Origin of the sequence: Thalassobellus citreus, from assembly GCF_044385915.1 — a bacterium.
Taxonomy (GTDB): domain Bacteria; phylum Bacteroidota; class Bacteroidia; order Flavobacteriales; family Flavobacteriaceae; genus Thalassobellus; species Thalassobellus citreus.
On the sequence record NZ_JBISCC010000110.1, the window covers coordinates 1 to 57,671 of the forward strand.

Consider the following 57,671-nt stretch of genomic DNA (forward strand, 5'->3'; position numbering starts at 1 on the left):
ACTCTTGAGTTAATACTAACTCTAGCTGATTACTGCGGGAGCGATAGTAGTGGTTAGCTTTTGTAAAACTGCCATATATGGTTTTACAAAACTAGTAACGTATAGCGCGGTTTTTATTTTTCTTAAAAACCCGCCCAATTAGGTTATAATCTTCCTTTAAATTTATACTAAGATGGTTTATTTTATTTACAGGTAAGTACAGGATAGTATAACTAACTTAAAGGTATAGTTTTAATGTTTAAAATTAAACTAATTACAACTTTGATTATTGAATTTATATTTCTCTGTTGTTAAATTTAAACAAGCATAATTTATGACCTTACCTACTCTTTTTCGAGTGTTTTTCTTCTTTTTATTTTTTTTAATTGGCTATAATAGTGAAGCTCAAGATGAAGCTTTTGTTATGAGCCAAATTGGCTCTAATAACTTATTGGATAAATCATGGGATTTAAATTATGGACCTGATGGTTATCTTTGGGTAACAGAAAGAGAAGCAGGTAAAGTTGTTAGAATAAATCCTGATACAGCTGTACGTGATGAATTGATTCAAATTTCGGAAGTGTCATCTACTGCTGGGCAGGATGGGTTGTTAGGATTGGCAATAGAAGACGGTTTGCTTACTGGTACTCCTTATGTGTATTTATCTTATACTTATCTTGTTGGTGGTAATAGAAAGCAGAAATTGGTTAAATACACTTTTGAAATTAGTGGAGCTGATGGATCTTTGTCTACGCCTGTAACTGTTATTGATAATTTACCTTCTAGTAATGACCATAATTCAGGGAGATTGATTTTAGGATCAGATGATAAGCTTTATTATACAATAGGAGATCAGGGAGAAAAGGACTGTGGGTCTAATTTAGCTCAGTTTTTACCTACACAACAAGAGATTGATCTGAATGATTGGTCTAAGTATCCAGGTAAAGTTTTAAGATTGAATTTGGATGGTAGTATTCCTGATGATAATCCTATATTTAATGGTGTGAGAAGTCATATATATACTTATGGACATAGAAATCCACAAGGAATTGTTTTAGGTAATAACGGAATAATATATTCTAGTGAACATGGTCCAAGTTCTGATGATGAAGTTAATATTATTAATTCGGGTAAAAATTACGGTTGGCCTTATGTTGCAGGTTTAAAAGATAACTTGCAAGATGGTGCTATTTGTGATGCTAATAATGAAACAGCATTTGTAGCATCTAATTATCAAGATCCTTTAATGTCTCTTTTTACTCCTGATACTCCTCAAGATGCAGCTTGTACAGATGGTTGGATGTGTCGTTTAAATATAGCGCCATCAAGTATAGCTATTTACGAAAGTGATGTTATATCTGCATGGAAAAACTCTTTATTAGTTACAAGTTTAAAAAGAGGAAGAGTGTATAGGTTAAAATTAAATGCTGATGGAACTGCTGTAGAAAATAATGATATAACACAGATTTTTTATACACAAAACCGCTATCGTGATATTGTGGTAACTCCAGATGGGAAGGCTATATATATTATAACAGACTCATCTGGAAAAACATCTGATGAATCAAGTATGAATGTTGTTACTACATTGAATAATCCTGGGGCCATTTTAAAATTCACATTTCAAGATGCGCTTTCTGTTGAAAATAAAAATATTGAGGATTTATTTAGGGTTTGGCCCAATCCAACTAAAAACAAATTAATTATTGAGTTAAATAATAATATTAAAGCTTTTAAAGCTCAATTAATTAATTCAATAGGACAAGTTGTAAAAGAATTTAATGAATTGCAATCTGGAATAAATGAAACAAACGTTGATAATTTTTCTGCAGGTGTGTATATATTAAAATTATCGATTAAAGATCAATCTTTGCAAAAACGAGTAATTCTACATTAAATTATTATATAGCTTAGAGAATATTTTAAAAATAATAAATCCTGTAAACATTAAGTTTTGGGATTTTTTTTATGAGAACTCCTAGTTTACTTGATATTCATTATTATTAATAAAGTTTTAAGTTGTGAAATTATCTGCTTATCACTATTGTTTTCAAACAAAAATTATCTAAAAAACAACCTCTATTTTAATTAAATATTTGCTTTTAGTCTGATAAAATATGACTTTTATCGATTATTTATTTAATTTTATAGTAATATATTTTAAAAAAATATGTAGCTTTGGAAATAGTCTGTTTATAAAAAAGTGTAATAGAGCAAATTATTTTATTTGATTTTTGACCCCAAATCTAAATCTACAATGTTTAAAAAACACATATTTATTCTATTTTTATTAATTGTTTCTGTTTCTTTTTCTCAAAAAAAGGATACGTTATATGTTAACAATCAATTAAAAAAAGCTGAAACATTACAACAAACAGATTTTCTTAAAGCAAAAGAACTATTAGCGGACGCATTAAAAATATCGAACGATATTAAATATGATTTCGGTGTTTTGCAGTCTAATATTATTTTAGGTCAAATTGCTTATTATCATGGAGAACATAATGTGTCTATTAAATATTATCAAAAAGCAATAGACTTTATACAGAATAATAAACTCTCCTATCCAGATAAAACAGGATACTGTTATTCTAAAATGGGAGCCTCCTATTACTATTTAGCAGATTATAAAAAAAGCGTAGAAGTAGCATTACAGTCATTAGAATATTTTACTGGCAAAGATCAAAATATAATAATTGGTGCTTATCGAAGTTTAGGAGTAGTATATTAACAATTAAAACAGTATGATAAATCTATAGAATTTTTTAAGAAAATGCGTGATATTAGTATTGGAAACAATATAAATAATACAGTAAGCGCATTAATGAATATGGGCTCTGTTTATACTGAAATGAAAGATTATAAATCTGCTTTAATCAATCTTAATGAAGCTAAAGCATTATTAATAAATTCAGACAATGTTCATTTTAAAGGAATATTAGAGATTGAGTTTTCACGTTATTATAGTAAAATAAACAATAATACAGATGCTTTAAAACACGCCTTAAAGGCATATGAAATTGCTAACAATAATAATTTAGCAATATTAAAAAACGAGATTTTAGAACAATTAGGAGATGTGTATTTTGCACATAAAGATTATGTTAAATCTAAGAATAATTATCTAAAAGCATTAGAAGGTTCTAAAGAAAATAAAAGTAAACAGAGCGAAAATAATTTATACAAAAGCTGTCATTGGTCTATATGCAAAATGGCGATTATGAAGAATCAAATAATTATTTAAATAAATACGTAACATTAAAAGACAGCCTACAAGACGATAAAAACATAAAAACCATTGCAAGTACAGTTGCATTATATGAAAACGAAAAAACAGAGAAAGAGTTAGCTATAAAAACAGCTAAAATAAAGGATCAAGAAAATTTATTATTAAAACGAAAAACAAATACCTTATACGTAACCTTAGGTTTTATAGCTATTAATTTAGTGCTATTTATGTTTTTTGCATTTTATCAAAGAAAAGTAAAAAAAAGTAAAACAAGTTCATAATCAAATACTTAAAAGAAAAAAAAACAGAAATTTGTTTGAAGCAAAGCAAGAAGTTGTAAACGCTATGAAGGTAAAACAGCAATCTTAATTAATATTACACACGAACTTAAAACACCATTGCAAACCATATCTGGAATTACAGAAATTCTTAATAAAGAATCACTAAATAAAAAAAATCACAAATATTTAAAAACTATAAATTTTTCAGTTACTAATTTATTAGGTTTAATTAATAACGCTGTAATGTTAAACTCTAAAGATAAAAGTAACTTAAAGTTAGATAAAAAACCATTTGCATTGTCTGATACCATACGTGGTATCGTAGATTCTGTAGGTATTACTAATCAAACAAACAACAAATTATATATTGATATTGATTCTAGTTTAGAAAACATAAAAGTTCTAGGAGACGAACAAAAATTAACTCAAATATTGTGTAATTTAATCGATAACTCAAACAAATATACAGATAATGGACATATTTATATTCAAGCAGAAACTATTACGAGTTCTAAAGAAGAAGTAACAATAAAATTTAATGTGTCAGACACAGGAGTTGGTATTAGTAATGAGAGTTTAGATAAAGTTTTTGACGAATTTTATAAAGAATCTATGGATTTTACAGCTAATTGTTCTGGTCCTGGTTTAGGGTTGTCTATTGTGAAGTTGTTAGTAGAATTGCATAATAGTGAAATAATAGTTGAATCTAAAAAAGCTGAAGGAGCAACATTTTCATTTGTTTTTACTTACCAAATAGCGCCTATTGAAAAATTTCAAATTGAAAACATAAAAATTGATGCATCAAAAATTAATGTTCTTTTAGTTGAAGATCATAAAATTAACCAAATGCTAATAAAAAAAACAATAGAAAAAAAAGGTTTTGTAAATTGTAAAGTAACGAATAATGGTTTAGAGGCTGTAAATTTTGTAAAAGAAGAGAAATTTGATATTGTTTTAACAGATATTATGATGCCAGTTATGGATGGTTTTGAATCTTCACTATTAATAAAACAATACAATAAGAATATTCCAATAATTGCAATTACAGCTGTGTGTGGTGAACTTGAAAAAGAAAATTTTGAACGCTCCCAGATAGATTTTGTAATAAATAAGCCTATAAAACCTGATGAGTTGTATAAAGCTATGTATAAAGAGTTAAGCTTAATAAAAGTATAAACATCAAATATTATTTTCTGTTTTTTAATAATCACCCGTTTCGAGTACTAATTTTCTGCACGGCACATACACACAATTTTTGAGAATGATATTCTATTATAATTGATTTGTGTGATATTGTATCTGTAAAAAACAAAAACTCACAACTTTCTAATAATTAGATTATTATGAGTTTTTAAAGTGGTACCTCCAATAGCTTATTCTTTTACACTACTATGTAGCTGCATACATCTGTATGCACATTTTTGTGTGTCTTTATTTTGTATATTTAGTTCCGTGTTTCTGTATAATAGTGAGTATTCGAGAGCATATTGAAGACGAGATTTGTTTTCTTTACTGTGGATTTAATTCCTATAAGATGAAAATATATTAAAACTCCAATTAAATTTGTTTTCCATAACTAAAGAACTTTTTTAAACCCTTAATCGAGATAAATTACTTTCGACTTATTTTCTGTTACTTTTGTATCTTTTATACATGAAATTTAAAACCGAAAAAAATAAATAAGATCACAAAAGATAATTTTGAAGATTAATCTAGAGAAGATATGCCTGTATTAATAAGGATGGGAAATATAAGTTCTGTGAGTAATACCAATAGTATAACTGTAGTTATTTATAAAATTAAAATTATTTTAATATTTGCTAAATTGATTATGAAAAAAGTAGTTTTTATTGCGTTACTAAGCTGTGTTTATGTAACAGCTCAAAATAATGTCTCTCAGGAAAAGCTAGAAACACTTAAAAATAAAATAGCTAATTCGGAAAAGACAGAGAAGCTTCAATGGTTAGATAGTCTAACCACTTTAGTAGAATTTGATGAAGCACTTAAATATGATTCTATAGTTAGAGAAACCATTACATATGCTTTAAAGTTAGATTCCTTAAATATTGCAACAATAAATACAAGCAAACTTATTCATTACCATAGTAATATAATGGGAAATTCTGAAGAGGGGCTGCGAATATTTAAAGATTTTTTGAGTACTGTAGAATTAGTAAAATCTAATGTTATCAAGGGAAAGTATTATCTCTATGGTGCAGATTCATATGCAGGTCAGGTTGATTTTGATAAAGCTTTTAAATATTATGATCTAGCTAAAGATTGGGCATCGAAAGCAGATAATCAGTTGTTGTTGGCGACTATAGCTCTAAAAACTGGAGGTGTTTTATTGGAAATGGGAGAAGCAGTTAATGCTTCAAAACACATTCAGGAAGCTATTAGAATCTTTGCTGTCGAGAAGGATACATTAAACTTAATAAATGCTAAAAATGACATTTCAATTTTATACAGTCAAAATGCATTTTATAAAGAAGCAGAAAAAGAGCGTAATGAAGCCATAGCTTTATCGAATGTTTTTAAAGAAGAAACAGCAGTGTCATTACTTTATTATAACGCAGCGGCAGATTATAGATTAATTGATGATCAAGAAAAGCGAATATCAAATTTAAAGTTAGCACTAAAGCATAACAATTCTGAGTTCAGACGTTTTTATGAACCATACTTTTTATGTGATTTAACTATAGCTTTGGCAGAAAATGATAGTATAGAAAAAGCAGAACAGTATTTTGATAAAATCAAGAATGATCCAGACACATATTCCGAAGGTATTCAAAAAGAGATGTATATCGAAGTTCTAAAACAAATGGCTTTAGGGAAAAATCAGTTTAAAGAAGCTATTGATTATGGAAAACAGCATTTAGAATTAAAAAAGGGGCATAAAGGCTATGTAGAAATAATGAACGCAGAAAAGTTTTTGTCGGATGTTTACCAAAATACTAATGATAATAGAAACTCTGAAAAACACTTAATTAATTACTATAAAATAAAAGATTCTATATCTAAAGTTCAAAATGTAAAGTCATTAACCTATTATCAAACGCTTTACGAAACCGAAAAACGCGATTTAAAAATACAAGCCCAACAAAGTAATATAGCATTATTAGATGAAAAAAATAAAGTAAAAAACCAATGGCTATTATTTGGTAGTTTAGGCCTTTTAGCATTATTTGGAATTGTGTTATTATGGCGTTCTAGAAATACAGCGAGAAAACGCGAACAATTGCAAGAACAGTTTTCTCAAGACCTTTTAAATGCACAAGAAAAAGAACGAACTAGAGTATCTAAAGATTTACATGATAGTGTGGGGCAGCAACTGACGTTAATTAAAAAGAAGGCTCAGAATTTGGAGCAAGAAGAACTATCAGCGATGACAAATAATGCTTTGGAGGAGGTGAGAAGTATATCAAGAGGATTATTCCCAGCGGCATTAAAGCAATTAGGCTTAACAGAAAGTATCCGACAATTGTTAAATGATTTAGATGAAGAAACCGATATGTTTTTTTCTGTAGAGATTGATGATATTGATAACGAGTTTAATGAAACAGAAACACTTAATTTATATAGATTTATTCAAGAAACGGTAACAAATGCTTTAAAACATGCCAAGGCCAAAACACTAACCGTTAATATTACAAAACTTAATAATACTGTTGAAGTTTTGATAAAGGACAATGGCGTTGGCTTTGATAATGTGGCGTCTGTAAAACAACATAGTTTAGGTTTAAAAACTATAGCAGAACGTATACGTATGTTAAAAGGTACACTGTCAATAAAAAGTAAAGAAGAAGAAGGAACGCAAGTTCTAGCTCAAATACCAATAGTATAATTATGGAAATTTCTGTTTTAGTTGCCGATGACCACCCGATGTTACTCAAAGGTTTAGTAGATGAACTTAAATCGTTTAATTATAATGTTATTTCTTCAGTAGAAAATGGTGCAAAAGCTTTAGATGATATTATGTCATTACAACCAGATATTGCCATTTTAGATATAGAAATGCCTTTGTTGTCAGGTTTTGAAGTCATTCAAAAATGTTTGGATAAGCAACAAACCACAAAGTTTATCATCCTAACATCTCATAAACAAAAAGGCTTTATTTCAAAAGCACAAAAACTTAATATACAAGGTTATATTTTAAAAGATGAACCATCAATCGAACTCCATAAATGCATTCAGGAAGTTTATAAAGGAGGTACATACTTTAGCTCAGAATTCAATAAAATACTTCAAAATCAGATTTCACCAGAAATTGAGAAAATTAAATTCTTAAGCCCTTCAGAGCGTACCATTGTTCGTTTAGTAGCACAAGGGAAATCTTCTAAAGAAATAGGAGCGTTATTAAGTATATCTATTAGAACTGTTGAAAAACACCGCTCCAATATCATCCAAAAATTAGACCTTTCAAACGAAATGGATGCCCTAAGTTCTTGGGCTCAGGAGCATAAAGAGCTTATACTTTCCATATAAATTCGGTAAGCAACTTTCATATCAAACGCTACGTAGGGCTACGTAGTATTTGCAAGTGGTACGTATTGTTATAGACTACCCCTAGTTATACCTTGCACTAGCATTGGATGTATATCCTTGTCTCAAAAAAGAGTATAACGAATTAACAATAATAACCATGAAAACAAAATTTACATTTTTAACCCTTTTATTGCTTTTTATTGCAACGTTTAACTATGCACAAACCTCTGCAGAAATAGCAGATATAGCTGTACAAGGTATAGCAAGAGATGGCAATAATACAGCTAAAACAAATGTTACTATTTCTTTAACGTTTGAGTTGTATTATTTAGATGCAAATAACGGTAATACAAAAGTAGTTATTGGTACTCCAGAAACTGTTAGTTTAACGACAGATGCCTTTGGTGTGTTTTCACATATTGTAAGTCCAGCGGCAAGTAACAACCCCATATTTGCAAACCAACAGGTGTATTTAAAAATAAGTGAAGGGACGCAGATTATTTCAGAAGAAAAATTAAAACATGTGCCTTATGCTATTGCTGCCAATAATGGGGTGCCAACAGGGGCCATTATGCCTTTTGTAGGAGCGAGTTCTGATGTGCCTGAGGGATGGGTTTTGTGTAACGGACAAACTTTACCAGCTACAGCTACTAAACTAATTAGCATGATTGGTAACAATGCACCAAATTTAGGTGGTATGTTTTTAAGAGGAGCTGGGACAAATGACATGACAGATACTGTAACTCTTCTTAATGGAACACAAGATGATGATTATAAAAGACATAATCATGCTTCTGGTGGCTTGCAAACTTCTGCAGCTGGTTCTCATAGACACTTAAAGACGGAGTCTACGATAAGTGTTCCTAAACCTGATCCAGCGTACTATACAAATGTTAGGATAGGATTTATTTCTAATGTCTTACCAACAGTAGCAAATAATTCTGATTTTGCTGGAAACCATACGCATAATATTACAGGTAATACTGGTAACAGTGGTGGTACTGCTATTAATAATCCTGGAGGTACTGAAACTAGGCCTGTAAACTACGGGGTTAACTACATCATTAAACTATAAAAACATAGGATGATGAGAAAAAAAATACTAAGCCTGTGTTTTGGGTTCCTAATTTCAGGGCTCTGGGCGCAACAGGATGATGGTGCCAAAATTGTTACCACATCGCAGGCCGCACAAAACAATGGTTATACCATTCAAGTTGGTGTACCTTATTTGGGAACCAGTAATGTTGCCAATAACACCGATGCCCGTTTTCCATGGGACATATTATACATTTTTGGAACATTTGCAGAGGAATCTTTTGATGTGTCTAAAGGCTATTTCGGCGATAAAGTGTTGTTGCAATGGGAGCTAAGAAATAACTTTAATTTAATTACAACCATAGAAATATCACGTAGAGAATTAGGAAGTATAACGCCATTTCAATTTATAGGCAGTGCATCACCCAATGATACCCAATACGAAGATAAATATGTAGATGGTGGCGTACTGTATGAATATAAAGTATTGGCAAAAGGTGTAAGCCAAACCGAAGAGTTATATACGAACTTCATCACAGGCATAGGGTTTAGAAACCCAACAGCCATAGTAACAGGTAACGTAAGTTATAAAGGGGGCAACCCGGTGCAGAATGTTACTATTACAGCAGAGTCTGATGGCAGCGTTGTAAGTTACGGCAGTGGTTTAATTATTCCGGGGTCTAATCAGTTAGAAATATTAAATCTGAACAAACCTATTGCAACACAAACTACGTTGCAAGCGTGGGTACGTCCAGATGAGCCTTATGTTGATGATAGTGGAAATGCTATAAGATTGTTTAGACTCAACGAGAAAAATGGTAATAATATTGATGTTACCGTTAATTTAAAAGAAACCTCTAAAACTTTAGAAGTTAATATTGGAGGTAATCTACATATTATTCAAAACGTTTACCCATCTGGAGATGTGGATGCTCGTGGTGATGATATCATGATACCAGTATCAGATTTCAACAACAATTTTGTACATATTACTGCCCAGTTAGAAGATAATAAAGAGCCTTTATTGTTTATAAATGGGCGCCCTATGACTGCGGCTTATAGGGATGCAGCACATGCTGCCAGAGCTAAAGTAGATGATGAAGATACCTCACCGTATTTAGAAATAACGGTTCTAACAGTAACAACAAGGTTTAATGTAGGAAGTGCCGATTGGAACAATGTATTTATAGGCGGAGGAAAAACCGCATTAATTGACGAAATACGTGTTTGGAAAAGTATAGAAGACGCTTCAGATATTCGTACAGATTATAAGCGATACATAAGCGGAAACGCCCCAGATTTGGTCGTGTATTTAAGTGCTAACGAAAATGCAGGAGGCTATGCTTATGATGCCTCAAGAAATGGATTCAATTACAACAAAAATCACGGTAGTTTAAACATCCAGGGTATAAGTAACGATATCTCTTTTGTGTCTGGTGCAGGAAATATTCCATCGTCCAGTCAATTAGGTATTCTGGGAGTTACAGATGTTAATGGTAATTATGAAATCAATGCGATTCCTTATACAGGAACAGGCGAATCATTTAAAATTACGCCTAGTTTTGGACAACATAAATTTGAGCCTAATCAGCAATTGGTGTTTTTAGGTGAAGGCTCCGAAGTGGTCAATAAAATAGATTTTACAGATACCTCATCCTTTATTTTTAAAGGCAAAATATTATATGATACCAGAGGTGTGTTCCCTTCTTTTGTTGATGTAAACGGAGGTGTTTTGAGTGGTCTTAGTGATGGGGATGAGTATGTAAGTGGAGGCACTAGTATTTTAGATGAAACGTATAACCAGTATGAGCAAAACGGTAATTTTTATAATAAAGGAGAATATTGGTTAAATGATTTAAACGATACCGATACGACTAATGACCGCTTAGAACGTTATGCACGTATTCCGGTAGCTGGAGCCAACATTTATATAGATGGCAACATAGTTTTAGATGAAAATAATGTCCCTATAGAATCGGATAGCGAAGGTAATTTTGATATTAGTGTGCCTATTGGTAATCACTTTATTCGTGTTGCTAAAACCGGACATGAATTTACTTATGAGGGTAGATTTCCGGCAGAAACAGGCACCTTTCAAGAGTTCTTTGAAGATGCCCAGGAACAAGTGGTGTTTATTGATGAAACACGTGTTACAGCTGTAGGTCGTGTTGTTGGTGGCTCGGTAGAAGCCCAAAAACCAATAGGTTTTGGTGATAATGGGTTTTTTAGTACACCATTTATTAAAGTTGAAAATAGCCTACCAGTTATAGAAAACTTAGATGTAAGTTCTAAAAATAATATTGGTGTAGCGAATATGACTTTTGATTATGCACCAGTTGGAGCCAATGTAACGCCCTATACAAAATTTAATTTTCAAACTAATAGTGAGTCAGGGGAGTATCGTGTAAAATTGATGCCGCTTAATTATGAGATTGTTGGAGGTACTGGTTTACAGATTGCTAGTAATGCTGCTATCAATACAAGTATTATTGATTCAGGAACTAAAGAAGCTGTTAACTTTGCAAGCATTCCACCACTTTTAACTCCAGAGTTTAAATATCCTGATGATACGGTGCTCGAAGGTGTACCCTATCATTTTGAGAAAAGTTTTATTTATAGGTCTACACCAGTTTTACGAGTTACTGACCAAACCTCTGAAAGTGAACTTGTTTTAAAAGACAGTAATGGTGTTGACCAAACTATAAGTACAGAAGGGTTTAAGCATCCAGATGGATCAAATGATGATGTTCTTATTTATCAACAGTTTTCTACTTACCAAATAGTTTTAAAAACCTTTGAGCGTTATGAAAATTTTGATATGGATATAAGTGGCGTTGAAGATATAGTTCCTATTGTAGATGGGCAGTTAAGTATTACAAATAATTTAGCAATACCAGAATCAGAAGTTATTGAAAATGATGCTAATGATAATAGTATTACCAATTATTCATTTATTGGTGGAGTACCTAATACAAACACACCTTTTACACGTAATATTGATATTCAATATGTTATTGAAGGGGAACCATATTCTGCTGAAAATTATATTAGTGATGGGATTATTTTAGGCGGTGCAAGAGATGGAAGTCAATCCATACTATCAGAAGCACCAGAGATTCCAGATATTATTTTAAGAGACCCACCAGGGTCAAATAGTTTCGCATCTATAGAAGCTGGAGAAAGCATTAGTTTTACTACAGACAATAGTTTTTCAAGTGGAGTAGGCATTTCTCAAAGTGTGAAATTAATGTTGGGAGGTGAAGTATCCATTGTGGCAGGACCTCCAGGAGCTGGACTTGTTGTTAAAACTGAAGTTACCAATAGTTTAACAGGAAATATTTCAGTAGAATCCTCTTCTAAAGATGGCAATAGTATTACCAAAACCTATACATTCAACCAAACCATATCAACCAGTGATGACCCAGAATTTGTAGGAGCAGAAGGTGATTTATATATAGGAAATTCTAAAAATTATTCTAAAGGTAGTTTTGATGATTTTCAAGCAACTTTAGATCAGGTAGGTGACCCTGGTGATAATTTTGAATTAACCAATGGTAATGGTGATAAAGTGTATTTAAATAAACAAAAAGCCTTTTATCTGGGTGAAAAGCCAACAAATACGTTCTTTGTGTATTCTCAAAAATTCATTATTACCGATTTAATTCCAGAATACGAAGCTATTGTAGAAACTTTATCAAATGGAGGTACGGTTGAAAATGCAAAACCTCAATCTTGGTATGAAAATCAAATTGATTTATGGCGCAGAATCATATTAAATAATGAACGTAGTAAATATACAGCGCTAAATGATCCTACTTTTATTGGACAAACAGCCCTAAGTGCTATTGGATCTTATACTAGTGATCTTGAAGATGAAATAAATAATGCGCAAGTAGGTGGGCCTTATGAAAGTTTATTACAAGAGAAATTAAAATTAGCGGATGAACAAAAAGCTTTAATAACATCAAAATCGCAAGATAATATCACATTTGATTCCGGTGTTGGTGAAGTGTCCAGAAGCATAGAATCAGTAGTTGTTAATACATCAACTTTAGAGTTTGATATTAACATAGAAGAAAGTTTACAATTACAATTAGGCTTTAGTGTCAATAAATTGGGAATAGAATCTACAACAACAGGATTTGCAAGTCAGGCATTTAGTGCATCATTAACAGAAGAAGATACAAAGACCAGCACTATTAGTTATACGTTAAAAGACAATGACCCAGCTAATGTATTAAGTGTAGATATTATCAATTTATTTGATGGTAGCGGTCCTATATTTACAACGGTAGGAGGTAGAACATCTTGTCCTTATGAAGGCGCTGAGTTATCACATTATTATAATCATAGTACTTTTAATCCTAACAACCCAGTTATAGAGTTGGCTCAGGGAGATAGAGAAACATTAAGTAATGCCACAGAAAGAGCAGAAGACCCTAAAATTCTTGTTGAGGTTGCTGAAATTTTTAATATCCCGGAAAGTAACAACGCAGAGTTTAAATTACTACTCTCAAATAATGCAGATGCTACAAGTGATGACGCTAGCTTTAATTATTTTGAACTTATTGTAGATAACTTAACAAACCCGAATAATGCATTAATAAATGTAAGCCAGAATGGAACTGTGGTTTTTGTACCATATGGTCAAACTGTGGAGTATACCTTAACTCTTGGGAAATCAGTATCCGATGTTAATGATTACGAAGATATTCGTGTTATTTTACAATCGCAATGCGATCCGGTAAATGTTTTTGATGATGTCTTGATTTCTGCACATTTTGTGCCATCGTGTTCTCAGGTAGCTGTTAAAGCACCATTAGATAATTGGGTGTATAATGTTAGTAATTCAACAAGTCCATTAACGATTAACTTATCAGAATACAATCAAGCATTTGATAATTTTGAAAAGATAGATTTAGAATACCGTTTATCCACTGCTCCAAATTGGACGCGATTACATACATATTACAATACTCAAGTTTTTTATGATGATGCACTAGCGAATAGTGAAACAGAAATTTCATTAATAACAGATGCAGAAGTAATATTTCCATTTGATATCGCAGGTTTGCAATTACAAGATGGTAAATACGAGATTAGAGCACGAAGTACCTGTGTTAATGGTACAGAATTTATAGCAGATGTTATTTCAGGTAACGTAGATTTAAAATCACCACAACAATTCGGCACTCCATTGCCAACCGATGGGATTTTAGGTCCAGGAGAAGATTTACGTGTGAGTTTTAATGAAAATATTTTTTACAACAGTGCCGTAAGTACCATTGAAATTAAAGGAGAAACTAATCAGTTACCAATAGACCATAGTGTGTCTTTACGTTTTGACGGTGCAAATAATACGGCGACCATAGAAAGTCCAAGATTAGTATCAGGCGATTTGACTGTGGAGTTCTGGATGAACAATGCCACAACTGCATCAACAGCTACAGTAATTAGTCAGCAAAACGGACTAAATATTCGTTTAGAAAATGGAGACATTTATGCTACCCTAGGAGACATTACGGCTAATGGAACCATAGTTACTGATGGACTATTTCACCATTATACAATTACACACAATAATGCATCAGGTAGTCTTAGTATTTATGAAGATGATCGTGACATTGGTGGAGCAACCGGAATAGCAAATACGCAATTTACAAACAATAACCCACTAGTAATTGGCGGAAACACCTTTATAGGAAACATACATGACCTGCGATTATGGACAAAATCTATAAGTTTAAGTGAAGCTTATGCTAATATCTATAGCAAGATATTAGGAAGCGAAGCAAATTTAGTGGGTTATTGGCCAATGAATGAAGGACAAGGTAACATAGCAAACGACTTGGCACGATTTAAACACGCTGCAATAACCGCAGATTGGGATATTAAACCTAATGGTAATTCTTATGAGTTTGCTAATGGACAATATTTAGAATTAGATAATGTAGGTTTTGTTCAATTAACGAATACTATGGACGCTACGATATCCTTTTGGATAAAAACAGACTCCCCACAAGAAGCGACTATATTTTCAAACGGACTCGGGAAAGGTGATGGTACACCAACAGGAACAGATCCCGTACAGTCTAATGGTTTTGCCAACAAATGGGCCATTAATATGAATAGTTCAGGAGCCTTGTATTTTACGAGTGAAGAAAATGAATATGTATTAACAGCTGAAAGTGTGGCTGATAATAATTGGCATCATATCACCTTGTTATTTAACCGAAATGGTTCTTTAAGAACTTATGTAGATGCTCAACAAGTATCGTCTAACCCAATAATAGATATTGGTGGTTTTTCTGGAAACCAAGCATGGATTGGTGCCCGAGGGTTTAAAGACCAAGCAGGTGTCGAAACTATAGACCGAGTATTTACAGGTGAAATTGATGAATTCCGTTTGTGGAATACCTTGCGTAATGTAGACCAAATATCTAGAGACCGTTTTAACGAAATGGATGTAGAAAGTATCGGGCTATTATTATACGCTCGTATGAATGCACCAGATCCAGCTACTGCAAATGGACCACGTTATTATCATGCTTATAGCAATCAAAGTGTCATTCCATCTAATGCCGTGTTAAGTTCTGGGGCTGTGAATTATTCAGATGATGGTCCAGCTATTAAGCCAGAGCGTAAGCTTATTAAATTTCAGGTAAATCATATTATTAACGAAGATGATATGATATTAGAGCCTGTTATTTCTGACTGGGCAGCTTTGGAAGGCCAGATATTAGATATCACAGTACATCGTATGTTTGATGCTTCAAATAACCAACAGCAATCACCAATTACATGGACAGCGTTTGTTCAGAAAAACGAAATGAGTTGGTTTGTTGATGGCTTTAATGATATGGTTGATATTGTTAAAGAAGGAAATGAATCGCCATCATTCGAAATTACTATTATAAATAAAGGAGGTTTAGTACAACCCTATAATATTTCTGGAATACCAAACTGGTTGTCTTTGAGTAGTACATCGGGAAGTTTAGCTCCAGATAGTAAAGTCACAATCACGGCAACCATAGATGAAAGTCTATCCGTAGGAGATTATATAGAAAACCTTTATTTACAAACCGATTTTGGTTTAGATGAAAAACTACAGCTAGAAGTTAGAGTTCTAGCCGAAGAACCAGGATGGGAAGTAGACCCTAATGACTTTGATTTTAGTATGAATATTGTTGGTCGTATAAAGGTAGATGGTGTTTTCTCAGATGATGAATTCGATAGAATTGCAGCGTTTGTAAATGGAGAAACTAGAGGTGTTGCGAATATTGTTTATAACGAATCGTATCAAGAATATTTTGTATTCCTAACAGTTTACAGTAATACTGTGTCAGGAGAAGCAATAGCATTCAGTATATGGGATGCAACAAAAGACCAAATAATGCAGTCTACTTTAGATGGCAATGCCTCCGTAACCTTTGTGGAGAATAATGTTATAGGATCTTTAAGCAATCCTGCGATATTTGAAAATACTAATGTTGTAGAACAAGACATTGCTTTAAATGCAGGTTGGACTTGGGTGTCATTTAATGTAAATGACGCTAACTTCTCTAACCTAAATGTATTAACATCTGGTATGAATTTACAAACATCAGATCGTATATTGAGTCATTCTCCAACACAGTTAGAAACCTATTTCAAAGATAACGCTACACCAGCTAACAGTTTATGGAATGGAGCTATTAGTGCTAATTCTGGTTTGTCTACAAATTTTATGTACAAGATGAAGTTTGCAAATCAACAATCATTAAAAGTAAAAGGGAGTAGTGTTGATGTTAGTGCTTGGAGTTTTAATATTCAGGAGAACTGGAATTGGCTGCCATATCCATTAAATAAGAATGTATCAGTAAATGAAGCTTTAGCTACGTTTGATGTGTCTGATGGAGACATCATAAAATCACAGAATTTATTTGCTATTTACGACCCATTGAATGGTTGGAGTGGTACACTAAATTATCTGAAAGTAGGTAAAGGTTATATGATTAGGTCAGGAAAAGGACAGAGTTTTAAGTACCCTAATATTTTCGGTAAATCTGGAAATACTAAGAAAGGGGATGCAACTTCGAAAACATCTGGAAACCAAGACGGCATAACTAAAGAATTTGCTCAATATTCTAATACGATGAATGCTGTAGTGCTGTTGCCAGAAGGGTTTGATAAACTCTATGTTTATGATGATGAAGGTGTTTTAAAAGGGGTTTCCGAGAATCAATTAGTTGGAGATAAAACATTGAATTTTATAACAATTTACGGAGAAGTAGAAAGAGAATTAACCTTTTTTATAGGAGATGGGAATTCTCAGAAGTCAACTCAAAAGACCTTTGTGTTTAAGGGGAATAATGTTTTAGGGACTGTGGCCAATCCAGTTGTTTTAGAAGCTAATGGTTTAGAACAACTTAAAATGTATCCTAATCCGTTTAAAGATGAATTACTAATACAGTTAAAATCTGACAATTCAGATATTATGAATGTTGAATTGATTAATGCTTATGGTCAGTTGGTTTATAAAAAAGCATATAAAATTAACAGTGGTATCAATACCATTAAACTAAAACCAGAGATTAGTATAGGCATGTACTTTTTAAAAGTAAATATGAATACCACTAACAAAACGTATAAAGTAATTAAAAACTAATCAAGATGAAAAGAATAATTATAAGAGCAGTCATCGGTCTCTTTATGGGAATAACTGTCTATGCACAAACTCCAACTTGGTCTGTTAACGAAAATGATTTTGAATATAATATGTCGTTCGTAGCTTTTTTAAATATTGACGGTGTCACCTTATCTAGTACAAATGATATGATTGGATCCTTTGTAAATGATGAGTGTAGAGGCGTTACGAACCTTATATATGTGCCAAGTAAAGACAGGTATTACGCGTATTTTAATGTATTTTCTAATACAAGCGGAGAGGCTATAAGTTTTAAAGTGTACGATTCAACCAATGATAAGGTTGTTGATATTAGTAAAACGGTAAATTTTCAAATAAATGCGCTTTTTGGAGATATAGCACAAGCCTTTAGTTTTGCAAGCCCAGAATTGAATAGTGAAGCAGAATTATTGAGTTTTAACTTTAAAGATGTCACTATTAGTAATAGAATAAATAATGGTAATGAAATGACATTATATGTAGAAAACAGTCAGGATGTATCAGCTTTAATACCGCTTTTTGAATTAAGTCTAGGAGCACAACTGTATCATAATGGGATGTTACTCACATCAGATAATAATGTCTTAGATTTTACCAGCACACAAATTTTTGATGTTATATCCGAAGATGAGTCGGTATTCAATCGTTGGCAAATTACAGTTAAATATAATGCAGCTATAGGTGATTTAACCTTTTACAAAAAAGATGCAGTGTGTTACAATGGAGGAGCAATAAAAGTGGTAGCATCTCAAAACGGAGATACTGTCGTGGTATTGAAAGATCAATCTGAGGTCGGAACACAACAAATAAGTAATGGAGAAGCATTATTTTCTAATTTAAGTGTTGGGAGTTACCTTTTAAAGATTAATGGGTTGGAGAAAGAAATAGAAATAAATTTAAAAGAATAGATTATGAAAAGTCATAAATATTTTCTGTTGATTATTATACTTATGTTTTTATCAATAAGTTGCTCTAATGATGAAGAACTAGTTGATCAAGATCCATCTGCACCAGTAACTCCAGAAGTAATTGAAAGTTTTGACCCAATTGATATAAAGTTTGTTTATGAAGATGGCTCAAGTATTGGTACTGATGAATGTATTGATCCTGAAAATGCATACGCAATTGAAATTGAGGTATCTAAAAATTCTGAAGGAAATACTGATGTATCAAAAATAGAATATACTATAAATGGCGCTTCTTACAGTATGTCTTTTTCAACAGCTGGAACTAAAAGAAACCCAATTACGTTTGTTAAAGGCAAAAATATTGCCGAATTAGTGAAAACGGCAAAATCAACTGAAGTCGTACTAGTAGAGCAAGATGATTTCCAACTAGTGGAATAACTTAAATTCAAATAAAGATTAATTTAAACAAAAAATCCCGTAAACATAAAGTTTCGGGATTTTTTTGTGGTACCTCCAGGAATCGAACCAGGGACACAAGGATTTTCAGTCCTTTGCTCTACCAACTGAGCTAAGGTACCTCGCCAAAGCGGTTGCAAATATATATTGATTTTTGTTATTCAGCAAGATAATTTCATAAAAAATGCATCTTATTTTTTATTTTTTTATTTTAAATTATTTATGTGTTTTGAAATCAGTATAATAAGTTAAATATTAATAATTATTCTTTGTCATTTTGTAATTTTATAGCTTTTAAAATTTATGAATTTAATTATAGATGTAGGAAATTCTTTTGTTAAGCTAGCTGTTTTTAATAAAAATGAGCTTAAATTTAAAGAAGTTGTAGAAATAGAAGTGATCTTAGAGCATATTATTGCCATTAAAAAAGATTTTCATAATCTTAAATATGCTATTATTTCTTCTGTTGGAAAACTGAAGACAGAAGATGTTAAGGTTATTAATAAACTTTTTGAGTTATTGATTTTAGATTTCAAAACTAAATTGCCTTTTACAAATCTTTATAAAACACCTAAAACTTTAGGTGTTGATAGAATTGCTTTGGCCTGTGCATCTATTAGTCAGTGTCCAGAAAATAATGTACTTGTTATCGATGCAGGCACTTGTATAACTTACGATTTTATTAATGCTGAGAATGAATATTTAGGTGGTTCTATTTCGCCAGGGTTAAATATGCGTTACAAAGCCTTAAATGATTTAACAGCTAATCTACCGTTATTAGATTTAGATATACCAAAAGATATAATAGGAAGTTCAACAGAAGAATCTATCCATTCTGGTGTTGTAAATGGTGTTTTATTTGAAATTGATGGCGCAATTCAAAAATATAAGTTAAAATATCCTGATTTAACAGTTATTTTAACAGGAGGAGACGCTAATTTCTTGTCTAAACAATTAAAAAGTAGCATATTTGCGAACTCTAATTTTCTTTTAGAGGGACTGAATTTTATTTTACAATTTAATACAAACTCATGATAAAAAAACTTGTAATAGTTTTTATTGCTGTTTTCGCAATCCAAAGTTATGCCCAAGAAGGGACAGCTTCACCTTATTCATTTTATGGGATAGGAAGCCTTAAATTTAAAGGTACAGTTGAAAACAGAAGTATGGGAGGTTTAAGTATTTATATGGATAGTATTCATGTGAATTTGAGAAATCCAGCATCTTATGCAGGTAAGAACATTGATGCCTATCCATTTAATGGAGAAAGTAGACCTGTTAAGTTTGCTGTAGGAACCACTTATTCAAGTTTAGATTTAAAGAGTGATTCAGGATCAGATAAAGCTTCATCTGCAACTTTTGATTATTTAGCATTATCAGTTCCTATGGGGAAATTTGGTTTTGGTTTTGGGTTGATGCCATTTACATCTGTTGGTTATAAATTAGAATCTTTTGATGGTTCTGACAATATATCAAATAGATTTACTGGAGAAGGAGGTCTTAATAAAGCTTTTCTTGGTTTAGGATATCAAATTGCACAAGGATTAACTATTGGTATAGATGCACATTATAATTTTGGAAACATTCAAAACAGTACTATTGAATTTTTGTATGATAATGATGGAAGTTTAACTCAATATCAGTCTCGTGAAAATAACAGATCGGATTTAAGTGGATTAAATTTTAATTTGGGGTTATCTTATAAAACGATGTTAACTGAAAAGTTAGAATTTGTTTCTGCTTTTACTATTACACCTGAAAGTACTTTGGTTTCAAAAAATGAGCGATCGTTTTCAACAGTAACATCATCAAGTACAAATGCAGGTCAAGAGTTTGTAGTTGGTAGTATTGATGTTGATTTAGAACCTTTAGGTTTGTTAGAAACAGATTTAATATTACCATCAAAGTATTCAATAGGAGCAGGGATTGGTCAACCTAGAAAATGGTTTGTAGGGGTAGAGTCTGAATTTCAAAAAATAAGTAATTTTTCTAATGCTCTTTATGGTACAGCAACAACAGAGTATGAGGATGCTTCTCGTATTTCATTAGGAGGGTTTTTTATTCCTCAATATAATTCTTTTTCAAGTTACTTAAAACGAGTTACTTATAGGGCTGGGGTGCGCTTAGAGAAGACAGGTTTGGCCTTTAAAAATACAAACCCAAATATAAATAATGAATCAATAAACGAGTTTGGCATATCTTTTGGAGTAGGATTACCAGTAGGGAACGGAATATCGAATGCGAATTTAGGTTTTGAGATAGGAAAAAGGGGAACAACAAGCAATGGATTAATACAAGAGAATTTTATTAATTTCCAATTAAGTTTATCTTTGAACGATAGATGGTTCCAAAAAAGAAAATTTGACTAACAGCTTAAAATTATTATTATGAAGGCGAAAATTACATTATTATTTACATTATTATTTTTAGGACTAAACTTTAGTTTTGCACAGCAAGATGAAGAGTGTATGACTAAACTTTCTATATTCCATGAATATGTAAAAGCAAAAAATTATGACGCTGCTTATGAACCATGGATGGCAGTAAGAAATAAATGTCCAAAATTTAATAATGCTATTTATGTTGATGGAGAAAAGATCTTAAATTATAAAATAAAGAATTCTTCAGGAGCAGATAAAGAAGCTTTTATAAACGATCTATTAAAGCTTTGGGAACAAAAGGGAGAGCATTTTGCTAGTAGAACTCCTAAAGGGAAATATGCAGCACAAGCAAGTCAATTATTATATAATAATAAAGACATCATGCATAAAAGTACTCAAGAATTATACGATTCTTTTGATGCAGCATATAAATTAGATAAGGCTACTTTTACAAACCCTAAAAGTTTATACACTTATTTCTCTTTAATGGTAGATTTGTATGATGCAGGAAAAAAACCGGCAAAAGATTTATTTAATAAATACGATGATGTTGTAGAAAAAGTAGAAGGTGAAATTGAAAATTATTCATTAAAACTTAATAAACTTCTTGAAAAAGAAGAAGCTGGTACAGCTTTAACAAGTAAAGAAGTTAAATATAAAAAGTTTTATGAAAGTTATTTAAAGGCTTATGATCAAATTTCAACAGGTATAGATCGTAAACTTGGAGAAAGAGCAAAATGTGAAAATTTAATTCCTCTATACAAAAAGGATTTTGAAGAATACAAACATGACGCTGTTTGGTTAAAACGTGCAGTAAGCAGAATGTATAATAAAGAATGTACAGATGATCCTTTATATATAGAATTAGTAAAAGCTTATGATGAAGAAGCTCCATCTGCAGATACAAAGTACTTTGTTGCTGGATTATTATTGAAAGAAGGTAAAGAAACGGAAGCTATTAGTTATTTTAATCAATCATACGATTTAGAAACAGATTCTTTTAAGAAATCTAAGTTGGCTTACAGAATAGGTTTAATTCTTAAAAAGAAAGGAAGATATGGACAGGCTAGAGGCTATTTTAGAAAAGCTCTTTCGTTAAACCCTTCAAATGGAAGACCTTATATGGCAATAGCTGCTATGTATGCTGCAAGTGCTAATAGTTGTGGAGATACATCTTTTAATAAAAGAGCTGTGTATTGGTTAGCAGCAAACGAAGCTAAAAAAGCAGCTCGTGTAGACCCTACTTTAAAAAAGGCAGCAGGAAAATCTGTAGCAAATTATGTAGCTAAGGCTCCATCAAAAGCAGATATTTTTAATTGTGCTTGTTCAGGTGAAGTGATTAAAATCGGATGTTGGATTAATTCTTCTGTTACTGTACCATAATTAATAATGAGTTTAAAAAACATATATATTATAAACATAGTCACAGTATTTACTGTGGCTATGTTTTTTTCATGCACTAATGGTTTAAAAAAGGTTCAGCAAGTAGGGGTTTCTAAAAATGAACCTGCTAGTATTGTGGAAAATTTTAATGTAAAGTATATTGATTCAGGAAGGGTAGCTGCAAATTTATTAAGTGTTAAAATGCTGGATTATACTAATCGAGATTTTCCTTATCGAGAATTTGTAGAAGGTGTTACATTATATGTTTTTGATGAGAGTAATAGAAAACACACCATACTTTCTGATTATGCTATAGTTTATGAAAAAACAAGCTTAATAGATTTACAAAAAAATGTAAAAATTATTACTTCTGATAACGATACATTATTTACAGAGCAACTATATTATAAGCCTAAAAAAAATTGGTTGTTTACTAATATTCCTTTTGTTTTTAAAACTCATGATGGATCTGTACTTAAAGGAAATGTTTTAGATACAGATAAAGAGTTTAAAAAATTAGAAATTATAGAATTTAATGATTCAGATATTGCAGTAGAGGATTAAAAAGATTCTTTGTCTATCTTTGTGTTTATTAAATAAAAATAGAAATGAAATATTCTAAAATTTTTCAATACGCATATTTAGTTTTTGCTGCATTATTTATATATGATGGTGTTTCAAAATGGGGTGATGGTACTAATGGAGCTTATATATCATTTGGATTAGCTGCTTTAGCTATATTTATGTATTTCTTCAGGCAAAAGTTTAGAAGAAAATATCAAGACAAAGACGGGCAAAACTAAATGAGTATTTATGTGCTTATTATAATTGTATCTTTAATTCTTTCTGCTTTTTTTTCAGGAATGGAGATTGCGTATATCTCTTCGAATAAAATTCATATTGAAATTGAAAAAAAGCAAGAAGGCATACTTGCTAAAGTATTAACGAAGTTAACAGCAAAACCATCTAAATTTATTACAACCATGCTTATTGGAAACAATATTGCACTTGTAATTTATGGTTTTTTTATGGGAGATTTATTGGTAGAGTGGTTTCAGTCACTGGTGCCTACTTCTTATTCTTTTATAGATGTTATGCTTACCGATTTTAGTTTGTTAACACAAACTATTATATCTACAATTGTTATATTAATTACTGCTGAGTTTTTACCTAAGGTTTTTTTTCAAATTTATGCCAATTCATTAATTAAGGCTTTGGCTATTCCTGCATATATTTTTTATGTGTTATTTACGTTTATTTCAGATTTTGTTATTTGGATATCAGATATTATTTTGAAAACCTTTTTTAAAACAGAAGGCGATCAAATTCAACTCGCATTTACTAAACTAGAGTTAGTTAATTACATATCTGAGCAAATGGAATCTGTAGAAGAACATGATGACGTTGATACAGAAATACAGATTTTTCAGAATGCCTTAGAGTTTTCTGAAGTCAAAGCACGCGAAGTTATGGTACCTCGTACAGAAATAATAGCTGTTGAAATTAACGATTCTGTAAAATCATTAAATGTGCTTTTTACTGAAACCGGGCGTACTAAAATATTAATATATAAAGATACTATTGATGATATTTTAGGTTACGTACACTCTTTTGAGTTGTTTAAAAAAACAAAGGATATTAAGTCTATGATGTTGCCTGTTGAGTTTGTGCCTGAAACAGTTCTTGTTAAAGATGTGCTTAATGTGCTCACAAAAAAACGAAAAAGTATTGCTGTTGTTTTAGATGAATATGGTGGTACATCGGGTATTATGACAGTAGAAGATATTGTAGAAGAACTGTTTGGCGAGATAGAAGATGAACATGATACTATAGATTTAATTGAAGAAAAAATAGATGAGTCTACATATAAACTTTCAGCACGTTTAGAGGTTGATTATATTAATGAAGCATACAAATTAAACCTTCCAGAAAATGAGAATTATGAAACCTTGGGAGGATTAATAGTTAATCATACAGAAGAAATTCCAGAACAAAATGAAATTGTAAAAATTGACAGTTTTCAGTTTGAAATATTAGAAGTTTCAAACACTAAAATTGATATGGTACAACTAAAACTCTTAGAAGAAAACTAAAACTATTAGCTTTAAAATAATTAATGCATCTTTCTGCTTTTATTATTAAATAGAAAATGGTATTTTCGCGCACGATATTTTCGTCAATTTTAATTAATTGATAACCAATTTAACAAGTTAAATCCAAAAAAAGGGTTTATAAAAATTAAACAAACCAATGGCAGTTTTAAATAAAATAAGACAACGTTCACTATTTTTAATCTTAGTTATAGCCTTAGCGTTATTTTCTTTTGTATTAGCAGATTTATTTAAAAACGGTGATGCGCTTACAGCAAAATCGCAAAATATAGTAGCTACTATAAATGGTAAAGATATTACACGTGAAGACTTTTTACAAAAAGTAGAAGCTGCACAAAGACAAGCAGGTCCTAGTGCTACAAGTACTCAGGTTATGAATAGAGTATGGGAGCAAGAGGTTAGACAAGCAGTTATGGAAACTCAATTTGAAGAGTTAGGTATTACTGTAGAAAAAGACCAAATGAGAGACTTGTTAAAAACGGCTTTAGCAACAAATCCTCAGTTTTTAAATGAAGCTGGTTTATTTGATGAAAATAAATTAAATGAATATATCGCCAATTTAAAAGAAACATCGCCTGCTGGTTTTGAAGGTTGGGTTAATTATGAAAAATCTATTGCTGCTAACGGTTTACAACAAAACTACTTTAACATGGTTAAAGCTGGTTTAACAGGAACATTAGCTGAAGGTGAATTAGAATACAAGTTAGAAGGAAATAAAGTTGATGTTAAGTATGTACAAGTGGCTTATTCTTCAATTGCAGATAGTCTTGTAGAGGTTTCAAAATCTGATATAGAAAACTATATTAGTAAAAACAAAAAGAAATATGAAGTAGATGCTTCAAGAGATATCAAGTTTGTAGAGTTTAAAGAAGTGCCAAGTATTGAAGATGAAAATGCTATAAAATCAGATTTACAAGGTCTTTTAAAAGATAAAGTAGAATACAATAAAGCTTCTAAAGCAAATGAGAATATTGTTGGGTTTTTAAATACAACAGATAACGAAAACTTTATTAATTCTAATTCAGATATTAAATTTGATAAGCGTTTTGTGTTTAAATCTAATTTGCCAACAGCTGTTGCAGATAATATTTATAACTTAAATGAAGGTGAGTTTTTTGGCCCATACAAGGATAACGGATATTTTAAAATATCAAAAGTAATCGCTGTTAAGCAAATACCAGATTCTGTAAAAGTAAGACACATATTATTACCATTCATTGGTTCTCAAAGTGCAGGACAAGATGTTGTTCAAACTGAAGCTGAGGCAAAAGTAACTGCAGATAGTCTTTTAAAAGTTTTGAAATCAAATCGTTCTAAATTCCCTGAATTTGTAAAAGAGTTTTCTTCTGATAAAGGAAGTATAGAAAAAGAAGGACGTTATGATTGGCATGCTTATAATACAATGGTTCCTGAATTTAACGATTTCGAATTTGAAGGGAAAGTTGGTGATTTAGGAGTTGTTAAAACTGTTTTTGGTTTTCATATTATGGAAATTGAAGGTCAGAAAGACAAAAAGAGAGCTATACAAGTAGGAACAATAGCAAGAGAAATTGAGCCTTCTGAAAAAACAATAGATAAAATTTTTAGAGATGCTTCTAATTTTGAAATTGCAGTTGGTAAAAACGATTTTGAAGAAGTAGCTAAAGAAAGTAAATTTACAGTAAAACCAGTAAATGGTATAAAAGTATTAGACGAAAATATACCAGGTGTTGGAAGTCAAAGACCAATTGTACGTTGGGCTTTTGAAGAAGATGCTGAAATTGGAAATGTAAAGCGTTTTAGTGTTCCTAATGGTTATGTTATTGCTCAATTAGTAGCAAAACATGAAGGAGGATTGATGTCTGCAGATGATGCTACAGCTAGTGTTTTACCAATTATTAGAAAAGAAAAGAAAGCAGAAATGATTAGAGATAGAGTTTCTGCTACTACATTAGAAGATTTAGCAGCTGCAGAAAAGACAACAGTAAGATCTGCATCAGCTATTAACATGAAAACACCAACTATTTCTGGAGCAGGAAGAGAGCCTTTAGTTGTTGGAGCAGCTTTCGGATTGAATGAAGGTGAAACATCAAAATTAATTGATGGTAATAATGGTGTTTATATGATACAAGTAACTAAAGTAACACCTGCAATTGAGTTAGATAATTATCAAGCAGTAGCTAATAGAGTTGAACAACAAAAATCTAATGTTGTTAATTCTAAATTATACAATGCTTTAAAAGAAGCTTCAGATATTGAAGATAATAGAGCAAAAACTCAAGTTCAGTAAAAAGATAAAGAAATTGTATAAAAAAATATTTCTAATTTAAAAAAGCCAAACTTTTAAGTTTGGCTTTTTTTTGTTCATATTTTAAACAAAAAACCGAAGGTCTATTTCATAAGAATACTAAAGCTTTATATAATATATTTGAAAGAGTAGTGAACCATTATTTTTATTTTACAAAACTGTAAATAAAGATATAAGGTTATTTTAAATATAATTTACAATATAAAGCAAATGATAAACGGGATTATATCTCCAATGGTAACACCTTTGTTGTCGGACAATCTATCTTTGGATGTTAAAGGTGTTAATAGATTAATTGAACATATTATTGCAGGTGGTGTTCATGGTTTGTTTATTCTTGGAACCACAGGTGAAGCAACTAGTTTAAGTTATAAAACACGCGAACAGCTTATTGTTGAAACTTGTAAAATTGTTAATGGCAGAATTCCTGTTTTTGTTGGTGTATCAGATACTTCCATAGAGGAAAGTCTTAATTTAGCTTCTATTGCTCATAAAGCTGGAGTTACAGCAGTTGTAGCTGCGCCTCCTTTTTATTATGGATTAGGACAAGAAGAATTATTCGAATATTATTGGAGTCTTGCAGATCAACTTACCTTACCACTTTTCTTATACAATATGCCTTCACATACTAAGGTTAATATTGATAGAGAAACTGTAGTTCGTTTATCTGAACATAAAAATATTATAGGTTTAAAAGATAGTTCTGCTAATACTGTATATTTTCAATCACTTTGTTATTTGTTAAAAGCTAAAGAAGATTTTGCCCTTTTGGTTGGTCCTGAAGAAATCACTTCAGAAACTGTCTTAATGGGAGGAAACGGAGGCGTAAATGGAGGTTCTAATCTGTTTCCAAAGTTGTATGTAGAACTTTATAAAGCAACATTAGCTAAAGATTTTGCTCGTATTAAAGTATTACAAAGTTTAGTCATGGAGATTGCAACTAAAGTTTATACTTTAGGTTCGTATGGTTCTAGTTATTTAAAAGGAATGAAAGCAGCTCTTGGGGCTTTAGGAATTATTGAAGCCAATATTGCTCCGCCATTTAATACTTTTAAAGAAAAGGAAATGACAGAAGTTGTTAAAAATATTAAACGAATTGAAATAGAAATAGCAAAAGTGTTGTAATTAAATGTACAATTTAACCCTAACCAAGTTAAAGACGCTTATGTAAAGTTTGTCAACACAACTAACTAATAAAATTAGCATTAATGAATACTATCGATATCATAGTTTTTTTTGTTTACATAGGAGGAATTGCGCTTTTTGGAGGTTCTTTCTTTAAAAAAAACAGAACATCTTCGTCCTATACTTTAGGAAATAAAGATATTCCAACTTGGGTAGTAACTATGTCCATTTTTGCGACGTTTGTTAGTAGTATTAGTTATTTAGCCTTACCAGGAAATGCGTTTCAGTCTAATTGGAGTGCATTGGTTTTTAGTTTATCACTTCCTATAGCAACTTTAATTGCAGTTAAGTATTTTGTCCCGTTATATCGGAAAATTAATAGTCCGTCTGCATATACTTTTATGGAACAACGTTTTGGTCCGTGGGCTAGAATTTATGTTTCTATTTGTTACTTACTTACTCAATTAATGCGAATCGGTACTATTTTATATTTGCTAGCATTAACACTTAATGCCATAGCTGGTTGGGATATTGCTACTATTATTGTGTTTACAGGATTAATTGTTGCTGTATATTCTATGCTTGGAGGTATAACTGCGGTACTTTGGACAGATGCCATTCAGGGTATTATATTAATTGCGGGAGCTTTTGTTTGTATTGGTTTTATGCTTTTTAGTATGCCAGAAGGACCTTCTCAAATATTTACTATTGCTGCAGAGAATGATAAATTTAGCTTAGGAAGTTTTAATTTAGATTTATCTAAACCAACATTCTGGGTGGTTTTAGTTTATGGAGTGTTTATTAATCTTCAAAATTTCGGAATCGATCAAAACTATGTACAACGCTACATGGTTTTAAAATCTGATAAAGAAGCACAACGATCCGCCTTAGTTGGTGGTTTAATATATTTACCTATATCAGCTCTTTTTCTTTTTATAGGAACAGCACTTTATGGATATTATAATTCTGCAGAAGTATTGCCTTTGGCGCTTCAAGATATTAGTAAAGCTGATAGAGTATTTCCTCATTTTATTGTCAATGCGCTTCCATCAGGCTTAACAGGCTTAATGATTGCTTCTATCTTTGCAGCAGGAATGAGTACGATTTCTACAAGTTTTAATAGTTCGGCAACTGTATTTTTAACCGATTATTATAATAAATATTTTAAACAAAATGCTTCCGAAAAAAGAAGTATGCAAGTACTTTATATATCGTCAATAATTATTAGTGTTATAGGCATAGCCATTGCCATTGCTATGATAAATGTAAAGAGTGCATTAGATGCTTGGTGGAAATTGTCATCAATTTTTAGTGGTGGTATGTTAGGGTTATTTCTTTTAGGAATTTTTTCAAAAACAAAAAATGCTAAAGGCGCTATTATAGGAATGATTGCTGGTATATTAGTAATTCTTTGGTTAACATTTTCTGAAACTATTTTTGGTGAAGATTCTGTTGGCGCATCATTTCATACATATTTAACTATTGTATTCGGAACTATCGCTATTTTCCTTGTTGGCTTTTTAGTGACTATGATTATGAAACCTAAAAATCAGTCTTCCTAATTTTAAAGATTGAATAAAATAAATTAAAGATGAATTATAAAAATTTAATTGGGCATTTACCAAAAATAGGCATCAGACCTGTTATTGATGGTAGACTAGATGGTGTTAGAGAATCTCTTGAAACATCAACTATGAATATGGCAAAAATTGCCGCTGAATTTTTGTCTAAAAATTTAAGGCACGCCGATGGCAGTAAAGTAGAATGTGTCATTTCAGATACCTGTATTGGGGGCGTTGCAGAAGCAGCAGCATCTGCCGATAAATTTTCAAGAGAAGGCGTTGGTGTTAGTTTAACGGTTACACCTTGTTGGTGCTACGGTAGCGAAACTATAGATATGGATCCTTCAATACCTAAAGCCATTTGGGGTTTTAATGGAACCGAGCGTCCTGGAGCAGTTTATTTAGCAGCGGCTTTAGCAGGACATAATCAAAAAGGAATTCCAGCCTTTGGTATTTACGGACGAGATGTTCAAGATAGCGACGATACCAGTATTCCTGAAGATGTTCAAGAAAAATTACTCCTTTTCGGAAAAGCAGGATTAGCAGTAGCAACCATGAAAGGGAAATCATATTTATCTATGGGTTCTGTTTCAATGGGAATTGCAGGTTCTATTCTAGATCCTAATTTCTTCGAAAGTTATTTGGGTATGCGTTGTGAAAATATCGATATGTCTGAATTTATTAGACGTATAGAACAAGAAATTTACGATAAAGAAGAATTTACAAAAGCACTCGCTTGGGCAAAAGCAAACTGTAAAGAGGGTAAAGATTATAATCCGGAAGATAGACAGAAATCAAGAGCCGAATTAGATAAAGATTGGGAGTTTGTTGTAAAAATGGCATTAATTTGTCGCGATTTAATGATAGGTAATCCTAAATTAAAAGACATAGGTTATGCCGAAGAAGCCTTAGGTAGAAACGCTATTTCTGGCGGTTTTCAAGGGCAACGTCAATGGACAGATCATTTCCCTAATGGCGACTTTATGGAAGCAATTTTAACATCCTCTTTCGATTGGAATGGCATCAGGCAACCTTTTATGTTCGCCACAGAAAACGATAGTTTAAACGGTATCTCCATGTTATTCGGTCATTTAATAACAGGCGCAGCACAAATATTTAGCGATGTTCGCACCTATTGGAGTCCAGATGCGGTAAAACGTGTTACGGGGCATACTTTAACAGGCGATGCTTCAAACGGATTTATTCATCTTATTAATTCTGGAGCATCAGCATTAGATGGTACAGGAGAGCAAGAAATTGATGGTAAACCTGCTATGAAACCTTGGTGGGATATCACCAAAAACGAAGTAGAAAAATGCTTAGAAAACACCACTTGGGGACCAGGTATGTTAGAGTATTTTAGAGGCGGTGGTTTTTCTTCTACCTTTAAAACAAAAGGCGGTATGCCAGTAACCATGTGCCGAATTAATATTGTAAAAGGTATTGGGCCCGTATTGCAAATTGCCGAAGGAAAAACCATAGAACTTCCCGAAGATGTACATAATACAATAAACGAGCGTACCAACCCTACATGGCCAACCACTTGGTTTGTGCCAAATTTAACGGGCAAAGGCGCGTTTAAAGATGTTTATAGCGTTATGGCAAATTGGGGTGCCAACCACGGTGCGTTCACCTACGGACATATTGGAGCCGATTTAATTACGCTGGCTTCCATGTTAAGAATTCCTGTGAATATGCATAATGTGTCCGAAGATAAAATATTCCGACCAAGTGCCTGGGCATCTTTTGGTATGGATCCAGAATCGTCAGATTATAGAGCATGTGCAACTTATAAAGCCTTGTATAGTTAAAAATATAATTAGGGCGTTACCTTTATCCTGAATTTAGTTCAGGAACAGGTCGGGCTTTCAGCAGTCGCTTTTTTGTGTTGCATATGTGCAACAACACAAAAGGAGCTTCAACAAATGCTTCAATCCCTAACGCAAAAAAGGGACTTCGATAAAACATCGAAGTCCCTTTTTTTAGTTTATGAAAAACATGCTTAAAATTTCAAAACCATATCTTCATAAGGAATAATGGTATTGAAACCTTTATTCTTAAAATAATTTTCAGGATGTTCTTCCGCAGTAACTAAAACAAAATCGCCTCCCCAAGCTCCAAGACTTTTTACAGAGCCATTAAAATCTTTAAACAATGTATCTTTTACTGTGTCTTGTTTTGTTATTTTAGAAATTAAGCTTTCATGTTGCTTAATTAAAGCATCAAAAGTGTTTAAATTTTCACAGCTAATTATGTTTGTAGTAATATCATTTATTTCAGAAATAACAGATTCTAAATTACTTTTATTAGCCTTGTAAGTTGAAATACCATCACGACTATTTTGTTTTTTATTTAAGTAAACAAAATATAAGTGTTCTTTAAACGTCGGATTAAAATTAACTGGATTTATAGCTGTGTTTTCTTTTTGTAATTGATAGGTGATTGGAGTATTGTTTTGTGCGCAAGCAATATCATAACCGCTACCTCCAAAAGTTAGTTTAAGTAATTCGAAAGCATCCACATTTGCCCATTGCGCAACATTATTTATTAAAGTAGAAGAGGTTCCAAGTCCCCAGTTTTTTGGAAATGTAAGCGATGTGGTTATTTTAAATCCGTTATTCGTATTTACAAAATCAGGATTTAAATTTTTTGCGGCATTCAAAATTTGAATGACTCTTTCAGAAATGTCATTACTAGGGTTAAAAAAAACAGAAGTAATCTGCTTCATTAAAAAAGTATCTTCAAACCAAGTATTTCTAAGTTCGTCTAAACTCGTCCAAATAATTTTGGGTTCATCAATAGATTCAATAGTTAATGATTGTCCTTGCGTTGTAGGAACAGCAAGCGATAAAGCGCCATCTAGAACCACATATTCTGCAGTAAGTAAAAGTTTTCCGTTGCTATAGAACTTCTGCATTCGTTAATTGTTATTCTTAAGTCTTAAATCTTTAATAGCTTCAACCACCGCACTGTGTGATACTGTATTATTTTTAAAATGTTCTGTTAGCGTTTCCTTTTCAATAGCAGTCGCTTCAAACTGATTTAAAATATTCATCAAGTGCATTTTCATATGTCCTTCTTGAATTCCAGTTGTTGTAAGCGATCGTAAAGCGGCAAAATTCTGAGCTAAACCAGCAACTGCAACAATTTGCATTAACTCTTTAGCACTTGGATGATGCAATAATTCTAACGATAATTTTACTAACGGGTGTAAACCAGTAAGTCCGCCAACAGTACCTAATGCCAAAGGAATTTCCATCCAAAAGGTAAATATGCCGTTTTCAACTTTAGCGTGCGATAAGCTACTGTATTTTCCGTTTCTAGATGCATATGCATGTACACCAGCTTCAACAGCTCTAAAGTCGTTACCTGTAGCTAAAACAACAGCATCAATACCATTCATAATGCCTTTATTGTGAGTTACTGCTCTGTAGGGTTCAACTTCAGCAATGTTTACAGCTTGCACAAATTTATTAGCAAACTCTTCAGAAGAAATAGTGTTGTTTTCATTTAAATCTTCAATTTTACAACTTACTTCGGCACGAACTAAACAGTCTGGAACATAGTTAGAAAGAATACTCATAACTATTTGAATGTTTTTTTCTTCAGCAGAAAAAGCATCAAAAGCTAAAGCTTCACTTTTAAAAGTTTTGGCAAATTGTTCTAAACACGAATTAATAAAATTAGCACCCATTGCATCTAATGTTTCAAAAGATGCATGTAGTTGGTAATAGCCTTTTATATCTTGTGTTTTGTCTCGTAATTCAATATCTAAAATGCCACCACCACGCTTTTCCATGTTTTTGGTTATGGGTGTAGCATCTTTTATTAGTTTTGGTTTTACGTCATTAAAAAAGCTTTTTAATGTTTCTACATCGCCGTAAAACATAAAATGTACCTGACCAATTTTTGTTGTCGAAATAATTTCTGTTTTAAAACCACCTCGATCCATCCAGAATTTAGCAGCTTTACTAGCTGCAGCAACTACCGAGCTTTCTTCAATAGCCATGGGGATGGTGTATAATGTATCGTTTATTAAAAAATTAGGTGCTACACCAAGTGGTAAATAGTAATTGGTAATGGTGTTTTCAATAAACTCGTCGTGTAGCTGTTGTAGTTTTTCGTTGGTATTCCAATATTGTTTTAAGATCCCTTTAGCTTCTTCGGCATTAGAAAAATAAGTTTCAACAATCCAATCAATTTTTTTAGATTTTGATAGTTTAGAAAAACCAGCAATAGATTTACTCATAAAATGTTAATTTACAAAGCAAAGATACTATTCTTAGTACGAATACATAGTAACTTGTTTTTTAAAGAAGGTTATTTAAGTGTTAATTTAGAAGGTTTTTTGCGTAAATTTTAGTAAACTTGGCGTTTATTTTGTAGAATAAATATCATTTTTAATGAAATACCTTAAATTCTCCTTTTATATTTGTACTTTTTTTGTTACAATTTTATCTGCACAAACTAAAGAAATATCCCTTGAAGAAATATGGACGGGGGCTTATAGAACAGAAGGTATGGATGTTTTACATTCCATGGCTAATGGGCAACAATATTCAGTTTTAAATTTTGATAGAAATGCGCGTTCTACATCTATAGATATTTACAATTATAAAACACTTGAAAAAGTTGAAACTTTAGTTAATTCTAAAAATATAAATGAGCTAAATTATTTTTCAGATTACACCTTTAGTAACGATGAAACTAAAGTAATTTTAGCAACCAATGAGGAATCTATTTATAGACATTCTGTACTAGGAAACTATTATGTATTTGATATAAAAACTAAATCGATAACAGCTGTTTCTGAAGAAAAAATTCAAGAACCAACGTTCTCACCTGATGCGACTAAAGTTGCTTTCGCGAAAGCAAATAATTTATTTATAAAAGATTTAATTTCTGGCGAAACAATTCAAATAACTTTTGATGGTAAAAAGAATGAAATAATAAACGGTATTACCGATTGGGTTTACGAAGAAGAGTTTGCTTTTGTGCGAGCTTTTGAGTGGAATGCTGATAGTAATAACATTGCATTTATTCGTTTTGATGAAACAAGTGTACCAGAATTCTCTATGGATGTATATGGTGAAGGACTTTATCAAACACAGCAAGTTTTTAAGTATCCAAAAGCTGGAGAGCCAAATTCTACAGTGTCTCTTCATATATATAATTTAGAAACAAAAAACAGTGAAGAAGTTAAGCTTGATAAAGCTTATAACGAATTTTATATTCCAAGAATTAAATGGACAAATAATCCTAATATTTTAAGCGCACAGTATATTAACAGAAAACAAAATGTGTTAGACTTATGGTTTGTAAACGCTAAAACAAATAGTGCTAATTTAGGGTTAACTGAAACCGATAAGGCTTATGTTGATGTAACAGATAATTTAACCTTTTTAAAGGATAATAGCTTTATTTGGACGAGTGAAAAAGATGGGTACAATCATATTTATCACTACGATAAAAACGGAAAACTTATAAATCAAGTTACTAAAGGAAATTGGGAGGTAACTAGTTATTATGGTTATGATGAAAAAACAAACAGGATATTTTACCAATCTGTAGAAAACGGATCGATTAATAGAGATGTATATGCTATTAAGTTAAACGGTCGAAATAAAACAAGACTTACAAAAGGTGAAGGTACTAATGATGCGTCATTTAGTGCAGATTTCTCATATTTTATAAATACGTTTTCTAGTGCTACAACACCACCAAAATACAGTTTGAATAGTGCAGACTCAGGGAATTTAATAAAGAGTATTAAAGATAATGATGTGCTGTCTCAAAATCTTTCAGATTATAAAACATCGAAAAAAGAATTTAGTACCATTCATGTTAATGGAAACGATTTAAATATGTGGATGATTAAACCCGCTAATTTTGATGCTTCTAAACAATATCCATTATTTATGACACAGTATTCTGGACCAGGATCTCAGTCTGTTGCTAATACTTGGAATAGTGCAAACGATTATTGGTATCAAATGTTAGCACAACAAGGTTATATTATTGTTTGTATTGATGGTAGAGGAACAGGTTTAAAAGGTGCTGAGTTTAAAAAAGTAACTCAGAATGAATTAGGGAAATATGAAGTAGAAGATCAAATTGCTGCAGCAAAACAATTAGGAGCATTACCATATATTGATGCATCTAGAATTGGTATTTGGGGTTGGAGTTATGGTGGTTTTATGAGTAGTAATTGTTTGTTTAAAGGGAATGATGTTTTTAAAATGGCAATTGCAGTGGCACCAGTAAGTAGTTGGCGTTTTTATGATTCTATTTATACCGAACGCTATATGGGAGTGCCTCAAGACAATGCTAGTGGTTACGATGAGAATTCACCATTAAGCCATGTAAATAAATTAAAGGGCAATTTCCTTTTAGTACATGGTTCTGCCGATGATAATGTGCATTTACAAAACACGATGCGATTAACAGAAGCATTAATTCAAGCAGATAAGCAATTTGATTGGGCTATTTACCCAGATAAAAATCATGGTATTTATGGTGGAAACACCAGATTACATCTCTATAAAAAAATGACTAACTTCATAAACGAAAAACTTGGAGGTAAAGGAGAGTAAAATTAAAAGAGAAACTAAAATTAACTAACTATAAATTTATGTCAACAATAACAAAACAACCACATCAAAAGGAATTATTTGGACACCCAGTTGGGTTATATGTATTGTTTTTTACAGAAATGTGGGAGCGATTTTCGTATTACGGTATGCGAGCTATATTGGTATTGTACTTAGTTGCGAATGCTAATGGCGAAAATGCAGGTTTAGGTTGGACAAATGGGGATGCATTATCTCTTTATGGAACCTATACAATGCTTGTTTATGTAATGTCAATACCTGGAGGGTGGATTGCTGATAAATTTCTAGGGCAGAAAAAAGCTGTTTTATACGGAGGTATTCTTTTGGTAGCTGGTCATAGTATTTTAGCTGTAGAGGAAATGTGGGCTTTTTATACCGGGTTAGGATTGATTATAGCAGGAGTAGGAATGCTTAAACCTAATATTTCAACAATGGTTGGGGGGCTTTATAAGCAAGGAGATATTAGAAGAGATAAAGGATTTACCATATTTTATATTGGTATTAATGTAGGAGCATTTTTATCAAGTTTAATAGTAGGATATGTAGGAGAAGTGTATGGATGGCATTATGGATTTGGATTAGCAGGCATAGGTATGGCTTTAGGGTTAATTCAATATATTGCTGGCCAGAAATCTTTAAAATCGGTTGGAAACTACTTAGGAACATCTGAAGATAAAGAAGAAAAGGAAGCTATGAAGAAACCGCTAACTAAGATTGAAAAAGATAGAGTAATAGTATTATTTATTTCTTTTTTATTGGTGATAGTCTTTTGGGGAGCCTTTGAGCAGGCAGGTGGATTAATGAATATTTATGCTTCAGAAAAAACAAATAGAATGTTTATGAACTGGGAAGTTCCTGCATCTTGGTTTCAAGCTTTAAATGCTATGTTTATTATCTTTTTAGGAACAAGTGTTGCGGCTTATTGGGCAGCAAAAAAATTAAAAGGGAAATTATCTACGTCATTATTTAAAATGATAATTGGCTTAATTATAATGGGAACAGGTTTCTTTTTTATGACAGCTGCAGCTGGTCAATATCAAAGTGAAGGATCATCAGCTATGTATTGGTTGGTTTTTGCATATTTATTTCATACTGTTGGCGAATTATGTATATCTCCAGTAGCATTGTCATATATAACAAAGCTTGCTCCTGTTAAATACGCTTCTTTAATGATGGGTGTTTATTTTGCAATGACTGGACTTGGAAATAAATTAGCTGGATTGTTAGGAGAATCGGCAGAAGGATTAGGTGAATTTACTGTTTTTACAGGAATAGCTGTTTTTTGTATTTCATTTGGATTACTAGTTATGGTATTTCGTAAAAAGCTAGAAAAATTAACCCATGGAGCTGAAGATGATGAGCATGAAATACATGATGAAGCAGAAGGCTTCGAATTAGCAGATAATTAAATTAAACAAACCCTCAAGTAGAGGGTTTTCTTCATTATAATAATTATATATTTTTTATGAACACAGATATTGAAAATCTTTTTAAAGATAAAGTTTTAGGGCATCCTGCAGGATTATTTATATTATTCTTTACAGAAATGTGGGAGCGTTTTTCGTTTTATGGAATGCGTATTTTATTGGTATTGTTTTTAACAGCACCAATAGTTAGTGATAATCCAGGTTGGGAATGGCCTAGGGAACATGCAATGGCTTTAATAGGAACATATGCTTCTTTACTTTATTTAACGCCAATTATTGGCGGCTGGGTTGCCGATAAAATTACAGGATATAGGTCGGCAGTTGTAATAGGTTGTTTGATTATGACTTTAGGTCATGCATCAATGGCTTTAGAAACTACTTTGACATTTTATATAGGATTAGGTTTGTTGGTAATTGGTACGGGGTTTTTTAAGCCAAATATTACATCTATTATTTCAGAAATGTATAAAGGGAAAGAGTCTAAAAAAGACGGAGCTTATACTATTTTTTATATGGGAGTAAATGCAGGAGCATTTTTTGGAATGATGCTTTGTGGCTATTTGGCTGAAAATTTTGGATGGCCTTGGGGATTTGGATTAGCTGGTATTTTTATGTTCTTAGGAATGCTTCAGTTTTGGTTGGCAGGCAATTTGTTTGGAAATTTAGGTTCTAAACCAACTAAGGTTTATGAGGTTGAATTACCTCAAAATATTACCGAAAAAAGCTCTAGTAGAATAGAGGATGCAGATAAAGAAGAAAAACTGAATCCTTTTACTTTGTTTGATAAGATATTAGTTGTTTTATCTTCGGTTGGAGGGTTGCTTTATCTTTTTAATGACCCTTTAGAGAAAATAAAGGATATTAGTTTGTTACCTTTCGAAAACGGTTCTAATATAGTTGTTTTGACTGCTTTAGTTTTATTTTTGGTGTTACTTGTTACAAGAATTTCAAGGTATATGCCAATTGTAAGAGATCGAATTATAGCAGTATCTATTTTTGGTTTATTTACAGTGTTCTTTTTTGCTTTCTTTGAGCAATCTTTAGGTTCAATGACCTTGTTTGCTAGAGATTATACAGATAGAAATCTTGTTGGCAGTTCAGCTATGATTTTTAAAGTTATTGATGCTTTGTTAACTACGGTTCCATTAATTATTATTACATATGTAATTTTCTTATTGGTTAAAAAAACATTTAGTAAAATAGGCGTTTCAAATATAATATTAGGGATTGCTTTTATTGGAGTTTGGTCTTTGGTAATTTTTAGATTAGCTGATAAATTTTCTCAAGAAGGCAATCAAATTGATGCTACTTGGTTTGGGATTTTAAATTCATTTTTCATTATTACATTGGCTCCTTTGTTCTCAAGATGGTGGGAAAGTAAATATAATCCAAGTGCTGCCATGAAATATGGTATAGGTTTAGTTTTACTAGGATTAGGTTTTGCTATACTTTCTTATGGAGCATCAGGTATACCATCAGGAGCAAAGACCGCTTCGGTAAGTATAGTGTTTTTAATTTTAGCATATTTGTTTCATACAATGGGAGAACTTTGTTTATCTCCATTAGGTCTTTCGTATTTAAGTAAATTAGTGCCTGCTCGTATGATCGGGTTTATGTTTGGAGTTTGGTATTTAGCCATTGCTGTAGGACAAAAAGCAGCAGGAACTATGGGAGGAATGATTGATAAGATATCTGAACAATACTCGTTAGGTACTTTCTTTTTAATATTTACATTAATACCAATAGGTGTTGGAATAATAGCCATGTTACTTAATCCTGTACTTAAAAAACTAATGCACGGTATTCGTTAATCGAATAAATAGCTAAAAAACATTTAAAAAGCTCCTGATTAGGAGCTTTTTTTGTAAGTTCGGACCAGGTTTTGCAACAAATTGAATTATGAAAAGAACAATAATATTATTACTATTAACCGTTTCGGTATCGTTAAATGGTTTTGCTCAAGAAGATTTAACTTGGCATACAGATATGGATAAAGCCTATGAAATTGCAACAAAGGAGAATAAACCACTTTTGTTGTTTTTTACAGGGTCAGATTGGTGCGGGTGGTGTATTAAATTACAAAACGAAGTTTTAAAAACTGCCGATTTTGAAAAATGGGCTAAAGATAATGTGGTTTTAGTAGAGTTAGATTTTCCTAAAAGAAAAGTGTTGGACAAGAAGCTTCAAATTCAGAATTATCAATTGCAACAGATGTTTCAAGTAAGAGGTTATCCATCAATACATTTTGCGAAGCCAGAAAAAACAGAAGACGGAAAGAAGAGTTTAAGTAAGCTTGGAAGTACCGGGTATGTTCGTGGTGGTGCTACAAAATGGCTGGAAATAGCAAATAACTTTGTTAAAAATATTTAAGTCTTATTTCTATAAACATAGAGGGAGCTCCTTTACAATTGATTTTATTCATAAACGAGTTACTAGTAAGGACGGTAAACAGAAAAAAGTTAAATAATATTTAAAAAGCTCCTAATTAGGAGCTTTTTGTGTAAGTTAGGTATAACATTTGTAACTAAAGTTTTCGGAACTTACGACAATGATTAAATGAATGTCATGTTACAGATAAAAAAGAATAATTATAAGCACATGAAAAAAACAATATACACCGTACTAATAGCTGTTTTTACAACAGTATATGTATCAGCTCAAGAAATTAAATGGGTGACATTAGAACAGGCTATTGAGCTTCAAAAAAAAGAGCCTAAAAAAATTATGATGGATGTTTATACCAGTTGGTGTGGTCCTTGTAAAATGCTTGATAAAAATACCTTTCACAACGAAGATGTTGTGAAGTATGTAAATGAACATTATTATGCCGTAAAATTTAATGCTGAAGGCAATGAGGAAGTTAATTATAAAGGTGAAGTTTTTTCAAACCCTAATTATAATCCAGCATTAGCTAATAGACGAAATTCTGCACACGAATTATCTAGATATTTTCAAGTTCAAGCTTATCCAACTATAGTTTTTATGGATGAAACAGGTGAACTTATTGCTCCAATAACAGGGTATCAGCAACCACAAGGTTTAGAGTTGTATTTAAAAATGTTTAAGACAGATGCGCATAAAAACATAAAGACACAGGAAGACTTTAATACATATTATAATGCTTTTAAAGCAGAATTTAAGAGCTAATAAATTTTAATATTTAATTATAAAAGCTCCCTTTTTACTAGTTTGGTGAAAAGGGAGTTTTCTGTTTTTACAAATAGCCTCCCAGCTTTCAATATACGATTTGTAATTACTGCCATCGGCAATAATATGCTTTGGTTTTATACAGTCTATAAGTCGGTTTAAGTTAATTTTTGGAGATTGTCTTAATAGTATATAGTCAGGATTAAATGATTTTATGTTGTAAGTTCCTAAGCTGTCAATAACAAATAGTGTTGTTTTATTTAGTAAATAAATAGATTGAATGGAGTCTTTTTCAATAGTATTAATATGGCTTCCAACAGTATAGTCTTTTATAATATTACTTTTTATTTGCGTTATACTATCAAAATCATGTGCGATAGTTGTTTTGTTTTTTGTGGTATTTCCTAGTAAACTATATCTGCTTTTATGAAATACAATAAATTCATTTTTAGGTTTATTAAAATTAGTATAAATAATAGAACATTGAAAAACAAGAATGCTTATTAAAAATAATTTCAAATTATAAAAACCCCATTTCTTAATAAGTTTTATAAAAGCAATTATTAATAAATAAGAGGTGAAAACATATAATAAGCTAAAAGCAATATCTTTAAATAAAAAGGATTCTTGTTTAGAAATCCAACTTATAAAATAATTCATATAACCAATAATGCTTCCATAGGTGTTTGCTATAAGTTGAGGTAATAAGTTTAATGTGACTAATAAAATAACAAGGATTCCAAAACCTAAAATAAGACCTAAAAGCGGAATAATTACCAAATTCGATATAAAAAATAAACTAGGAAATTGATGGAAATAATATAAGCTTAAAGGGATAATTCCAAATTGAGCAGATATAGTTATAGTAAATGTGTGCCAATAAATATCAATGATTTTATTTTTAGGTTTCCATAAATTATATAATAACGGATCTATTGCAACAATAGCAAAAACAGCTAAGTAGCTTAATTGAAAACCAACGTCAAACAAAAACATAGGTTTAAATAGTAATATAATAAACATAGATATTGCCATCGTGTTATATATGTTGGTTGGTCTTTTAAGATTCATGGCAATGGCAACAATGCTAAACATGGTAACAGCTCGCGTAACTGATGCAGATAATCCTGCTATTAATGCAAAACTCCATAAAATAGCAACTAGTAAAATAGTTTTAATAAGTTTTCCGTGTTTAAAGCTTTCTAGAGGTTTAAAAATAAAATTTAGAATAAGTAAAATAATACCAACATGTAAACCAGAAACAGCCAAAACATGTATGGCGCCAGCATTAGTGTAACTGCTATAAACTTCTTTACTAATATCTTGTCGTTGCCCAAGTAGAAGCGCATTAATTATAGCAAGTTCATTAGGTTTAAAATGGTAAGGTTTTAGTTTCCTGTTAATATAGTTTCTTATGTTATTTGCAATGCCAAACAAAGTATGTGTTTCACTATTAACTTTTAAAAGTGATTTGTTAGAAATAAAAATTTGATGGTAAATATATTTTTTCTTTAAATAGTTTTTATAATCGAATTGATGCGGATTTAGAGGGTGAATTAAATCTTTAAACTTTGTTTTACTAATAAAAATAGCATCAACTTTTAAGGGCGATTTTGTTGATTTTTTTTCAATATTTAAAAGTGATTTTCCTGAAACGTTGTTGTCTTCAATATTTAAAATATCAATAACATATTTGTCGTAATAATTACCAGGTTTTAAAACCTCTCTAACTCTAAATGTGATAGTTTTAGAAGAGTCTGTTTCTGTTGAAATATGTTGAGTATAATGATTTGAAAAGTTTTTTTGATTGTGAATGCTAGTTGTTAAAACCCCAACAAGTATCATTAAAATAAACGCTGAAACACCAAACCAAATAGTTTTTGTAAATTGATTTCTAGCTATTAAAAAGAATAGTAATAAAAACCCAAAAAGAACACATATTGTATGTAATATTGAGTTTAAAGAAAGATTTGTTAGATACCCAATTATAATGCCTATAATAAGGCAGATAGTTAATTTAATTATAGCGAAGTTGAGTAATTTCATACTCGACTAATATAAGAAATATCTTATAATATTTTACGAGCTTCAAAAAAGGCTTTATGCCAATACGTTTCATTTAGCCATGATGTAATAACGCCTTTGCTACTTGTGGCATGAATAAATTGAATGTTATTGTTTTTTATAGCAACAATTAATCCTACGTGATTAATGGTGTTTCTTTTGTTTCCAGTTTTAAAGAATAATAAATCGCCTTTAATAACATTTTTTAATGAAACTTTTTTGCCTCGTTTTGCCATGTCTCTTGATATTCTAGGTAATAAAATATCGTAAGCTTTAAAAGATTCAAAAATTAGTCCAGAACAATCCATTCCAGATTTTGTGGTGCCACCCCATTTGTAGCGTACACCTTCAAACTGCTTTGCGTAATTTATTATGTTTTCTGATGTTGTATATGCATTGGTTCTAGAACGAACATGATTGTTTTTAGTGTCAGTAATAATTTCATCTTTCGTATTTACAACATCAGTTTTTTTGGTGATTACTCTTGAAGAAGATGTTTTTCTGCTTTTAGCTCGCTTTGAAGATTTACAACTGCTAAAGCTTGCTATTATTATGAGTATTAAAACAATTTGCTTCATCTAAATAATTTAGGCTTTAATAGTGTTGTAAATTAATTCCGCTGTTTTTTTGCTGGCACCTTTTCCGCCTAAGGCTTTCTCTAAATCGTAATAATCAACAAAAAGCTTTTTACGTGTTTCTGTATTTAAAATATTTTCAAGTTCTTTTTTTAGGCTTTTTTTATTGAAATTGTTCTGAATAAGTTCAATAACAACTTCTTTATCCATAACTAAATTTACTAGCGAAATATATTTAAGAGTAATAATTTGCTTTGCAATAAAGTATGAAATTGCACTTCCTTTATAGCAAACTACTTGTGGTACTTTAAATAAAGCTGTTTCTAAAGTTGCTGTACCCGATGTTACTAATGCAGCAGTTGATATGCTTAATAAGTCATACGTTTTATTTGCAATAAATTGTACTTGCGATGATTTAATAAAGGTTTGGTAAAAACTATAATCTTGACTTGGTGCTCCAGCAATTACAAATTGGTAATCTGGAAAATCATTTACTAGACTAAGCATTACAGATAGCATTTCTTTTATTTCTTGCTTCCTACTACCAGGGAGTAAAGCTATAATGGGATTGTCTCCTAGTTTATGTGTTTTTCTAAATTCATATTCATCTACTTGATTTCTGTTAGATATAGCATCAATAAGCGGATGTCCTACAAATTCAACTTTATAGTTGTATTTGTTATAAAAATCTTCAACAAAAGGAAGAATCACATACATTGCATCTATATCATGCTTAATAGCTTTCACTCTGCTTGCTCTAGAAGCCCATACTTGTGGTGAAATATAATAATGAGTTTTAAAATTTTCTTGTTTTGCCCATTTGGCGATGCGTAAATTAAAACCAGAATTATCTATAAAAATAACAACATCAGGATTAAAATTTTTAATATCTTCTTTACAAAAGGAAATGAGTTTAAATATTTTATTGAGGTTCATAATAACTTCAATAAATCCCATAAATGCACGCTCTTTGTAATGTTTTACTAAGGTGCCGCCAGTGGCTTGCATGAGGTCACCACCCCAAAATCTAATATCGGCATTTACATCTTCGTTTAGTAATGCTTTCATTAGGTTTGAACCATGTAAATCACCAGATGCTTCTCCAGCAAGAATGTAATACTTCATTAAAAAAGTTTAAATATAAAAGTAAATACTGCAATAAAAACGGTTATTAATAATACCCCTCTAGCTCTATAATCTTGTTTTTTTCTTATAAAAATAAAAAAGGCAATTAGATTTAGAATAGCGCCTAAGCTAATTAGTTTCCCTAAAAAACCTTCATCAGCAGCTGCTTTAATTACAGTTGTAAAATCATCACCTTGGCCTAATAAAGTTGCTGCTATAAAAAGACCAATTGCGTTTGCTATAAGTCCAACAAGTAATCCTATAAAAATTTCTTTTTTCATGTATGCTAAATGCTTTTCAGTATTATAAATTCCAAGTTTTTAATTTTTTAATAGTATGATGAGCTGTTAAATCGAATTGAACAGGAACTAATGATACATAGCCGTTTTCTAAAGCCCATTCATCAGTGTCTTCTCCTCCATCTAAATTAACAAATTTTCCAGTAAGCCAATAATAATCTTTGCCTTGAGGTGTTTTGCGTTTATCAAATTCTTCTACCCAATTAGCTTTTGCTTGTCTGCAAATTTTAATGCCTTTTATTGCTTTTTCAGAAAGGTTAGGAATATTAACATTTAAAACAATACCACTAGGCAAACCTTCTTTTAAAACATTTTTTGTAATGGTTTTAATGTATGTTTTCGATGCTTCAAAATTGGCATTCCATGTGTAGTCAAGCAACGAGAATCCTATGGCAGGAATACCTTCAATACCAGCTTCAATGGCAGCACTCATAGTGCCAGAATAAATAACATTTATTGATGAATTGGAACCATGATTTATGCCTGAAACACATAAATCGGGTTTTCTAGGAGACAATTCTCTAATAGCTAATTTAACGCAATCGGCGGGTGTGCCAGAGCAACTATACTCTTTTTTTTGCGTTTTATTATCTATATTTATCTCTTCGGCATGCAAGGTCGAATCTAGCGTAATAGCGTGTCCCATGCCGCTTTGTGGGCTGTTAGGAGCTACCACAATAACATCGCCTATAGTTTCCATAATACTTATAAGCGTCCTAATACCAGGGGCAGTAATGCCGTCGTCGTTAGTAACTAAAATAAGGGGTTTTTCTGTCATTTGTAATGTTGCAATAAGTCTCGCTAAAATACATAATTTACTAACGAAATTGCTTATTTCTTCGCTTTAACAAAAAATTAGTAGCAATAGCCTTTATTGGCATGGTTTTTTCTTTATTTTAGTGGAAAAATGTTGGACTTTGTTCTGTGGGTCAAGAAAAATAAATTTATGAAAAGAATTATGAAGAGAAATTATAAAATATTATCACTATTATTATTGTTAGCGTTTGCGTCGTGTAGCTTTACATCAAAAACGTTTGATAATCCAGATAAGGATAAGTTGTTAATACAAGTGATAACGTTTGTTTTAGAGCAAGGTCATTTTGATCCGGTAGAAATAAATGATGATTTTTCAGCTGAATTATTTAACGATTATGTGAAAGTTATAGATCCGGTTAAACGTTATTTCTATCAATCGGATATTAAAGATTTCGAAAAGTATAAATTAAATATTGATGACCAATTAAAAGCTACCGATATTACATTTTTTAATATAACAAATGAAAGATTGCTTAGGCGTATTGATGAAGCTAAAGAAATATATAAAGATTTATTATCTAAGCCTTTTGATTATACTATTGATGAAACATATGAAACAGATTACGATAAAATAGGCTTTGCTAAAAGTAAAAAAGAAATGAAAGACAGGTGGAGAAAATTACTTAAATTCTCTACACTTTCTAATTATGACGACCTTCAAACAGAAGAAAAGCAACTTAAAGAAAAAGATGCGTCTTATATAATGAAAACAGATGCAGAAATAGAAAAACAAGCACGAGAATCAACTTTAAAATCACTTGATATTTTATTTAACGATTACATAGATGATAAAGAGCGAGAAGATTACTTTGCGGAATATGTTAATACTATTGTTGAAGAGTTCGATCCGCATACTTATTATTTAGCACCTAGAAACAAAGAAGATTTCGATCAGCGTATGTCTGGTAAACTTGAGGGTATTGGAGCTAGACTTCAAAAGAGAATGGATTATATTAAAATTGTAGAATTAATTTCAGGTGGCCCAGCATGGAGAAGTAATGAGCTTGAGGTGGAAGATGTTATTTTGAAAGCAAAGCAAGAAGATGAGGAGTTTCCTGTAGATCTTGTTGGTATGCGAATTAGTGATGCCATTAAGTATATAAAAGGACCAAAAGGGACAAAAGTAACTTTAACTATAAAGAAAGTAGATGGTTCTATAGAAGATATAACTATTACAAGAGATGTAGTTGAGTTAGTTGAAACCTATGCAAAAGCATCGTTGGTTACAAAAGACGATAAAAAGTTTGGTGTTATTAATTTACCTGCGTTTTATGTAGATTTTAAAGATTATAAAAATGTTAATGCTGCTAAAGACGTTAAGAAGGAAATCGAGCGTTTAAAGGCTGATGGAATGGAAGGTTTGGTGTTAGATTTGCGTAATAATGGAGGTGGTTCCTTGCCTGCTGTTGTAGAAATGGCTGGTTTGTTTATAAAAGACGGGCCTATTGTTCAAGTGCGTTCTACGGGAGAGGCTAAAGATGTTTTAAGAGATAGAGATAAGTCTATTTCTTGGGATGGACCATTAGTTATTTTGGTAAACGAAATATCGGCTTCAGCTTCAGAAATTATGTCGGCAGCAATGCAAGATTATAAAAGAGCCGTTATTATTGGAAGTAAACAAACCTATGGAAAAGGAACGGTTCAAAATGTTGTAAATCTGAATAATATGCTAAGAAATAATACGAGTGGCGATCTTGGTGCATTAGCGGTAACAACTCAAAAATACTATAGAATTAATGGTGGTTCTGTACAATTAGAAGGTGTTAAAAGTGATGTAGAAGTGCCAGGTAGGTTTAGTTTTATTAATGTAGGAGAAAAAGATAAAGATAACCCGTTACCTTGGGATGAAATTGATGCAGCCGATTATACGCCTTGGGAAAATTACTTTGATTATAATGCTACAATTACTAAAAGTAAAGAACGTATGAGTAATAATGAGCAATTAAAGCTTATTGAAGAAAATGCCAAATGGGTGAAAAGTAAGATAGATGAAACGCTTTATTCTTTAAATTATAAAAAATATAAAGAGCAGTTAGAAGAAAATGATGATGAAGCAAAACAGTTTGATGCGATTTCAGATTATAAAACGAATTTAACGTTTGATTCTACAACTTATGAAAAATCACTTTTTGAGTCTGATACTACCGATTTAAAAGAAAAACGAGTACGTTGGCATGAAAATTTAAGTAAGGATGTTTATGTTGAAGAGGCTTTAAATGTATTAGAAGATTTAAAAACATCGTATCCTATTAAAAAAGTGGCAACAGCTGTAAAAAATTAAGATGATTGATGAGTCATAAATCAAACTCACTAAAACAATTAGCGCTCCAAAAGTTTAAAAAGAACTTTTGGGGCGTTTTTAGTTTCTATTTTATTGTGTTTGTAGGTTTTGTTTCGGTGTTTGCGTATGTGTTTGCACCAGATAATTCGCAATATGCGAATCAAATGCATTTGTCTATTCATTCAGAAAAACCAGGGTTTACAGTTAATATAATTACGTTGCCTTCAGAATTAAAAATGGAACAAAGTACTTTTGATAAATTGTTCTTTGGAAAAAAAAATACAGATACCGAAATCCCTATTTCTGCCTATGCTATTAATGAAAAGACATTAACATATACAGAATACGCAGCCGATGGCTTAAAAGGTGTCGAAAAAACAGTGAGTTTAAATAGTTTTCCAGAGAAAAATTCAGCTAGTTATATAAAAGAAAAAACCTTTCTTTTTGGTACAGATAAGTATGGGCGCGATTTATTAAGTCGTGTGTTGGTTGGTGCTAGAATATCTTTTTTTATTGGTTTTGTGGCGGTATTTATTTCGTTAATTATAGGTGTTTTTATGGGGAGTATTGCGGGCTATTTTGGAGGTAAAATAGATGCTGTTATTATGTGGATTATTAATGTTACTTGGTCTATTCCTACCTTGTTATTGGTTATTGCTATAACCTTGGCTTTAGGTAAAGGTTTTTGGCAAGTATTTATTGCCGTTGGGCTTACTATGTGGGTTGAGGTAGCTAGAGTAGTGCGCGGACAAATAATTAGTGCCAAAGAAATGCAATATGTAACGGCGGCAAGAGCGCTTGGTTTTAACGATTTTAGAATAATTACCAAACATATTTTGCCTAATATAATGGCTCCGGTTATAGTAATATCAGCAGCTAATTTTGCGGGTGCTATTTTAATTGAAAGCGGACTTAGTTTTCTAGGTATAGGTGCACAACCACCAATGGCAAGCTGGGGTGCTATGATTAAAGATCATTACAATTATATTATATTAGGAAAGCCGTATTTAGCCGTTATACCAGGGCTTTGTATTATGAGTTTAGTTATGGCATTTATGCTTATTGGGAATGCTTTGCGTGATGCTTTGGATGTGAAGAGTTAGGAGGTGTTTGTTTAACGGTAACGTGTAATATTAGTGCTGCGTTTAAGTACTACTTTAATAAATAGAAACTTACCAGCGGAAAATTTTACAAGAATTTTCTAAGTAGGCTAAAACCAGTCATTAATTTTATGCTTTGTTTTGAGACGTTTTATTTAGTTATTGTTTAAAAGAATCGATTTATATTCTTTTAACATTTTATAAGCGAATAATTCTTCTTCAGTCAATATGCAATCGTTAGAAAAGAATAATGACTCTTTTGTTTTGTTGTTCTTAAAGCTTAATATCTCGTCTTGAAGTGGGGAATTTAATTCCAATGAATATGTTTTATTGTTGCCATAAATTGATATTTCTATTTTTTGTATTGCAAAAAACCATTCATTTGTTAGTCCATGGTTTGGTCTTACGTCAAGTTTGTATTTTCCAATATTTACGGATTCTTCATTTTTAATTTGCTTTAGATAACCTTCTTTGAAAATGAATTTGTTTTTTGATTTTATTTCACACCAAGGTTTGTTTTCAATAATGTTTTTAAATTTTTTAAGCGCATCTTTTTTAGTATTAGGAAAACAGGATGCTAATAAAAAAATGAATATTAAGAGGGTGATTTTTTTCATGCTTTATATCTAATGCTAAACAAATATAGCTAAAATTTCTGACAGATTTAAGCGTGTGAATTAAGAGTGTCTTACGCGTTTTCTAGAGTATTTTGTATAGTTATTCTAGTTTTTTAAGCTAAAAAAAATCGATGTAAATTAGAAATAAGAAAACTTAGTCTAAGTTCAAATTCTCATTCAAACTATCAATATATTTTAAAACCTCGTCTTTACCAATGTCTTTAGATGATGAAGTGATAAAATAATTCGGCATGTCTTCCCAAGTTTCTAGAAGTATATTCTTGTAAGCTTCCACATGGTCGTTAATAGCTTTTGGTCTTAGCTTATCGGCTTTGGTAAAAATAATAGAAAAGGGGATGCCGTTTTCTCCCATCCATTTCATGAAATCTAAGTCTACAGGCTGAGGTGTATGTCTAATATCTACTAAAACAAAAGCGGTAACAAGTTGCTCGCGCAGGCCAAAATATTGAGTTATAAATTTTTGAAATACTTTTTTAGAACTTTTAGAAACACGAGCATAACCATAGCCAGGTAAATCTACCAAGTGCCAGTTTTTATTAATTAAAAAGTGATTTATAAGCTGTGTTTTTCCTGGTCTTCCAGATGTTTTTGCTAAGCTTTTTCGGCTAGTAAGCATGTTTATTAAAGACGACTTTCCAACATTACTTCTGCCTATAAATGCATACTCGGGTAACATGCTTTTTGGGCATTTAGCAACATCAGAGTTACTCATAACAAATTCAGCCGACTTAATTTTCATATTTTAGTATTTCCGAGAAATCGGGAGTTTTATTAATTGAATCTTAATTTAAAGGTTTCTTTTTTGAAACCAAGTGTCAAGTATAGTGTTAAACTCATCAGGATGTTCCATCATAGCAGCATGCCCGCATTTATCAATCCAATATAAATCTGAATCTGGTAAAAGTTCATTAAACTCTACTGCAACTTCAGGAGGTGTTACATTGTCATTTTTACCCCAAATAATACAAGTTGGTGTATGCATATTTGGTAGGTCTTTAGACATATTGTGTCTTATGGCGCTTTTTGCAATAGCTAAGGTTTTTATAAGTTTATTTCTGTCGTTTACAGTTTCGTAAACTTCATCTACAATCTCTTTTGTAGCAACCTCAGGGTCGTAAAAAACATCTTGAGCTTTCTTTTTTATAACCTCATAGTCACTACGTTTGGTGTAGCCTCCACCCATTGCGCTTTCGTAAAGTCCCGAACTCCCTGTAATTATAAGAGCTTTTACTTTTTCTGGGTATAGTTTTGTATGGTACAAGCCTATATGTCCACCAAGCGAGTTTCCTAATAAAATAACTTCATCTAAACCTTTAAATTCTATAAAGTCATGTAAATACTTAGCGAAACTTTTTACGTTGGTTTTAAGTAAAGACATTGAGTATATGGGTAGTTCCGGTATGATAACTTTATACCCTTTTTTGCTAAAAAAATCAGAAACACCATTAAAGTTACTGAGTCCTCCCATTAAACCGTGTAATACAATTATAGGGGTGCCTTCACCAGTTTCAATATAACTGAAATCTTTTTCTTTTTTTAAACGATGCGCCATTAATTAGTCATTGCGTTAAAAACAAATATAGGTAAATCATTCATAGTTTCAATGATTTTAATTGTTCTGCAAAAATAATAGTTTTTAACCAAGATGTTAACAATACATCTCTTTTTTAATCTTTTTCTGTAATAGGTTGAAAGTGAGTGGTGGTGCTATTTTTTTTGCGAAAAAGCTGTTCTAAAACACGTTTAATCGAAAATTTATTAACAAAGTGGTATAAAGTGGTAAAATGTGGTAAAATTTTCGATATATTTGAATCTTAAAGATTTAAACTTTATTCAATTGCTTTGAGCTTATTAACAGGGACATACGAATGTAAAGTAGATGCCAAAGGCAGACTAATGATGCCTGCTGCGATAAAAAAGCAGTTAGTTTCGGTGTTGCAAGATGGTTTTGTATTGCGTCGTTCGGTGTTTCAGAAATGCTTAGAGTTGTACCCAATGAGTGAGTGGCAGGTGTTAATGCAAAAAATGAATAAGTTAAATAAGTTTAAAAAGAAGAATAACGATTTTATTCGTCGTTTTACTGCAGGAGCAAAAATAGTTGAGGTGGATGTTAATGGGCGTTTATTAGTGCCTAAAGATCTGACGGTTTTTGCTAATATTTCAAAAAATATAGTGGTAGCATCTGCTATAAATATTATTGAGATTTGGGATAAAGATTTGTACGAGCAAGCTATTGATGATGCGTCTTTAGATTTTGCAGATTTAGCTGAAGAAGTAATGGGACAAGATGATGATGACTATGGAATATCATAATCCAGTATTGTTAACAGAAACTGTTGACGGTTTAAATATTAAAGAAGATGGCGTTTACGTGGATGTTACTTTTGGTGGTGGCGGACATAGTAAAGAAATATTAAAAAGACTTGGTGAAAAGGGGAGGTTGTTTGCTTTTGATCAAGATTTAGATGCTCTTGAGAATGTAATTGATGACAGTCGGTTTACATTAATAAATGAAAATTTTAGATACATAAAGCGTTTTTTAAGGTTTCATGGTGTGAAACAGGTTGATGGTGTTTTGGCGGATTTTGGCGTGTCGTCTCATCAATTTGATGTTGCGGAACGTGGTTTTTCTACACGGTTTGAAGCGGATTTAGATATGCGAATGAATCAGGAAAATGAATTGTCTGCATATCATGTGGTTAATGATTATGAGGAAGAACAATTGAAGGATGTGTTTTTGCAATATGGGGAGTTGAGAGCGGCTCCAGCGATGGCTAGGTTAATTGTAGAGCATAGAAAAACAGACTCTATAATTACGAGTGAACAGTTAAAAACGGTGTTGAGGAAGTTTTTACCGCCACGACATGAAAACAAAGTGTTGGCGCAAATATATCAAGCTATTAGGATTGAAGTGAATCAAGAGATTGAAGCTTTAAAAGAATTTTTGCTTCAAACGCCAGAGATTTTAGTTAAAGGAGGTCGGTTAAGTTTTATCTCTTATCATTCGTTAGAAGATAGATTAGTGAAACGTTTTATAAGAAACGGATTGTTTGAAGGAGAGCCAGAGCGTGATATGTTTGGGAATTTTGAAGTGCCACTTAAAAAGGTGAACGGTTTGATAGTGCCTAGTAAAGAAGAAATAAAAATAAATAGCAGAGCAAGAAGTGCGAAACTAAGAGTAGCAGAAAAATTGTAATGAAAAAAAATATCTATAACATATTAAAAGGTACTTTTTTAATTAGCGATGATTCTTTTAAGAGTTGGCGTTTTATTTTGTTTCTCTCTGGGTTGGCTATTGTTATGATTGCGAGTTCGCATAGTGCAGATAAAAAAGTATATGAAATTGTTAGGCTAACAAATGAGGTTAAAGAAATGCGATCGGCATTTGTAGATGGTCGCTCTAAACTAATGCGGCTTAAAATGGAATCTGTAGTTATAGATAAGATGAAGGTGAAAGGATTGTCGCCCTCGTTAATTCCAGCGAAAAAGATAAAAGTTAAATCTCAAAATTAAAGCAGAACCTTGGCAGTAAACGAAAGAGGCATATTAAACCGATTGTATTTTATAGCAGGATGTATGTTCATCTTCGGTATTGCTGTGCTGTTTAAATTGTTTAGTATTCAGTTTTTACAAGGTGATAAGTATCGCGATTTGGTTGAAAAACGAGATGTGAAGAATGTAACAATTCCTGCTAATAGAGGGAATGTGTATGCAGACGATGGGAGTTTGTTAGCGACTTCTATTCCTAAATACAATATTGCTATAGATGCGGTTGTCGCTCCAGTAAATAAGTTTGAAGAATTTATAAAGCCTTTGTGTGATTCTTTGTCTGGCTATTCAGGTAAATCTTCTAGTTATTACGAAAAGGCTATTAGGAAAGCGCGCATCAATAAAAACCAATATTTATTGTTGGCAAAGAATATTAATTATACAGACTATATGCGGTTTAGGAATTTTCCGCTTTTGAAGTTTGGCGCAATTCCTGGTGGACTTATTGTGAATCAGAAAACAAAACGTGAGTTTCCAATGGGTGAAATTGCTCAGAGATCTATAGGTTATGAACGCTTTGATGATGCTGGGAATGTAACGAGAGCAGGGATTGATGGTGCTTTTGGTGAAAAGTATTTAAGAGGGACTAGTGGTAAACGATTAAAGCAGAAAATAGGAAAGAATAAGTGGAAACCGTTAACAGATTATAATCAAGTGGAGCCAAAGGATGGTTATGATGTTTATACAACTATTGATGTAAATATTCAAGATATAGCACATCATTCATTACTTGGTCAATTAAAGTATTATGAGGCTGAGCATGGTTGTGTTGTTGTCATGGACGTAAAAACGGGAGAGATAAAAGCTATTTCTAATTTAGCAATAACCAATAATGGTAATTATTACGAAAAACGAAATTATGCAGTTTGGGAGTCGCATGAGCCAGGGTCAACATTTAAAGTAATGGCTTTAATGGCTGCGTTAGAGGATAAGGTTATAGATACTGCTACGGTTGTTGATACAAAAAAAGGTGTTAAGCGTTTTTATGGTAGAAATATTTATGATTCGCATCACGGGGGGTTTGGTAAAATATCTGCTGCTAGAGCGCTTGAAGTGTCTTCTAATATAGGGTTAGCTACATTGATTGATGATAATTATTCCGATAAGCCTAAACAATTTATAAAGCGTATTAAAAGTTGGAATCTTGATAAGCCTCTTGGTGTTTCTATCAAAGGAGAAGGGGTGCCAGATATTCCAGAGCCAGGTGATAAGAAATGGAGTAAAAATGCATTGCCATCAATGGCTTATGGATATAATTTGAGTCTAACGCCATTGCAAACATTGACGTTTTATAATGCCATTGCTAATAATGGTGAAATGGTGAAACCAAGGTTTATTAAGGCTGTTAAAGAATTTGATAAAGAAATAGAGGTCTTTGATAAAGAAGTGACTATTAAGAAAATATGCTCTGATAAAACGCTTAATGAAATCAGAGAGATTTTAAAGAATATTGTGGTTCGTGGTACGGGGAAAAAATTGTATTCACCTGATTTTTCTATGGCAGGAAAAACTGGGACAGCACAAACTGAATATTGGATGGCAGATTGGAAAGAAAACAAAAGGTATATCTCATCTTTTGCAGGGTATTTTCCTGCTGAGAATCCTAAGTATTCTTGCATTGTGGTTATTCATAAACCTAGTATAAAAAAAGGGTATTATGGAGCGGATGTGACAGGGCCAGTGTTTAAAAGGATAGCTCAAAAAATATTTACTGATACGCCTGTTGTTGATGAGGTTGAGTCTCTTGATGTTAAGATGGGGCTTATTGATAATAAGTATGATCAGTTTTATGAAACGGTTAAAACTTATAAAACTATTATGCCAAATGTAGTAGGTATGCCGGCAATGGATGCTTTGGCGCTTTTAGAAAATATGGAAGTTAAAGTGAAGGTAAAGCTTAGTGGGAATGGTGTTGTAAAAGAGCAGTCGGTAAGTAAAAGTCAAAAATTAAAAAATAATCAAACAATTGTTTTAAAAGCTTCATGATAGCATTAAAAGATATATTATATAAGGTTACCTTAAATGCTGTAATAGGAAATACAAGTGTTGAAATTAATGCTGTGTATTTTGATTCTAGAAGTGTGCAAAAAGGCGATGTTTTTGTAGCTGTAAACGGTAGTGTTGTTGATGGTCATAAATATATAGATGTAGCAATTAATAACGGAGCTATTGCAGTTGTTTGTGAGGTTGTGCCAGAAAATATAGTAGATGGTGTTACGTATGTTGAGGTAGATAATTCTAGTAAAGCGCTAGCAATTATGGCATCAAATTTCTATGGCATACCATCAGAAAATTTAAAACTTGTTGGAGTTACAGGAACAAATGGTAAAACAACGGTTGCAAGTTTGTTATTTCAGTTGTTTAAAAATGCAGGTTTTAAAGTTGGCTTATTGTCTACGGTTAAAATCATGGTTGATAATAAAACCTACAAAGCAACACATACAACGCCAGATTCATTAACTATAAATAAGTATTTAAAGGAAATGAATGATGAGGGGGTTGAGTTTTGTTTCATGGAAGTAAGCTCGCACGGTATTCATCAAAATAGAACCGAAGGCTTGCGTTTTGAAGGTGGAATATTTACCAATTTATCGCACGATCATTTAGATTATCATAAAACTTTTGCAGAATATAGAGATGTTAAAAAGGTGTTTTTTGATTGTTTGCCTTCTCAAGCATTTGCATTGGTAAATGTTGATGATAAAAATGGTTTGGTAATGCTTCAAAATACCAAAGCAAAAAAATATACCTATGCTTTAAAAGGCTATGCCGATTATAAAGCACAGATATTAGAAAATCAATTCGGTGGCTTGTTATTGAAGGTTAATGATAGCGAAGTCTGGACTCGATTGATAGGGAACTTTAATGCTTATAATGTATTGGCTATTTACGCTACTGCGGAATTATTAGGATTTGAAAAAGTAGAAGTGCTTCGATTAATAAGTGATTTAGAAAATGTGAGTGGACGTTTTCAATACATCGTTTCAAACGAAAAAATAACGGCTATTGTTGATTATGCGCATACGCCTGACGCTTTAAAGAATGTTTTAGAAACCATTAATAGTATCCGAACAAAAAACGAAGAGCTTATTACGGTTGTTGGTTGTGGAGGAGATAGAGATAAAACAAAGCGACCAAAGATGGCGCATATAGCTTCGGCTTTAAGTACTAAAGTCATTTTCACAAGTGATAATCCACGAAGTGAAAAACCAGAAGTTATTTTAAGTGAAATGGAACAAGGGGTGGAACCTCAAAATTTCAAAAAAACATTAACCATTGAAGATAGAAAACAGGCTATAAAAGCAGCGTGTCAAATTGCTCAACCTAATGATATTATTCTAATTGCAGGAAAAGGACATGAAACCTATCAGGAAATTAATGGTGAGCGTTTTGATTTTGATGATTATAAAATAGTGCAAGAACTTTTAAAACAATTACAAAAATAATATGCTGTATTATTTATTTGAATATTTAGAAAAACAATTCCAATTTCCTGGAGCATCACTTTTTGGTTTTATAACCTTTAGAGCTGCTTTTGCTATGATTTTGTCGTTGCTTATATCTACAATTTATGGTAAACGTATTATTCGTTTTCTTCAGAAAAAACAAATGGGTGAAACCATTAGGGATTTAGGTTTAGAAGGTCAAAAAGAAAAAGCGGGCACGCCAACCATGGGTGGTTTAATCATCATTTTGGCAACATTAATTCCTGTGCTGTTGTTAGCTAGATTAGAAAATATATACATCATTCTTTTAATAGTTACAACTCTTTGGATGGGGACTATCGGTTTTATTGATGATTATTTAAAAAAGTTTAAAAATGATAAAGAAGGTTTAAAAGGTCGATTTAAAGTTACTGGGCAAGTAGGTTTAGGGATTATTGTCGGAGCTACTTTGTTTTTTCATCAAGATGTTACCATGAAAGAAAAATTGCCTATTAATGAGCAACAAGTTCTTTTGGCGGAAAACCCAAATTTATCTCCTTCAAAATTATTTCAAGATGAAGTGAAATCAACTAAAACAACAATTCCTTTTGTAAAGAATAATGAGTTTGATTATGCCGATTTAATTACTTGGATGAATCCGGAATGGGCTAAATATGCTTGGGTGGTTTTTATTCTGGCCTCTATTTTTATTATTACAGCAGTGTCA

At 31.7% G+C, this 57,671-nt stretch carries 44 protein-coding genes and 1 tRNA gene (1 of these 45 running past the window's edge); 34 read left to right on the top strand and 11 right to left on the bottom strand.

What is annotated here, in order from left to right; translation table 11 throughout:
• Window positions 1-313 precede the first annotated feature (313 nt).
• From ACH5TX_RS01780 to ACH5TX_RS01830, 11 genes are all read left to right on the top strand, one after another.
• A complete protein-coding gene (locus ACH5TX_RS01780; protein WP_439337843.1) occupies window positions 314-1,876 on the top strand; it encodes a PQQ-dependent sugar dehydrogenase in 1,563 nt (520 codons plus the stop codon).
• Window positions 1,877-2,236: 360 nt separating this feature from the next.
• Complete coding sequence (locus ACH5TX_RS01785) at window positions 2,237-2,710, top strand: hypothetical protein (protein WP_439337844.1); 474 nt, start codon at window positions 2,237-2,239, stop codon at window positions 2,708-2,710.
• A gap of 42 nt (window positions 2,711-2,752) precedes the next feature.
• On the top strand, window positions 2,753-3,223 hold the full coding sequence (locus ACH5TX_RS01790) for a tetratricopeptide repeat protein (RefSeq protein WP_439337845.1): 471 nt from the start codon (window positions 2,753-2,755) through the stop codon (window positions 3,221-3,223).
• Window positions 3,184-3,489 carry a hypothetical protein gene (locus tag ACH5TX_RS01795; RefSeq protein ID WP_439337846.1) on the top strand — a complete coding sequence of 102 codons (306 nt, stop codon included), beginning with the start codon at window positions 3,184-3,186 and terminating at the stop codon, window positions 3,487-3,489. Before ACH5TX_RS01790 ends, ACH5TX_RS01795 begins: the two co-directional genes overlap by 40 nt.
• A 93-nt stretch (window positions 3,490-3,582) precedes the next feature.
• Window positions 3,583-4,665: a hybrid sensor histidine kinase/response regulator gene (locus tag ACH5TX_RS01800; protein ID WP_439337898.1), complete on the top strand. Its 1,083-nt coding sequence runs from the start codon at window positions 3,583-3,585 to the stop codon at window positions 4,663-4,665.
• A 655-nt stretch (window positions 4,666-5,320) separates the two neighbouring features.
• Window positions 5,321-7,333, top strand: coding sequence for a tetratricopeptide repeat-containing sensor histidine kinase (locus ACH5TX_RS01805; protein ID WP_439337847.1), 2,013 nt, complete (start codon window positions 5,321-5,323; stop codon window positions 7,331-7,333).
• 2 nt (window positions 7,334-7,335) lie between these two features.
• Window positions 7,336-7,974: a response regulator gene (locus tag ACH5TX_RS01810; RefSeq protein WP_439337848.1), complete on the top strand. Its 639-nt coding sequence runs from the start codon at window positions 7,336-7,338 to the stop codon at window positions 7,972-7,974.
• Between the two features lie 157 nt (window positions 7,975-8,131).
• The gene (locus ACH5TX_RS01815; RefSeq protein ID WP_439337849.1) at window positions 8,132-9,049 is read left to right on the top strand and encodes a tail fiber protein; all 918 of its coding nucleotides are present in this window, start codon (window positions 8,132-8,134) and stop codon (window positions 9,047-9,049) included.
• Between the two features lie 9 nt (window positions 9,050-9,058).
• A complete protein-coding gene (locus tag ACH5TX_RS01820) occupies window positions 9,059-17,656 on the top strand; it encodes a LamG-like jellyroll fold domain-containing protein (protein WP_439337850.1) in 8,598 nt (2,865 codons plus the stop codon).
• A gap of 5 nt (window positions 17,657-17,661) precedes the next feature.
• Window positions 17,662-18,582 carry an SGBP N-terminal domain-containing protein gene (locus tag ACH5TX_RS01825; protein ID WP_439337851.1) on the top strand — a complete coding sequence of 307 codons (921 nt, stop codon included), beginning with the start codon at window positions 17,662-17,664 and terminating at the stop codon, window positions 18,580-18,582.
• Between the two features lie 3 nt (window positions 18,583-18,585).
• A complete protein-coding gene (locus ACH5TX_RS01830; RefSeq protein WP_439337852.1) occupies window positions 18,586-19,020 on the top strand; it encodes a hypothetical protein in 435 nt (144 codons plus the stop codon).
• 67 nt (window positions 19,021-19,087) lie between these two features.
• Here ACH5TX_RS01830 and ACH5TX_RS01835 read toward each other — a convergent pair.
• A tRNA-Phe gene (locus ACH5TX_RS01835) sits at window positions 19,088-19,160 on the bottom strand.
• Window positions 19,161-19,341: 181 nt separating this feature from the next.
• Here ACH5TX_RS01835 and ACH5TX_RS01840 point away from each other — a divergent pair.
• The 10 genes from ACH5TX_RS01840 to ACH5TX_RS01885 all read left to right on the top strand — a co-directional run bounded on the left by ACH5TX_RS01840 (window position 19,342) and on the right by ACH5TX_RS01885 (window position 31,698).
• Window positions 19,342-20,073 carry a type III pantothenate kinase gene (locus tag ACH5TX_RS01840; RefSeq protein WP_439337853.1) on the top strand — a complete coding sequence of 244 codons (732 nt, stop codon included), beginning with the start codon at window positions 19,342-19,344 and terminating at the stop codon, window positions 20,071-20,073.
• Window positions 20,070-21,407 carry a BamG family beta-barrel-assembly machinery protein gene (gene bamG, locus ACH5TX_RS01845; protein WP_439337854.1) on the top strand — a complete coding sequence of 446 codons (1,338 nt, stop codon included), beginning with the start codon at window positions 20,070-20,072 and terminating at the stop codon, window positions 21,405-21,407. The genes ACH5TX_RS01840 and bamG overlap by 4 nt, the downstream gene beginning before the upstream one ends.
• An 18-nt stretch (window positions 21,408-21,425) precedes the next feature.
• A complete protein-coding gene (locus tag ACH5TX_RS01850; protein WP_439337855.1) occupies window positions 21,426-22,802 on the top strand; it encodes a tetratricopeptide repeat protein in 1,377 nt (458 codons plus the stop codon).
• Window positions 22,803-22,808: 6 nt separating this feature from the next.
• Complete coding sequence (gene lptC / locus ACH5TX_RS01855; RefSeq protein ID WP_439337856.1) at window positions 22,809-23,366, top strand: LPS export ABC transporter periplasmic protein LptC; 558 nt, start codon at window positions 22,809-22,811, stop codon at window positions 23,364-23,366.
• A gap of 44 nt (window positions 23,367-23,410) precedes the next feature.
• Window positions 23,411-23,605 carry a hypothetical protein gene (locus ACH5TX_RS01860; protein ID WP_439337857.1) on the top strand — a complete coding sequence of 65 codons (195 nt, stop codon included), beginning with the start codon at window positions 23,411-23,413 and terminating at the stop codon, window positions 23,603-23,605.
• A complete protein-coding gene (locus tag ACH5TX_RS01865; protein WP_439337858.1) occupies window positions 23,606-24,895 on the top strand; it encodes a hemolysin family protein in 1,290 nt (429 codons plus the stop codon).
• Between the two features lie 157 nt (window positions 24,896-25,052).
• The gene (locus ACH5TX_RS01870) at window positions 25,053-27,182 is read left to right on the top strand and encodes a peptidylprolyl isomerase (RefSeq protein ID WP_439337859.1); all 2,130 of its coding nucleotides are present in this window, start codon (window positions 25,053-25,055) and stop codon (window positions 27,180-27,182) included.
• Between the two features lie 228 nt (window positions 27,183-27,410).
• Window positions 27,411-28,325: a dihydrodipicolinate synthase family protein gene (locus tag ACH5TX_RS01875; protein WP_439337860.1), complete on the top strand. Its 915-nt coding sequence runs from the start codon at window positions 27,411-27,413 to the stop codon at window positions 28,323-28,325.
• Window positions 28,326-28,408: 83 nt separating this feature from the next.
• Window positions 28,409-29,887, top strand: coding sequence for a sodium:solute symporter family protein (locus ACH5TX_RS01880; protein WP_439337861.1), 1,479 nt, complete (start codon window positions 28,409-28,411; stop codon window positions 29,885-29,887).
• Window positions 29,888-29,916: 29 nt separating this feature from the next.
• On the top strand, window positions 29,917-31,698 hold the full coding sequence (locus ACH5TX_RS01885) for an L-fucose isomerase (protein ID WP_439337862.1): 1,782 nt from the start codon (window positions 29,917-29,919) through the stop codon (window positions 31,696-31,698).
• 191 nt (window positions 31,699-31,889) lie between these two features.
• On the opposite strand, the gene ACH5TX_RS01890 is transcribed toward ACH5TX_RS01885, so the two are convergent.
• Together ACH5TX_RS01890 and ACH5TX_RS01895 are read right to left on the bottom strand one after the other, a co-directional pair.
• Window positions 31,890-32,804 (bottom strand): GYDIA family GHMP kinase, encoded by a 915-nt coding sequence (locus tag ACH5TX_RS01890; RefSeq protein ID WP_439337863.1) that lies wholly within the window; start codon window positions 32,802-32,804, stop codon window positions 31,890-31,892.
• 3 nt (window positions 32,805-32,807) lie between these two features.
• The gene (locus tag ACH5TX_RS01895; RefSeq protein WP_439337864.1) at window positions 32,808-34,136 is read right to left on the bottom strand and encodes a hydroxymethylglutaryl-CoA reductase, degradative; all 1,329 of its coding nucleotides are present in this window, start codon (window positions 34,134-34,136) and stop codon (window positions 32,808-32,810) included.
• Window positions 34,137-34,290: 154 nt separating this feature from the next.
• Here ACH5TX_RS01895 and ACH5TX_RS01900 point away from each other — a divergent pair, with 154 nt between their 5' ends.
• The 5 genes from ACH5TX_RS01900 (at window position 34,291) to ACH5TX_RS01920 (ending at window position 41,072) form a co-directional block, all read left to right on the top strand.
• Window positions 34,291-36,480 (top strand): S9 family peptidase, encoded by a 2,190-nt coding sequence (locus tag ACH5TX_RS01900; protein WP_439337865.1) that lies wholly within the window; start codon window positions 34,291-34,293, stop codon window positions 36,478-36,480.
• A 38-nt stretch (window positions 36,481-36,518) separates the two neighbouring features.
• A complete protein-coding gene (locus tag ACH5TX_RS01905) occupies window positions 36,519-37,907 on the top strand; it encodes a peptide MFS transporter (protein WP_439337866.1) in 1,389 nt (462 codons plus the stop codon).
• A gap of 56 nt (window positions 37,908-37,963) precedes the next feature.
• Complete coding sequence (locus ACH5TX_RS01910) at window positions 37,964-39,736, top strand: peptide MFS transporter (RefSeq protein WP_439337867.1); 1,773 nt, start codon at window positions 37,964-37,966, stop codon at window positions 39,734-39,736.
• 88 nt (window positions 39,737-39,824) lie between these two features.
• Window positions 39,825-40,295, top strand: a complete 471-nt coding sequence (locus ACH5TX_RS01915) for a thioredoxin family protein (RefSeq protein ID WP_439337868.1) — start codon at window positions 39,825-39,827, stop codon at window positions 40,293-40,295.
• A 228-nt stretch (window positions 40,296-40,523) separates the two neighbouring features.
• A complete protein-coding gene (locus ACH5TX_RS01920; RefSeq protein WP_439337869.1) occupies window positions 40,524-41,072 on the top strand; it encodes a thioredoxin family protein in 549 nt (182 codons plus the stop codon).
• A gap of 6 nt (window positions 41,073-41,078) precedes the next feature.
• Here ACH5TX_RS01920 and ACH5TX_RS01925 read toward each other — a convergent pair whose 3' ends face one another.
• Genes ACH5TX_RS01925 through surE form a run of 5 tightly spaced genes read right to left on the bottom strand, consistent with a single transcriptional unit; the run spans window position 41,079 to window position 45,913 of the window.
• Window positions 41,079-43,118 carry a ComEC/Rec2 family competence protein gene (locus tag ACH5TX_RS01925; protein ID WP_439337870.1) on the bottom strand — a complete coding sequence of 680 codons (2,040 nt, stop codon included), beginning with the start codon at window positions 43,116-43,118 and terminating at the stop codon, window positions 41,079-41,081.
• A gap of 23 nt (window positions 43,119-43,141) precedes the next feature.
• Window positions 43,142-43,714, bottom strand: coding sequence for a C40 family peptidase (locus ACH5TX_RS01930; RefSeq protein ID WP_439337871.1), 573 nt, complete (start codon window positions 43,712-43,714; stop codon window positions 43,142-43,144).
• A gap of 9 nt (window positions 43,715-43,723) precedes the next feature.
• Window positions 43,724-44,836, bottom strand: coding sequence for a lipid-A-disaccharide synthase (lpxB, locus tag ACH5TX_RS01935; protein ID WP_439337872.1), 1,113 nt, complete (start codon window positions 44,834-44,836; stop codon window positions 43,724-43,726).
• Window positions 44,836-45,117 carry a hypothetical protein gene (locus ACH5TX_RS01940; protein ID WP_439337873.1) on the bottom strand — a complete coding sequence of 94 codons (282 nt, stop codon included), beginning with the start codon at window positions 45,115-45,117 and terminating at the stop codon, window positions 44,836-44,838. Before ACH5TX_RS01940 ends, lpxB begins: the two co-directional genes overlap by 1 nt.
• A 22-nt stretch (window positions 45,118-45,139) precedes the next feature.
• Window positions 45,140-45,913, bottom strand: a complete 774-nt coding sequence (gene surE / locus ACH5TX_RS01945) for a 5'/3'-nucleotidase SurE (protein WP_439337874.1) — start codon at window positions 45,911-45,913, stop codon at window positions 45,140-45,142.
• Between the two features lie 180 nt (window positions 45,914-46,093).
• On the opposite strand from surE, the gene ACH5TX_RS01950 reads away from it, so the two are divergent.
• Window positions 46,094-48,232 (top strand): carboxy terminal-processing peptidase, encoded by a 2,139-nt coding sequence (locus ACH5TX_RS01950; RefSeq protein WP_439337899.1) that lies wholly within the window; start codon window positions 46,094-46,096, stop codon window positions 48,230-48,232.
• An 8-nt stretch (window positions 48,233-48,240) separates the two neighbouring features.
• Window positions 48,241-49,335, top strand: a complete 1,095-nt coding sequence (locus ACH5TX_RS01955) for an ABC transporter permease (RefSeq protein ID WP_439337875.1) — start codon at window positions 48,241-48,243, stop codon at window positions 49,333-49,335.
• A 152-nt stretch (window positions 49,336-49,487) separates the two neighbouring features.
• Here the strand turns inward: ACH5TX_RS01955 and ACH5TX_RS01960 are convergent, their stop codons facing one another.
• From ACH5TX_RS01960 to ACH5TX_RS01970, 3 genes are all read right to left on the bottom strand, one after another.
• Window positions 49,488-49,949 (bottom strand): hypothetical protein, encoded by a 462-nt coding sequence (locus tag ACH5TX_RS01960; RefSeq protein ID WP_439337876.1) that lies wholly within the window; start codon window positions 49,947-49,949, stop codon window positions 49,488-49,490.
• Window positions 49,950-50,103: 154 nt separating this feature from the next.
• On the bottom strand, window positions 50,104-50,709 hold the full coding sequence (yihA, locus tag ACH5TX_RS01965; RefSeq protein WP_439337877.1) for a ribosome biogenesis GTP-binding protein YihA/YsxC: 606 nt from the start codon (window positions 50,707-50,709) through the stop codon (window positions 50,104-50,106).
• A 48-nt stretch (window positions 50,710-50,757) separates the two neighbouring features.
• Window positions 50,758-51,522 carry an alpha/beta fold hydrolase gene (locus ACH5TX_RS01970; RefSeq protein ID WP_439337878.1) on the bottom strand — a complete coding sequence of 255 codons (765 nt, stop codon included), beginning with the start codon at window positions 51,520-51,522 and terminating at the stop codon, window positions 50,758-50,760.
• A 290-nt stretch (window positions 51,523-51,812) separates the two neighbouring features.
• On the opposite strand from ACH5TX_RS01970, the gene mraZ reads away from it, so the two are divergent.
• The 6 genes from mraZ to mraY form a co-directional block, all read left to right on the top strand.
• On the top strand, window positions 51,813-52,283 hold the full coding sequence (gene mraZ / locus ACH5TX_RS01975; RefSeq protein ID WP_439337879.1) for a division/cell wall cluster transcriptional repressor MraZ: 471 nt from the start codon (window positions 51,813-51,815) through the stop codon (window positions 52,281-52,283).
• Window positions 52,270-53,166 carry a 16S rRNA (cytosine(1402)-N(4))-methyltransferase RsmH gene (gene rsmH, locus ACH5TX_RS01980; protein WP_439337880.1) on the top strand — a complete coding sequence of 299 codons (897 nt, stop codon included), beginning with the start codon at window positions 52,270-52,272 and terminating at the stop codon, window positions 53,164-53,166. Before mraZ ends, rsmH begins: the two co-directional genes overlap by 14 nt.
• Complete coding sequence (locus ACH5TX_RS01985; protein WP_439337881.1) at window positions 53,166-53,483, top strand: FtsL-like putative cell division protein; 318 nt, start codon at window positions 53,166-53,168, stop codon at window positions 53,481-53,483. The genes rsmH and ACH5TX_RS01985 overlap by 1 nt, the downstream gene beginning before the upstream one ends.
• Before the next feature lie 63 nt (window positions 53,484-53,546).
• Window positions 53,547-55,505, top strand: coding sequence for a PASTA domain-containing penicillin-binding protein (locus ACH5TX_RS01990; RefSeq protein ID WP_439337900.1), 1,959 nt, complete (start codon window positions 53,547-53,549; stop codon window positions 55,503-55,505).
• A complete protein-coding gene (locus ACH5TX_RS01995; RefSeq protein ID WP_439337882.1) occupies window positions 55,502-56,965 on the top strand; it encodes a UDP-N-acetylmuramoyl-L-alanyl-D-glutamate--2,6-diaminopimelate ligase in 1,464 nt (487 codons plus the stop codon). The genes ACH5TX_RS01990 and ACH5TX_RS01995 overlap by 4 nt, the downstream gene beginning before the upstream one ends.
• Window position 56,966: 1 nt before the next feature.
• On the top strand, window positions 56,967-57,671 hold the 5' portion of the coding sequence (gene mraY / locus ACH5TX_RS02000) for a phospho-N-acetylmuramoyl-pentapeptide-transferase (protein ID WP_439337883.1). It continues 537 nt past the right edge of the window; 705 of the gene's 1,242 nt are visible here — the first part of the coding sequence; the start codon lies at window positions 56,967-56,969; the stop codon falls past the right edge of the window.

Bases quoted from the DNA above. Each gene is read 5' to 3' on its own strand.
- ACH5TX_RS01870 (WP_439337859.1), top strand. From the start codon at position 25,053: ATGGCAGTTTTAAATAAAATAAGACAACGTTCACTATTTTTAATCTTA.
- ACH5TX_RS01810 (WP_439337848.1), top strand. From the start codon at position 7,336: ATGGAAATTTCTGTTTTAGTTGCCGATGACCACCCGATGTTACTCAAA.
- ACH5TX_RS01915 (WP_439337868.1), top strand. From the start codon at position 39,825: ATGAAAAGAACAATAATATTATTACTATTAACCGTTTCGGTATCGTTA.
- ACH5TX_RS01925 (WP_439337870.1), bottom strand. From the start codon at position 43,118: ATGAAATTACTCAACTTCGCTATAATTAAATTAACTATCTGCCTTATT.
- lptC (WP_439337856.1), top strand. From the start codon at position 22,809: ATGAGTTTAAAAAACATATATATTATAAACATAGTCACAGTATTTACT.
- ACH5TX_RS01850 (WP_439337855.1), top strand. From the start codon at position 21,426: ATGAAGGCGAAAATTACATTATTATTTACATTATTATTTTTAGGACTA.
- ACH5TX_RS01930 (WP_439337871.1), bottom strand. From the start codon at position 43,714: ATGAAGCAAATTGTTTTAATACTCATAATAATAGCAAGCTTTAGCAGT.
- ACH5TX_RS01825 (WP_439337851.1), top strand. From the start codon at position 17,662: ATGAAAAGAATAATTATAAGAGCAGTCATCGGTCTCTTTATGGGAATA.
- ACH5TX_RS01805 (WP_439337847.1), top strand. From the start codon at position 5,321: ATGAAAAAAGTAGTTTTTATTGCGTTACTAAGCTGTGTTTATGTAACA.
- ACH5TX_RS01815 (WP_439337849.1), top strand. From the start codon at position 8,132: ATGAAAACAAAATTTACATTTTTAACCCTTTTATTGCTTTTTATTGCA.
- yihA (WP_439337877.1), bottom strand. From the start codon at position 50,709: ATGAAAATTAAGTCGGCTGAATTTGTTATGAGTAACTCTGATGTTGCT.
- rsmH (WP_439337880.1), top strand. From the start codon at position 52,270: ATGGAATATCATAATCCAGTATTGTTAACAGAAACTGTTGACGGTTTA.
- ACH5TX_RS01840 (WP_439337853.1), top strand. From the start codon at position 19,342: ATGAATTTAATTATAGATGTAGGAAATTCTTTTGTTAAGCTAGCTGTT.
- ACH5TX_RS01995 (WP_439337882.1), top strand. From the start codon at position 55,502: ATGATAGCATTAAAAGATATATTATATAAGGTTACCTTAAATGCTGTA.
- ACH5TX_RS01960 (WP_439337876.1), bottom strand. From the start codon at position 49,949: ATGAAAAAAATCACCCTCTTAATATTCATTTTTTTATTAGCATCCTGT.
- ACH5TX_RS01880 (WP_439337861.1), top strand. From the start codon at position 28,409: ATGAATACTATCGATATCATAGTTTTTTTTGTTTACATAGGAGGAATT.
- ACH5TX_RS01890 (WP_439337863.1), bottom strand. From the start codon at position 32,804: ATGCAGAAGTTCTATAGCAACGGAAAACTTTTACTTACTGCAGAATAT.
- ACH5TX_RS01950 (WP_439337899.1), top strand. From the start codon at position 46,094: ATGAAGAGAAATTATAAAATATTATCACTATTATTATTGTTAGCGTTT.
- bamG (WP_439337854.1), top strand. From the start codon at position 20,070: ATGATAAAAAAACTTGTAATAGTTTTTATTGCTGTTTTCGCAATCCAA.
- ACH5TX_RS01865 (WP_439337858.1), top strand. From the start codon at position 23,606: ATGAGTATTTATGTGCTTATTATAATTGTATCTTTAATTCTTTCTGCT.
- ACH5TX_RS01940 (WP_439337873.1), bottom strand. From the start codon at position 45,117: ATGAAAAAAGAAATTTTTATAGGATTACTTGTTGGACTTATAGCAAAC.
- ACH5TX_RS01955 (WP_439337875.1), top strand. From the start codon at position 48,241: ATGAGTCATAAATCAAACTCACTAAAACAATTAGCGCTCCAAAAGTTT.
- ACH5TX_RS01895 (WP_439337864.1), bottom strand. From the start codon at position 34,136: ATGAGTAAATCTATTGCTGGTTTTTCTAAACTATCAAAATCTAAAAAA.
- ACH5TX_RS01910 (WP_439337867.1), top strand. From the start codon at position 37,964: ATGAACACAGATATTGAAAATCTTTTTAAAGATAAAGTTTTAGGGCAT.
- ACH5TX_RS01780 (WP_439337843.1), top strand. From the start codon at position 314: ATGACCTTACCTACTCTTTTTCGAGTGTTTTTCTTCTTTTTATTTTTT.
- ACH5TX_RS01875 (WP_439337860.1), top strand. From the start codon at position 27,411: ATGATAAACGGGATTATATCTCCAATGGTAACACCTTTGTTGTCGGAC.
- ACH5TX_RS01885 (WP_439337862.1), top strand. From the start codon at position 29,917: ATGAATTATAAAAATTTAATTGGGCATTTACCAAAAATAGGCATCAGA.
- ACH5TX_RS01785 (WP_439337844.1), top strand. From the start codon at position 2,237: ATGTTTAAAAAACACATATTTATTCTATTTTTATTAATTGTTTCTGTT.
- ACH5TX_RS01905 (WP_439337866.1), top strand. From the start codon at position 36,519: ATGTCAACAATAACAAAACAACCACATCAAAAGGAATTATTTGGACAC.
- ACH5TX_RS01830 (WP_439337852.1), top strand. From the start codon at position 18,586: ATGAAAAGTCATAAATATTTTCTGTTGATTATTATACTTATGTTTTTA.
- surE (WP_439337874.1), bottom strand. From the start codon at position 45,913: ATGACAGAAAAACCCCTTATTTTAGTTACTAACGACGACGGCATTACT.
- ACH5TX_RS01985 (WP_439337881.1), top strand. From the start codon at position 53,166: ATGAAAAAAAATATCTATAACATATTAAAAGGTACTTTTTTAATTAGC.
- ACH5TX_RS01860 (WP_439337857.1), top strand. From the start codon at position 23,411: ATGAAATATTCTAAAATTTTTCAATACGCATATTTAGTTTTTGCTGCA.
- lpxB (WP_439337872.1), bottom strand. From the start codon at position 44,836: ATGAAGTATTACATTCTTGCTGGAGAAGCATCTGGTGATTTACATGGT.
- ACH5TX_RS01970 (WP_439337878.1), bottom strand. From the start codon at position 51,522: ATGGCGCATCGTTTAAAAAAAGAAAAAGATTTCAGTTATATTGAAACT.
- ACH5TX_RS01900 (WP_439337865.1), top strand. From the start codon at position 34,291: ATGAAATACCTTAAATTCTCCTTTTATATTTGTACTTTTTTTGTTACA.
- ACH5TX_RS01795 (WP_439337846.1), top strand. From the start codon at position 3,184: ATGCAAAATGGCGATTATGAAGAATCAAATAATTATTTAAATAAATAC.
- ACH5TX_RS01990 (WP_439337900.1), top strand. From the start codon at position 53,547: ATGTTCATCTTCGGTATTGCTGTGCTGTTTAAATTGTTTAGTATTCAG.
- ACH5TX_RS01820 (WP_439337850.1), top strand. From the start codon at position 9,059: ATGATGAGAAAAAAAATACTAAGCCTGTGTTTTGGGTTCCTAATTTCA.
- ACH5TX_RS01790 (WP_439337845.1), top strand. From the start codon at position 2,753: ATGCGTGATATTAGTATTGGAAACAATATAAATAATACAGTAAGCGCA.
- ACH5TX_RS01920 (WP_439337869.1), top strand. From the start codon at position 40,524: ATGAAAAAAACAATATACACCGTACTAATAGCTGTTTTTACAACAGTA.